The following is a 56,675-nucleotide window of genomic DNA, read 5'->3' as shown; positions in this document are numbered from 1 at the left end:
CGGTGAAACACTGCATTATTTTGCGATGGCGCTGACCATCGGTATCTGCTTTGGTATTTATTCTTCGGTGTTGGTGGCTTCGCCGTTGGCGATTATGTTTGGTATTGAGCGCGAGCATTTCATTAAGCGCCCACCGCCAAAAGAGTTTACCGATGGCGTGGATGAATTTGCCGAGCCGGATCCCGCTGACTTTCGCTGAAGGTAATGGCCATGTTTTACAGTGAAGGCATGAACTTGGGACCGGTGATTGTCGATGTTGCTGGCCTTGCGCTCACCGCAGAAGATGAAGCACTGCTGCGTGAGCCTTGGGTGGGCGGCATCATTCTTTTTACGCGCAATTATCGCGATGTGGCGCAGTTGTGTGCGTTGGTGGCACAAATTCGCGCCGTGCGCCCTGAACTATTGATTTGCGTAGATCAAGAAGGCGGGCGTGTGCAGCGTTTTCGCGATGGATTTACTGCGATTCCTCCCATGGCAGCGATTGGCGCGGTGTATCAGCGCCATGCAGAAAACGGCATTGCGTTAGCGCGTACTTGCGGTTGGTTGATGGCGGCAGAATTGCGCGCTTGCGGTGTCGATTTAAGTTTTGCACCGGTGTTGGATTTGGATGACGAGCGCTGCGCGGTGATTGCCAACCGTTCGTTTTCGATTGATCCGCAGATCATGAGCGTGTTGAGCGAAGCATTTATTGACGGTATGCACGAGGCGAATATGTGCGCCACCGGTAAACACTTCCCTGGTCACGGTGCAGTAGCCGGCGACAGCCATCACGAAACTCCTTTTGATCATCGTGCGCTAGAAAATATCTTGGCGGAAGATGTGTTGCCGTATCGTTATTTGTGCAGCAAAGGAAAGTTGGATGCTGTAATGCCTGCGCATGTGGTTTATAGCCAGGTGGATAAAAATCCCGCCGGCTTTTCGGCGCACTGGCTGCAAGATGTGCTGAAACAGCAGTTGCGCTTTGATGGCGTGATTTTTAGCGATGATTTAACCATGGAAGGTGCCGGTGTGATCGCTGATATGGGTGAACGCGCGCGCGTTGCATTGGCGGCGGGTTGCACCGCGTTGTTGGTGTGTAATCAGCGCCCCGCACAGTTGGCCGTGGTGGATGCGCTGAAAAAATCCGAGCTAAAACCAGCGGGAAATTTGCAGCGTTTGAAGCGTCCGTTTGCTTGGCCGAGTCTTGTGGAGTTACACGCAACCCCGCAGTGGCAAGCCGCACAACAATTATTGCAGCAGCATTTTCCGTTATGAGTGAGGTGTCACTGCAAGAAGTGGATGCCGTTTGGCGCGAAGCCGATTGTTTGTTTACGCGCGAACAAGTAATTGTAGCTATCGATACGCTGGCAGAAAAAATCACTGCGCAATTAAAAGACAGTAATCCTTTGTTGTTGCCTTTGATGAGTGGTGCGACAGTGATCGCGGGAAAATTATTGCCGCGTCTCAATTTCCATTTGCAGCTGGATTACATCCACGCCACACGCTACCGCAATCAAACCAGTGGTGAAGCAGTGGAGTGGCTGGTAAAGCCGCGCCACGATCTGTGCGACCGCACCGTGTTGGTGATCGACGATATTCTCGATGAAGGCATCACGCTGCATGAAGTATTGCGTTGGTGCGAAGCGCAAGGTGCCAAAAAAGTGTACAGCGCGGTGTTGGTGGAGAAACACCACAGTCGTCGCAATCCTCCTGATTTAAAAGCAGATTTTGTCGGCTTGGATGTGCCAGACCGTTATGTGTTTGGTTATGGCATGGATTACAAAGGCTATCTGCGCAATGCGCCAGGCATCTACGCCGTGAAAGGCATGTGAGGAGTTGAAATGACCATCGCAATTATTGGCGGTACTGGATTAGATCAACTCGACGGCCTGCACATCGGTGAAAAAATCACAGTGGATACGCCTTACGGCACGCCTTCTGCGCCGGTACAAAAAGGGGAGTATCACGGCAAGCCGGTGTATTTTTTTGCGCGTCATGGTGAGCAACACCAGTGGCCGCCGCATCGCGTGAATTACCGCGCCAATATGTATGCGCTAAAGCAATTGGGTGTGGAGCAAGTGATTGCGGTGAATGCCGTGGGCGGCATTCATCACGACATGGCGCCTGCAGTGATTTCAGTGCCGGATCAAATCATTGATTACACCTGGGGGCGCATTCATACCTACAGCGACGACGAGCATTCGCCGCTGGAACATATTGATTTCACCTTTCCCTATGCCGAACGCACGCGCGAATTATTGTTGCGCGCTGCCGATGCCGCGGGTGTGATTGCTTTAGCGCGTGGCGTTTACGGTTGCACGCAAGGGCCGCGTTTAGAAACCGCCGCAGAAATTCGCCGCATGCAGCGCGACGGCTGTGATTTGGTCGGTATGACAGCGATGCCAGAAGCGCCACTGGCGCGTGAAATTGGTTTGGATTACGCGAGTTTGTGCGTAGTGGCCAACTGGGCAGCGGGCTGCACGGATGAGCTAATCACCATGGAAGCCATTGATGCCACCTTAAAAGTGGGCATGGATAATATCCGCAAAATTTTGCAGCAAGTGTTGGTGTTGTCGTAATCCTTGGGCTGATTTTATTTCAGCATTTTTTACTTCATCGCGCACGCGCTTCTTTAGTGCGGCTGGTTTTAACACCTGCACCTCAGCGCCGTGTTTGAGAATGTCCATCAGTAATTCTCGGTCATCGCTGTAGGGCACTTCTAAAGTAATACTGCCGTCTTTGTCGGTTTGCACTTGTTGATTAGGATGCCAAACTTCTTGTGCAATCCAGCGCGATCGCTCTGGTGTAAACCGCAGCACTGCCCATTCCACTTTTTTGTTATTGGAAAAAATGCCATAGCCTTGTTCGAGTTGTGTTTTGAGTGTAGCGGCAGCAATGTTTTTCGCGGCTTTATCGATAAACTCCACTTCAGTAATGGCATCCACCGCAAACGAGCGCAGCGCGTTGCGCTGATGGCACCACGCATCCAAATACCAATTGTTGCGGTAATAAACCAATTGTTGTGGTGAAACTTCGCGCGTTGTAGTGGTGTTGCGTTCGCGGTGCCAGTGTTGAATGCACACGCGTTTGCGGCGCAGGGTGGCAGTGGCGAGCTGCTCAAAAAACGGCTGTGAACAGGTCGGCGTATCGCATGAACCAGTTTGATGCGTTGATTCACTTCTTGCGCGCTGAAATCATCGCGCGCCAACAGGCTTTGTAAGCGCGTGCGCAGCGGTGCGATTTGCGGTGTGAGCAAACCGGGTTCGATGTGATCCAGCAGTGCCTGCATACTGAGCAGGGCATGCACCTCACTGGCGTTAAACCACAGCCCTGGCAGCTCGTGCAATGTGGCGGCTTCTTGGCTGTCAAAGCGGTAGCCGCCCAAGGCGCGGTCAAACACAATCGGCGCGCAAATGCGGTCGCGCAGGTATTCCAAATCGCGCTTAAATGTTGCGTGCGAAACACCCAATTCCTGCAAAAAATCGTCCACCGTCACCACGCGACGGCGGTGCAGCAGGCTCTCGATTTTGTAAAAGCGTTCAGTGCGATTCATGATGTTCTCCTGTGGTGGAGGCATTCTGGGTGCCTGACAAGGAGATGGCAAGGCTCACCTGGTGAGCTTGAGTGGCAGTACAGTGACAGTGCTGAAGGGCTTAAACCGAGAGGTCAGTTGCATGAAAACGCAAACTATCACCAATATCCTGTTGGGCATCATTGCTGTATGTATGCTGTGGGAAAAACTGCCAAGTGCACGCAATCTGACTGACCGCTGGGGTTGGCGTGTAAATCACACTGGCGCAAGGGTATTTACTGACGGAACGGTAGGGTGCCAATACATTGTGGCAAAAGAAGGCGGAGTTACGCCAAGAATGGACAATAACGGCAAGCAGATATGCCTAGACTTTGATTTAGTCATTAAGCTAAACAAAGAATCGAAAGAGGATAGCGTTCTCCAAGAAATTATCAAAGAGTGGGAAAGGCCATAGCCTATATGCCATAAGTTTTAGGGGGCTAAGATGGGGAAAATTCTTTTAGTCGGAATCGTCCTGTCATCACCGATCTTGTCTTTTATTGTTCTAATTTTAGTGTTGGGAATGATTGGTGTTATTGCGCAAATTGTTGTTGATCTGATGGGTAATGCGCTGGACGCAGCCAAGGCGCGTATTAAAAAGTTGTTTGCAAAGAAATAAAAAAACATGTGAGAGGGTGTGTGATTGATGAGCGCGTTCAGTGGGCAACCTGAATTTTTGGTGTTCTTAGATTTTGATGGCGTATTGCATCCTGTAAGAGCTAATGAGCATGAGAGATTTAAGCCGGAGGCAATATATTTTGTAAATCGCATATTGGATGCACTGAATGCAAAAATTGTGCTGTCGACAGCGTGGCGCATGGACTCTGATATAGAAAGATTTAATGCGTGGTTTAAACATAGAATTATTGGCAGCACACCCATCCATGAATTAGATCTCACAGCGCAGCATGTTCGCTTTAAAGAGGCAATGAACTTTCTAACTGATAAAAACTGGCTGCATGTGCCGTGGATAGCTATTGACGATAAGCGCATGCATTTTCCAGAAAGTTCGCCTGCATTTATTACGGACGCTAAAGTCGGTATTACGAGCAGTGATGCCGATAATATTATCTTGATAGGGCGAAGCATGAAGTTTGCTCAGCAATCGCTACTGGATGCCATTAACCAAAGAAGCAGCGTGTGAGGATTGGTCACCCCGCCAGCTTCTCTAACAACGCCTCCACCGCAGCAAACCGCGCTTCCGTTTCTTCTAAGTCATCTTTAATCACCAATCGTTTGCCGTCTTCCAATTTGTAGCGCGTGGGATATTGTTGAATCAATTTTACTAATGCAAAGGGATCGACGCGGGTATCGCTGGCAAACTCTGCGCGCACGCCGTTGGCGCTGGCTTCTAATTTGTCGATGCCCAGTTGCAACACGCGCAAACGCAGTGAGGCCTGGCGAAACAAGTTTTTTACAGGATCAGGCAGCAAACCAAAGCGGTCGATCATTTCTACTTGCAAATCGCGCAGTGCATCGTTGTTTTCAGCACAAGAAATGCGGCGATACAACACTAGGCGCGTGGCGGCATCTGGCAAGTATTCGTCGGGAATTAAAGCGGGGATGCGCAAATTGATTTCATTCTGTTGCACGCCGGTGATATTGCTGCCGACGGCTTTGCCTTCTTGCAGGTTTTTGACGGCGCGCTCTAGCATTTCCATATAGAGGCTGAAGCCGATGCTTTCAATTTGTCCGCTCTGTTGTTCGCCGAGCAATTCACCCGCGCCGCGAATTTCCAAATCGTGATTGGCGAGCAAAAAGCCGGAACCGAGTACATCGGCATGGCAAATCGCTTCCAATCTTTTTTCGGCATCCGGCGTCATATTGCGCACGCCTGGTGTGAGCAAGTAGGCGTAGGCTTGATGGTGTGAGCGCCCCACGCGGCCGCGCAACTGGTGCAACTGTGCCAAGCCAAATTTATCCGCGCGTTCAATAATAATGGTGTTGGCGTTGGGTACGTCGATGCCAGTTTCAATGATGGTGGTACACACCAGCACATTAAAACGCTGGTGATAAAAATCACTCATCACTTGTTCCAGTTCGCGCTCGCGCATTTGCCCATGGCCGACCACCACGCGCGCTTCTGGCACCAACTCGGCAATGGTTTGCGCGCAGCGCTGAATGCTGGCCACATCGTTGTGCAGAAAATACACCTGACCACCGCGCAACAACTCGCGCAGTATGGCTTCTTTTATTGTCGCATCGTCGTAAGCGCGCGCGAAGGTTTTGATCGCCAAGCGGCGCGCGGGTGGTGTGGCGATGATGGATAAATCGCGCATGCCGGCCAGCGACATATTCAGCGTGCGCGGAATGGGTGTGGCGGTCATGTTGAGAATATCGACCTGTGCGCGCATGGCTTTCATGCGCTCTTTTTGTTTCACGCCAAAGCGATGTTCTTCGTCGATCACCAACAAGCCAAGATTTTTGAATGTCACATCGTCCTGCAATAAGCGGTGCGTGCCGATGATGATGTCGATATGACCGTCGGCGACTTTTTGCAAAACGGCTTCCTGCTCTTTGGCGGTGCGAAAGCGCGAAATGGTTTCTATGCGCACCGGCCACTGCGCAAAACGGTCGCGAAAGTTTTCGCCGTGTTGTTGCGCCAGCAGCGTGGTCGGCACCAACACTGCGACTTGTTTTTCATTGAGCGCGGCGAGAAACGCAGCGCGCATCGCCACTTCGGTTTTGCCAAAGCCGACATCGCCGCACACTAATCTGTCCATGGGTTTGGCAGCTTGCATGTCGGCAATCACGGCGGCGATAGCGTTTTGTTGATCCGGTGTTTCCTCAAATGGAAACTCGGCAGAAAATTGCTGCATTTCGATATCGGGCAGGGCAAACGCTTCGCGTGAACGCGCGGCGCGTCTGGCGTGAATTTCCAGTAACTTTGCTGCAACATCTTCAATTTGTTGTGCAGCTTTCGTGCGCGCTTTTGCCACTGTTCGGAGCCGAGTCGGTGCCACGGCGCTAAGTCGGCATCCGCGCCGCCATAGCGACTGATTAAGTGCAAAGAGGTGACCGGCACATACAGGCTGGCATCGCCCGCGTAGCGCAAATGTAAAAACTCGCCGGTGGCACCGCCAATATCCAGATTGATTAAACCGTGGTAGCGCCCCACGCCGTGTTCCAAATGCACCACCGGCGCGCCGAGCGACAATTCATTGAGGTGTTTGATGGCGTTATCGGCGGCATCCACTTGCTGTTTGCGGCGGCGCTGCTGCAACACTTGTTGGCCAAACAATTGGCTTTCCGAGAGCAGCAATAATTTTTCAGTGGGCAGCCATAAGCTGCGATCCAGCGAGACCTGCGTGAGCTGCGCGGGTTCGCTGCCGTTCAGAAAATCTTGCCAGTGCTGTGCATTTTTTAGCGGCAGTTGTTGCTGCGAAAAAAGCGTATGCAAGGCTTCGGCGCGACCAGCGGATTCTGCGCACACCAACAAGCGTGTGCCGCTGTGCTGTGCTAAAAACTGTTGCAGCGGCGCAAGCGGCTGCGTTTCGCGCGCGTGCAGTGCTATGTCTGGCACAGGTTGGCTGCCGAGGTTTGCTGCGCTGGCATCGTCAGAAAAACAATCAATACAGGCAAAATTTTTCAACCGTGCAAACAATTCTTCGGTGGGAACAAAAGCCTCGTGCGGTTTTAGCAGCGGGCGGTATTGTTCGAGATGCAAGCTGTCATAGCGCGCACGAATATCCACCTGATATTTTTCAGCGGCGGCGTGGATATTGCCGGCCTGTGCAATCAGGCAGTTGCTCGGCAGGTAATCCAGTAACTGCGCGCACTGCTCAAAAAACAGCGGCAAAAAGTATTCTGCACCGGGCGAGGCAATGCCGGAGGCGATGTCTTGATACAGCGCCGATTTTTTCGGATCGCTGTGAATGAAACGCGCATGCCAGCGATCGAGAAAAGTGTTGATGCCCGATTTAGTCAGCAAAAACTCACGCGCAGGCAGCAGGCGTATCGACGGCACTTTTTCTATGGTGCGCTGCGTTTCTGGATCAAAACTGCGCAGCGATTCAATGAAGTCATCAAACAAATCGATGCGATAGGGCAGCTCGCTGCCAGCGGGAAAAATATCCATCACCGCGCCGCGCACAGCAAATTCGCCGTGATCGTTTACGGTATCCACGCAGCGATAGCCGCAGCTTTCCAGTTTTTGCCTCGTGCTATGCACATGAAAAGCATCGCCAGTTTTCACATCGAACACTTGTCCGGCGATGAAATCGCGCGGTGGCAGGCGGTTCATCAAACTCGCCACCGGCAGTACCAAGGTGCAGGGTTCGCCGCTCAACAGTTGTGAGAGCGCGGCCAATCGTTCGGAAATAATGTCTTGATGTGGCGAGAAGCCGTCGTAGGGCAGGGTTTCCCACGCGGGAAAATTCAACACGCGCAGGCTGTTATCGCCAAAAAATTGCATTTCGCGCTGTAACTGTCTGGCGCTGGCCGCATCTTCGGTCACCACCAATAACACGCCTTGATGCTGTTGCTGGGCATTGGCTAAAGCCAGCGCTGTTGCGGTGCCGTGTAGGCCACTCCAGCGTTGACGGTTGCCCGTAGTGGGGTGTAGCGGTGGGTGGAAAATACTGGGCATGGCTTTGCGGGGCTGATAGCAGGGCGGGTATTATAGCGACCCTCGTTTTTCCAATTCACCCAACCAAAAGGTAAGCACCATGGCGCAAGCATTTATCTTTGACGCTATCCGCACTCCGCGCGGCAGAGGCAAGGCCGGTGGCGGGCTTTATGAAGTGAAGCCCGTTGATATGGTCAAAAATCTGCTCGATGCGATGCAGACTCGCAACAAACTCGACCCCTCTGCCGTTGAAGACATGATTCTCGCCACCGGTGAGCCTGTGAACGAGCAAGGTCAAAACATTGCGAAAACCGCGTTGATTTATGCCGGTTGGTCACAAGTAACGACAGGCGCACAACTGCATCGCTACTGCGCAGGTGCCTTGGATGCAGTGAACAACGGCGCGGCAAAAGTGCGCGCAGGTTTTGAAGATTTGGTGCTGGCAGGCGGCGTGGAATCCATGTCGCGCCTCGGCATCGGTGCTTCCGGTGCAGCAGCGGGCGATCCGTGGGTGGCGATGCACAGCTACGGTGTGTCGCAAGGTATCGGCGCCGATTTAATCGCCACGCAAGACGGTTTGAGCCGTGAAGACATCGACCGCTATGCCTTGATGTCGCAACAGCGCGCCGCTAAAGCTTGGGAAAAAGGTTATTTCAAAAAATCCATCGTGCCGGTGAAAGATTTGAACGGTGTAACCGTGTTGGCGCACGACGAACTGGTGCGCAAAGACACCAGCATGGAAGGCTTGGCGAAACTGAAACCGTCTTTCCAAATGTTCAACGATTTCGGTCACACCGATTTCTTGAAATTCAAATATCCCGATTTAGAAAACATCACTTGCGTACACACACCCGGCAATTCATCGGGCATCGTGGATGGCGCTTCACTGGTGTTGATCGGCAATGAAAAAGCTGCCAAAGCGCACAACCTGAAACCGCGTGCGCGCATTGTTGCTTGTGCGCTGACTGGCACGGAGCCGTCCATTATGTTGACGGGCCCTGCGCCAGCGACATTAAAAGCGTTGAAACAAGCGAAGCTGAAATTGTCTGACATCGATTTGTTTGAACTGAACGAAGCGTTTGCTTCTGTGGTGTTGCGCTATCAAAAAGTGCTCGGCATTCCGAATGAAAAAATCAATGTCAACGGCGGCGCGATTGCGATGGGTCACCCCATCGGTGCTACCGGCGCAATGATTCTCGGTACGCTGGTGGATGAACTGGAGCGCCGCAAATTGAAGCGCGGTGTAGCAACCCTGTGTGCAGGTGGCGGTATTGGTATCGCTACTGTGGTCGAGTTGGTGTGAGGTAGACGACGATGAGTTACATCAAACTGAAAAAAGACGCTGACGGTATCGTGGAATTGATCTTCGATCAGCCGGGCGAAAAAGTGAACAAAATGGGCGACGAATACATCACCGCAATGAGCAAAGCGGTGGATGAACTCGCCAAAATGAAAGACAAAATTAAAGGCGTGTATGTGCGCTCTGGCAAAGACACTTTCTTCGGCGGCGGTGATTTGAACGCGCTGTTGGAAATGCCAACCAAAATGGATGAGAAAGAAGCCACGCAAAAGTTTGAAGGCATTTTGAATGCGAAAAAACCATTGCGTATTTTGGAAACACTGGGCGTGCCTGTTGTGGTGGGTATGAACGGTGCGGCATTGGGCGGCGGTTATGAAATTGCACTGGCCTGCCATCACCGCATCGCGATTGATCGCGCGGATGTGAAAATGGGCTTGCCAGAAGCGCAACTCGGTTTGATGCCGGGCGCGGGCGGCGTGGTGCGTATGGTGCGCAAATTTGGCTGCCAAAACGCTATCACTTTTATCAGCCAAGGCATGCAGTACGCCGGTGCCAAAGCGTTGGAAAAAGGCTTCTGCGATGAGCTGGCCGCTAACGAAGAAGAGATGCACAAAAAAGCCAAGGCGTGGATTCTGGCCAACCCAGCTGCCAAACAACCTTGGGATCAGCCCGGCTTCAAAATCCCCGGCGGTTCGCCGGCAGATAAAGACCCAGATCAAGGCTTGGTGGGCTTGTTCTACTTTGGCCCCGTCAATGTGATGAATTCCACCAAGGGCAATTTCCCTGCGCCGAAAGCTATTTTTGCCTGCATACACGATGTAGCGCGTGTGGATTTTGATACGGCGGAAAAAATCGAAGCGCGTTATTTCTTGCACTTGATGACCTCGCAAGTGGCAAAGAACATGATCCGCACCTTCTTCTTCCAGTTGCAGGCCTTGGAAAAAGGCGCGAGCCGTCCGAAAGGCATCAAGCCAACTTCTGTGAAAAAACTCGGCATTTTGGGTGCGGGGCAAATGGGCGCTGGTTTGGCGTATCTCGCTGCGCAAAAAGGCATAGAAGTGGTGTTGAAAGACATCAGCCTAGCCAACGCCGAAAAAGGCAAAGCGTACAGCGAAAAAGTAGGCGCGAAAAACAAGAAAATGACGCCAGAAAAATTGGCACAAATCTTGTCGCTGATTCACCCCACAGAAAAAGTCGAAGATTTGAAAGGCTGTGACTTTATTATCGAAGCTGTATTTGAAAATCGCGACATCAAAGCGGTAGTTACCAAAGAGACAGAGGCGGTGATTGGCAAAGATGCTATTTTTGCTTCCAACACTTCCGCGCTGCCTATCACGGAGTTGGCGCAAGCCTCGGTGCGCCCTGCGAATTACATCGGCATGCACTTTTTCTCACCTGCAGAAAAAATGCCGCTGGTGGAAATTATCTGCGGCAAGAAAACTTCGAAAGAAGCGCTGGCCAAAGCCTTTGACTTGGGTATTTTGCTCGGTAAAAAACCGATTGTGGTCAACGATGCGCCTGGCTTCTTCACCACGCGTGTAATCGGCGCCACCATCACTGAAGGTGCCACCATGGTGATGGAGGGTATCAATCCTGTGTTGATCGAAAGCGCAGCGGCATTTAACGGCTCGCCCGTTGGTCCGTTAGCGGCGCTGGATGAAATCAGCTTGGAAACCGCGTACAAAAACGGCAAGCAAGGACAGGAAGACGCTAAAGCACGCGGTGAAAAACAGGCGCAAAACGCCACCTTTGATTTGGTGGAGCGCATGGTCACCAAGCTTGACCGCAAAGGCAAAATCTACGGCGGTGGTTTTTACGAGTATCCAGAAGGCGGCAAAAAACACATCTGGCCCGGCTTGAAAGAGCTGTACGCCAAGAAAGGTTGGAAAGATGTGCCGTTTGAAGACATCAAAGATCGCTTGGTGTTTTCACAAGTGATTGAAGCTGTGCGCGCTATGGAAGAAGGCGTGATTGAATCGGTAGCGGACGGTAATATCGGTTCCATCATGGGTATCGGCTTCCCGCCGCATGTGGGTGGTGTGTATCAGTGCATCAATCATTGGGGCGTGAAAGAGTTTACTAAGCGCGCGAGTGAGCTCGCCAAGAAATACGGCAAGCGTTTCGAGCCACCGAAATTGCTGAAGGATAAAGCCAAGAAAAACGAGCAGTTTGTATAAGCTGCAAGTGAAATAAGAGAGCCACCTTCGGGTGGCTTTTTTATGCTCGCGAAATTTGCGTATTACTTTGTGGCTTCTTTCTGTTTTTTCTTCCAGTTGTGAATGGCTTTGCCCGCTGCGCCGCGCATGCCGGTGGTGCGCGGATAGCCGATGTATTGCACCATGTGCAAAATCATTTCGTTGACTTGTTCTTCCGTGAGATGGCCGGAGGCCAAGCCGGTTTCCACTTGAATGCCGAACACATCCGCCTCGCCCAGCGCGGCAATCGCCCCCATGGTGAACAGGCGGCGGTCGCGCAGTGACAAACCTTCGCGCGACCAAATATTGCCAAACAAGTCTTCCATCATGATTTCGAAGAACTCGTCGCCGGTGGGTTCTGTCGGCGCGGTCATCATGCCGCCGTAGACGGCGTTGAACGCTTGTACGCCTTTGGCGCGTTTGTCTGGGTTGCTCATGGTTCGCTCCTCGCTGGCTGGTGGATGCGTCTATTCTTGTGGGAGGCCGCAAAAAAGTAAAGCGTGCTTGACTATTTACTGGGCGGCTGGCTAGTATCCTCAGCCAGTTTTCCAATGCACAAAGGAGGTTTCTGTGAGTGCCAAGGCTTTTCCAGACATCCAGCCCGAACAGCGACTCTTGATTGACGGGCAGTTAGTGCCTGCCGCTTCCGGCAACACCTACAACAACATCAACCCTGCGGATAACAGCGTAGCGGGCGTGTGTGCCGATGCCGGTGTGGCGGATATGGAGCGCGCCATTGCTGCGGCACGGCGCGCGTTTGATGAGACAGATTGGTCGACTAACCACGCCTTTCGTGCAAAGTGTTTGAAGCAGTTGCGCGATGCGCTGAAAGCGCATGCCGATGAATTGCGTTACCAGATGGTGGCGGAGATTGGTTGTCCCCTCGGCTTGACCTATGGTCCACAGACCGATTTGCCGATCAGTTTTATCGATTGGACGATTGAGCTGATGGAGCAATATGAGTGGGAGCGCGAATTGCCCACGGTGAATGTGGTGGGCGTGCCGAGTAAGCGTTTGGTGTGGAAAGAAGCGGCGGGTGTAGTGGCGGCGATTACACCGTGGAATTTTCCGCTGCAAATCAATTTAGCTAAAGTGATTCCTGCGCTGGCGGCTGGTTGTACGGTGATTTTGAAACCTGCGCCAGATACCCCGTGGACAGCCACTTTTATCGGCAAAATGGTGGCGGAACACACCGATATTCCTGCCGGTGTTTTTAATGTGGTCACCTCGGAAAATCCAGCCGAGTTGGGCGATATGTTGACGGGCGATCCACGTGTGGATGTGGTGTCATTTACCGGCTCTACCGGCATTGGCAAACACATCATGAAACGCGGTGCGGATACCGTGAAAAAAGTTTTTTTAGAATTGGGTGGAAAATCCGCGCACATTATTTTGGACGATGCCGATATCAATTTTGCGGCGTTTATGTGCATCAGCGTTTGTTTTAATGCAGGACAGGGTTGCGCTTTGGCCACGCGTTTGCTCGCGCCGCGCTCGCACTACGAAAAAATTGTAGAAGTGGCAAAAAATACTTTTGATAGTGTGAAACTGGGTGATCCTTTATCGCGCGAACAATTCATGGGCCCCTTGGTGAATAAGCGCCAACAACAGCGCGTGTTGCAATACATCGAGCAAGGCAAAGCGGAGGGTGCGCGTTTGGTGTGCGGCGGCGTGGTGCCTGCCGGTTTGGAGCAGGGCTGCTATGTGGCACCCACTATTTTTGCCGATGTGCGCAATGACATGACCATCGCGCAGGAAGAGATTTTTGGCCCCGTGTTGTGCATTATTCCTTACGATACCGAAGAAGAGGTAATTCAAATTGCCAACGATTCTATTTACGGCTTGTCGGGTGCAATTTTTTCTAAAGACCAAGAGCGCGCTCTGCGTGTGGCGCGACAAATTCGCACCGGCACGATGAATATCAACGGCGCGGCTTTTTTTGCAGCCGATGCGCCGTTTGGTGGTTATAAGCAGAGTGGCGTAGGACGCGAAATGGGCTTGGAAGGTTTTGAAGAATATTTGCAAACGAAAACAGTGGCGATCCCAGGATGAATCCAGAATTAATTAACGGCAAAGTCATCGCCATTACCGGCGGTGGTGCAGGTTTGGGTTTGGCAACGGCGCAGGCGTTGGTCAAATTCGGCGCCAAAGTTGCACTGTTGGGGCGGCGACAGGATGTGTTGGATAAAGTCGTGGCTGAGTTGGGTGCGGACAATGCGGCGGGTTTTGTCTGTGATGTCGCCAAAAAATCTGAGGTGGACAAAGCGTTTGCTGCACTGCACGCGCACTTCGGCAAGTTGGACGGCTTGATAAATAATGCCGGTATTGCGCGTCCTGATCCTATCGAGAAAATGGATGAGGCGGACATCGTGGCGCAGATCAACACGAACTTGCTCGGCACAATTTTTTGTTCGCAGGTGGCGATTCCACTGCTGCGACAAAACGGCAGCGGTTTGATAGTGAATCTGTCATCCGCAACCGTGCGGCATGACAATGAAATTTCACACTTGGCGGTGTACGCCGCCACCAAAGCGGCCGTGGATAGGTTTTCCAAAGAGCTGCGCGAAGAAGTGAAAGCTGATCGCATCTGCGTCACCGTGTTCAGCCCTGGCGCGGTGTTTACCGAGTTTGGTTTGGGCTGGGATCCGCAAAAATTGTCTACAGCTCTGCACGATTGGCAAAAGAAAGGCAAAAACTTTGACGGTTATATGAAGCCGGAAGTAATCGGCAGTTCTATTGCTATGTGTTTTGCCTACCCCAAGGGTGTTGCGGTAGATTTTATGGAAGTAAAACCTGCCAAAGTTTCAGAGAAGCCCCTGTTTTAATTTTTTATTTTTGTTTGAGGTTGCGCTATGCCAAACATTACTTATGTAGAGTCCAATGGTCACGAACATACCGTGGATGTAGAAGAAAATATGAGTTTGATGGAGGGTTCCACTATCAACTTATTGCCGGGTATTGAGGGCATGTGTGGCGGAATTTGCTCTTGCTGTACTTGCCATGTGTATATCGAACCGGAGTGGGAAACAAAAGTAAATCCCATTTCAGAAGGCGAGAAAAAATTGGTGGAAGCGTCTCAACACTATCAGGAAAATAGTCGTTTGGGGTGCCAAGTGATTGTGACTTATGAAATGGAAGGCATGCGCGTACATCTGCCGCCGGATCAAAACTGATTTTCTTGTAAGGCTCAAGGCGGCACTCAAGGCAGTGCGTAGAGTGTCCATGGGCCTTTGTCTTCGCCAGCTTCACCATTGCGTGGTACCCACAAAGATGCGTCTGAATTTTCTGTGTGGTTACCCATGTTAATGGTGAAGTAAATGGCTTGTTTTTCGCCTTGTAAGCACGCTTTTTGGGTGGCGGTTGGCGCTTTGATGTCAATTTTCACCGCATGTGCGTGAGGGTGGCTTTCTATGTTGGCTGCTAAGGTCGTGGACGGTGGGCATTTGTCGCTATAGATCAGGTCGTCCGGTATTTCGTTGTCTTGCAAAAGCGTCCACGGATTGTAAAAGCCGCTGTCTACAGCGGCGGTGAGTTTTTTGTTGGGTTGCTTGACGAACAGCCGAGTTTCACCATATTTCAGAGTATTACTGTAAAGCCATTGCTTGGTGTCTTTGGCAAGGTCTTGATTGTATTGAGCTAAGGTTGCTATAAATAAATACAATGAAGCTGCAAACATTGCTGCAGTTAAGCAAAGAAAAATGCACCAGATCTGTTTAATAAAATCTGATTTTCTTTGAGTAAGCCAATCGAAAGTTGCGGTGATTAGAAGTAGTAAATAAGTGGCAGGGTACAGCTTGTAATGGCCTTGTAGTGTTTGCCCAATGTTGATGGTCGCGGCGCGAGCAACGGCGATACTGAGCATGGTAAAAAACACAAACGCTAGCAGTAAGCGTAATGCAGGGTAGGTGCGCAGCGCGCCCCGCCATAACAGCCCAATAAGTGTTGCTGTCTCAATAAATCCTACTGTGCTGGCGAGAGCAATTCTCCAATCTGTTTGACCGCTGTAATACAGTAAGTGGCTTCCCGCTAGACTGAAAAATCCAATCGCTATATTGGGAATGTTGTTGATAGCTTGCTGTAGAAAATCTGTAGCAACTAAGCCGCCGTGCCCTTCTTTGTTAAAAAAATGAAAATCGTGGAAATAAAAAACGAGGACAATGGTTCCTGTTATCAACCAGCTGAGTGTGCGTGTATTCCATAGCAATTGCTGTTTGCGGTAGTTGTCTAGCAGTGAATATGCAACAGCTAATGGCCATACAAAAACGCCATTTCCTAGCGTATAGGTTAGGCATGTGGCGGAAAATAATGCGTACGGAAGCAGCCGTGGGTTTGGTGAGCACACCAAGAGAAAGGTGCCAAGGGCAATGGGGAGTGAGCCTAGTGATGTTAGTAAGATGCTGGCCCAATAAGCGCCGTACCCTGTTTGCAGATTGAAAAATAGCAGAGCGGCAATGACAGTAATTTCTTTCTGTAGTCTGTGTTGCTGTAAGGCTCGCCAAATTAAAAAAATATAAGCGGGGAGTAGCAGGTTTCCCCATAAAACATAGTGACGGAAATTGATGCCATCCGTTATTAGATTAAGCGCATGCGTGACACCGTAGCGATGATCCTGATAGACGGCAAAAAACACTCGTAGCTTTTCTTGCCAAGTGCTAGCTGCATGAAAATTAGGCAGGAAAGTTAAAACTTCAGAGAAATCATCCAGCCGTGGCGCATTCACGGCATGGCGATACAGTAAAAAAAAATGAATCAGTGCGGGAGCGGCCAGTGCAGCAAAAAAGAAAAGTGTATTAACGCTGACAGGCCGCTGCATACACAAGTTGTTACATGTACATGAACATCAATTCGTAGATCACCGCTGGGCGCTCTTGGCCGACCACATGAATGTGGTTTTCCATCGTCACGCAGGTTTGGCCTTTCGGTGTTTTTTCTACCGAGGCTACGCGCGAACGGGTGTGAATTTTGCTGCCAACCGGCACCGCGCCGGTGAAGCGCAGTTTGTTGGAGCCGTAGTTCATCATGTGGTTGAAGCCGGTTACTTCCCAGTTGGGCGGCGTTTGCATTTTGGGCAGCAGAACCAGCGTGAGGAAGCCGTGCACGATGGTGGTGCCGAACGGGCTTTCTGTTTTGCAGCGCTCAGGATCGGTGTGCAGCCAGTAATCGTCGCCAGTCAGGGTGGCAAATTGATTGACCATCTCCTGCGTCACCTCTACTTCATTTGACCACGCGCCGAATTCGCTGGACACCAGGCTCTGCAAGCCGTCGATATCGTCGTACTTAAACTGCTTCATAAGTATTCTCCTGAGCTGGAAGGGGGAAGGTTCAACGCCTACAATACGCCCCTGTTTTTTAACGGGCGGCGGGCAAAAGAGGCGCTATGTTAGCCAGCACACTCTGCCCTGTATAGCCAGCATTCTGACCATTTACCCATCCTGAGGAACTATCCCATGACCATGAGAGAAGCAGTCATTGTTGAAGCGGTGCGCACGCCAATCGCGCGCGGCAAAGCTATCGTTGGTGATTTACACGGTTTTCACGCCACGGAATTACTGGCACTGTCGATGAAAGGCGTGCTGGATAAAGCCGGCGTCGATATGAAAGACGTGGAGCAGTTGTACGGCGGCTGCGTGACGCAAGCGGGTGAACAGTCTGGCAACGTTACGCGCAATGCGTGGCTGTCGCTAGGCAAAGATTACACCGCGGGCGCTTGCTCGGTGGATACGCAGTGCGGTTCGGCGCAGGCGGCCAACCACATCGTTTCTTCGTTGATTCAATCCGGTCAAATCAATATCGGTATCGCTTGCGGTGTGGAAGCGATGAGCCGCGTGCCGATGGGCTCGAATGTGTACAACGGCCCAGGTTTCTTCCAGCCGCAGAGCTGGCCGTGGGATTCAACGCCGGATCAATTTGCTTCGGCAGAGCGCATTGCAAAATTGCGCGGCATTACGCGCGCCGATGCGGATGAACTCGGTTTTATCTCGCAGAAAAAAGCGCAGCAAGCGTGGGCGGAAGGTCGGTTTGATCGCGAAGTTTTGAAAGTAGAAGCGCCTGCATTTGGTGAAGATGGCAAACCCAACGGCCAAACCAAATTGGTGACGCGCGATCAAGGTTTGCGCGAAACAACGATGGAAGGTTTGAGCCAACTGCGCACGGTAGCGGAAGGCGGCATACACACAGCCGGCAACTCCTCACAGATTTCTGACGGCTCGGCCGCCGTGTTGTGGATGAGCAAAGAAGAAGCGTTGCGCCGTGGTTTGAAGCCGCGCGCGCGCATCATTACTGGCGTAGTAGCTGGTACTGATCCTTACTATTTGTTGGATGGTCCTGTGAACGCGACAGAGTTGTTGTTCAAAAAAACCGGCATGAACATGAGCAATATTGATCTGGTTGAGATCAACGAAGCGTTTGCGGCGGTAGTGTTGAGCTGGCAGCGCGTGTTCAATGCCGACATGAGCAAAGTGAACGTAAATGGCGGCGCAATTGCACTCGGCCACCCGGTTGGCTCAACCGGTGCGCGTTTGATTTGTACCGCGCTGCACGAGTTAGAGCGCGCCGACAAAACCACCGCGTTGATTACCATGTGCTGTGGAGCATCAATCGGCACAGGCACCATCATCGAGCGTATTTAATTTTTGTGTTGTTTTTTTGAATTTTTGAGAGGAGAAAAGCATGGCAGTTTTAGATGGTAAAGTGGCGATTGTCACGGGCGCGGGTCGCGGTTTGGGTCGTGAAGAGGCGATTGAATTGGCGCGCAATGGCGCACGCGTGGTTATTAACGATATAGGCATTCCTGCGGCGCAAGAAGCGGCACAAGAAGCGGTAGAAATCATCAAAGGTTTTGGTGGCGAAGCGATTGCGGTGTTTGGTGATTGCGCCGACAGCAACGACGCGCAAAACCTGATGAAAACCACGCTGGAAACTTACGGCGACATGAACATCATGGTGAACAACGCCGGTTTCTGCCGCGACAAAACTATCTTCGGCATGAGCGATGAAGAGTTTGATTCCGTGGTGCGTGTGCATTTGCGCGGCCACTTTGTGAACATGCGTAACGCTACTGCCTACTGGCGTGAAAAAGCCAAAGCGACTGGCTCACACTACGGCCGTTTGATCAGCACGTCTTCTGAAGCGATGTTGTTCGGCTCTGCTGGTCAGCCCAACTACGCTGCTGCCAAAGCGGGCATCACTGCGATGACCATGGGCGCGGCGCAGTTGATGATTAAATACGGCATCACTTGCAATGTCATCATGCCGCGTGCGCGCACCGCGATGACGGATCAAGGCGCAACCGCTGCGATGTTCGCCAAACCGCAAGACGGTTTTGATGTGTTTGATCCAGCGAATGTTGCGCCGTTGGTGTCTTATCTCGCTTCACCGAACGCGGGTCATATTTCTGGCGAAGTGTTCATTGTGTGGGGGCCGCGCGTCACTATCGTGCAGCGTCCAACGATCGACACACACTACGACAACCCGCAAGGCGGTAAGTGGACACAAGACGGTTTGCACAGCTCGCTGTCTGCCTACTTTGATGCCAACCACACGCCGGTGTGGGGTGGTTTTTCTGTTCCGCCACAATAAGTTTTGTAAAAAGTTGTGGTAATAAAAAGCCCGCTTCGTGCGGGCTTTTTTGTGTCTTGTGATAATGCTGAATAATTACAGCAGATCAAAAGTCTTGCTGGCTTCCAACACAAAGCGGTTTTCTTCTGGCTCAGTTTTGTCGTGCAGTGTGTTTTTCCAGTAGCTCAGTGTGAAATCCACATCAAACCAAGTGCGCGCCAAACCCACGCGGTAAATGCTGTAGTCTTCGCCGACACTGGTTTCGATATCCATGCGTTCAGCGGTCAAAATTAGCGAGAATTCTTGAGGCAAGGGCTGCACATGTTCTGCGATGATGCGGCGCTGCACACCATCCCATACTTTGCTGTCGTCGGCGTAGTAGTAATACAAAGAAGTGTTTTCCAGCAGCGTGAGGCCAGCGTACCACTCTTGGTAATTTGTTTCGTCGCTGTCAATACCGCTGTCTGTGTGATAGTAGCTGTAGTGTGTGATACCGACATCACCTTCGATGGATTCTGTCAGCGCGTGTTTATAGCCAATGGCGTAGTCCAACTCGAGGTTGGGGGTGTCGTGATCATCGCTATCCACATTGGAGGTCCAGATGCCGGCATAGAGCCCACTGTCGTGCTCATAGTCCAAACCAATTTGCAGTGCGGGTTGTGAATCTGTGGCACTGACGCCGTCAGCTACATAGTCGCTGGCGAGTGTGGTGGTCAGGCTGAGAGAGCTGGCTTGGGTCGCAGCAGAAAACAGCATGCTGCTGCCAAGCAGTAGAGCGGAGAGGGTACGCATAACCAAGGTGCTTCGTAGATGGTAAATGTGAAAAAAGCGTGAATATTGTACTTGCAGTAAATGCGAATCGCTATCATTGTTTTTCTCGCAAACGGCGATGGGCATAAAAAAACCCGCCTGAAGCGGCGGGTTCGGGGTGGTGCGGATTGTGGTCTTAGAACAAGGTGTAAATGAACGGGGCAACGGCTGAGCCGTGGGCAAACACAATCAATAAGCCAAGCAATAACATGACGATGACGATAGGTGCCAACCAGTATTTTTTGCGTTCTTTCATGAAGCCAGCAAAGTCTTTAAGTAATTCAAACATTAGTAGGGTTTCTCCATGTGTTGGCGAACGGGATTGTTGCGAGTCACGCGGTAGCTGTCTAGCGCGGCGTTCAACTGGCGGTGCATGGGGTCTTTGCCGGCCAGACGCATAACGAACCCCATGGGCATGAACAGTCCATAAAACAGAATGAACAAGATAATGCGCGTGTTGATAAAACCTAAGCCTTCGGCCAATTTCATCCACGGCTTGTAGAAGTAAATCAGGCTTGCAGGGTGTGCCAGTGCCCAAACGATCAATGCGCCACCTGCGGGGCCAACATATAGAAGCCAGCGCAACATGGTTTCTACGCCACTGTGCAGCCACGGCAATAAGCAACCAATCAGGCCAATTAAAATGGCGCCGGTTACTAAGCCAAATTTGCGCAATTCGGCAACGGTCATTTCGTTTTTTTTATCGGAAGCAGTCATCAGTCCAACTCGAATTCGTCTTGCCAGTTGTCGTTTTTCTCCCACACCGGTTGCTCCGGTTTGGCAAGTAAATAATTTTCCAACACCAAGTAGTCCATTTCACAACGCATGAAGCAGCGGTAGGCGTCTTCCGGTGTGTTGACGATCGGTTCGCCGCGCACATTGAACGAGGTGTTGATGGAGACAGGGCAGTCGGTGAGCTTTTCAAACTCATCCAGCAGAGTGTAAAAACGCGGGTTGGTTTCTGGGTGCACGGTTTGAATGCGCGCCGAGTAATCCACATGCGTGACTGCGGGAATTTGTGAGCGCGGCACATTCAATTTTTCAATGCCGAACAAACGCTCTTGTTCTAATGTCATCGGGATACGCTTGTCTTCAGCAACGGGTGCCACCATCAACATGTAAGGACTGACGGCGTTGTGCTGAAACCAATCGCTCACTTTGTCGGCTTTAACGGCAGGCGCAAATGGGCGAAAGGATTCGCGATATTTGATTTTTAAATTCATCACCGATTGCATTTTGGGGCTGCGCGGATCGCCAATGATTGAGCGTCCGCCCAATGCGCGTGGGCCAAATTCCATGCGACCTTGAAACCAACCGATCACATTTTCGTTGGCCATGATTTGCGCCAGTTTAGGTAGCAGTTCTTTGTCGTCGAGGCGCTGATATTTTGCGCCGACGCTATCTAAATAGGTTTGGATTTCTGCATCGCTGTAGCGCGGACCGAGATAGCTGCCCTGCATGGAATCTCCCAGCAGAACGGTGCGCGGTTTTTCAAGGAATTGATGCCAAATAGCCAGTGCTGCACCGAGCGCGCCGCCGGCATCACCAGCAGCCGGTTGCACCCAGATTTCAGAAAATGGGCCTTCACGCAGCAGGCGACCATTGGAAACACAATTCAATGCTACGCCGCCGGCGAGACAAAGTTTGTCAATGCCCAATTCTTTGTGCGCTGTGTGCGCCAGTTTCAAAACAATTTCTTCGGTGACGACTTGAATGGAGCGTGCGATGTCCATTTCTTTTTGCGAGACTTCAGACTCGCGCGCACGCGGCGGGCCGTTAAACAGACGATGAAACTTCTCGTTGGTCATCGTCAAGCCGGCAGCGTAATTGAAGTAGCTCATGTTCAAACGAAAGCTGCCGTCCGCTTTTACATCGATCAAATTATCAAGAATCAAATCGACATATTTCGGCGTGCCGTAAGGTGCCAAGCCCATCAATTTGTATTCGCCGGAATTGACTTTGAACCCGGTGTAGTAAGTAAAGGCGGAATACAGCAAGCCGAGTGAATGTGGGAAGTTGATGTCCCACTGTGGCGTAAGAGTGTTGCCGTCGCCAACCCACACGGAACTGGTCGCCCATTCGCCCACGCCGTCTAAACACATCACCACAGCTTTTTCGAAGGGAGAGGGAAAGAATGCTGAAGCAGCGTGTGATTGGTGGTGTTCGGTGAACATCAGCGGCGGTAATTCTGCTTCTTTTATGCCGCCGAGTTCGGCCAATTCGCGGCGCAGGGTTTTTTTCAAATACAGTTTTTCTTTCAGCCAAACGGGAATGGCTTTGACAAAGGAGCGGAAGCCTTCTGGTGCGTAGGCGAGGTAGGTTTCCAGCAGGCGTTCAAATTTGATGAGCGGCTTGTCATAGAACACCACATGCGTGATATCAGTCAGCGACATACCGGCTTCGCGCAAACAGTAACGAATGGCTTCTGCGGGAAACTCAGCGTCGTGCTTTTTTGCGCGTGAAGCGCTCTTCTTGCGCGGCGGCGATGATATTGCCGTCTACCACCAGTGCGGCGGCGCTGTCGTGGTAGTAGGCGGAAATACCGAGAATGGCAACGGGGTGATGGCTGGAGCTAGACACTACGACTACCCAATCAAGGAAAGCAGGGATTCTAGCCGAAGTCGCGAGTGGCGGCAGCCTAGAATCCAAGGCTGCGGTGCGTTAGACCTGCAATAAAGGAATGTGGTCATCCAGCTTGGTTTGATACAACACCGTTCCTTTGGCAATCTGCACGGGGAGAGGTTCAGCTGCCGTGGGTGCGGTTTCCGCTAGCGTGATTGTCCAGTGCAGGTGTGAGTTGCCTGCCGTGAGTGTGGCGCGTGGGTCTATCCCTTTCACGATGCCTTCCAGCCCTGCAGTTTTTGCGAGCGGCAATAAACTGCACCAACCCACATTTTGTACAGTCGATTCGTGCAGCGCGGCGCAATCCGCAATGTGCAATTCTGCCGTATGAGCTCCGGTTTTTTTGATGGCTAAGTGGTGATATTCCATCGGCTGAAATGCAGGGTGTACTTCCAATACGCGGATCAAGTTGTCGATATTGGATGCTTCAACGCCCAGCCATTTTTTCAAGCGTTCACTCATCACCCAGCCACTGCCCGTCATCTGAAATTCTGCCACCGTGCGCGCAGCGGCTTCACCGTATTTGTTAGCAATCGCCAGCATTAAACCGAGAATCAGCAAATGGTTTTGGATAGCAATTTCTTTGCATACGACAACGAGTGCAGCGTGTGACAGTTGTTCGAAACGCAATTGCTCAAAAACTTCACCGTTATAAAAATCTAAGCCACCTTGTTCGCGATTTGCGGTGCGCTGGATGTTGAGATTGGCGAGCAGAGATTTGCGCAGTTCGGCTGTCACTGTGGGTTCTGTTAGAGGCTCTGCATCGTGGTCGATAAAAACATTCCATTCGCAGTGCGGTGCGCGATCAACCGGTACGCGCGGCGGACGATGTACAGGGCGCATGCGCGCGCGTGGGTTGGTGGCAATCGCCGTGCCGTCGAAGGTGGGGTCTTCAATGTCGTGACACATGATTTTTACTGCGGCTTCACCGCGTGGTTCTGTTTCTAATAAAGGGCCGCAACTCGCCAACCAAAAACGCCCTTTGTCTTCTGCTTGCACTTCAAAATGTGCATCAAAATACTGGTGCGTTAAGCCGCAATCTAATTGCAAGCCTTTGAAAATGGTGGCGACATCCGTGCCGCCCGCGAAGCCCATCGCGCGCTGTATGCGCTGGGTGTAAATGGGGCTGGCGGCAAGCCAATTATCAATGGCGATATCTTTGTATGCCGCGTCGCCGTGATTCATGCGCAGCGCGGCGTAACCGGTGCGGCTGTTAAATTGCGAAGCCACCATGTATTCACGCGCCAGTTGTGCCAATTGTGCGCGAGAAAAATCTTCCAGTACTTTTCGCATGATGAAGCCCCTGTTTTTTTATAGTTGGAATGTCTGTGTTGCGATGGGTTCGCCTTGTTCGTTGAATTGCCGCTCTAGAAAATCGAGCTGACCGTCATAAGTTTGTAAGATGACAGTTGAGCAGCGTGTGCCGTAGCTATCGAAGTGTATAAAGCTGGCAGAAAGTTTTTGTTCCAACCACTGTGGAATTCCGGTGGCAGGAAGCTGTGTATCAGAAGCGGTAGTGCGATCTGCTAACAAGCAAAACAAGGATTCGTGTTGTGGGTCAGACAGGGTTTCTGTTAGTGCTTGTTTGCCGCTTTCCACTTTGGGCCACGGGGTGTCTAAAGCGGCGTTGGATAAGCCGTAAATCCCTGCAGGTAGTGCAAAATTTTCTCCACGGCTGTTGCAGTAGTGCAGCGAGCTACCGTTACTCAACAGCAGGTTGAAAGGGCTGTAGCCAGCGAGGTGATCGTGCAGTTGTGCGATGAAAGCGGTTGGTGTTTGTGTGCTGGTGAGAAAATTGCGCACCAAATGCCCGCGTGAATGCGCGCCTATTTTTGCAGAAGGGTCTCGCACATTGGTGATCGCGGCAAAACGCCCACTGCGTGTAACGCCGAGCCAAGTGCCGCCTTGTTCCAGATCGCGGCCGGCGAGTATCTGTGGCGTGTCATGCCAAAATTGCGCAGGGGCGGTTGGTCGTGCATAAAATTCGTCGCGATTAGCAGCTACCACCAGCTTGTACTGGGCGTGTTGCTGCCATGCGAACAAAATTAGACACATATCATTCGGGGTGTTTCTGTGGCAGTACAGAAAGGAAAGCCATGAAAACAGCGGCGAGGTAAGCCAGTGATTGCATCAGCAACATAAAGAGCCATGCCCATGCATCGCTAGTTTCCATGTCGTGTGAACACCATGGCGGCGGCGGCGCCCCACAACAATACAAGGAAAAATAATTCCTCGCGGCATTCGGCTAAAGCCAACATAAAGCCACCTTGATCGCGCATTTTTGGTGTGCGGAAAAAGGGAATGGTTTTGGTAAATAGACCGTAAATAATGGATTTGGCGATGGTGTGAGAAAGTGCCAAACCGGCAACGGCTGCACCTACAGAAGTGCTCATCGGCACTTTCATGTGGCTTTTATAGATGTACAAAATTTTGCCAAGTTTGAAGAAAAATAAAATCAGCGGTGGTAGCGCAAACACCAATGCCGGCGGTAATACATGTGTCGGTGCAAGTAGCATCGCAGCAGTCCACAACAGCGCACCGCCGGTGAAAAATAAATTCATGCCATCCGCAACCCATGGCATCCAACCGGCGATGAAGTGATAGCGTTGGCCGCGTGTCAGTTTGGTATCGCGTCCTTTGAATAAACTGTTGAAGTGGCCTTTCATAATTTGCATCGCGCCGTAGGCCCAACGGAAACGCTGCTTTTTGTAATCGATAAAGCGATCCGGCATTACGCCTTTGCCGTAAGAATTACTGACATACGCAGCAGACAAGCCTTCTTCAAAAGCGCGAAAACCGAGTTCAGCGTCCTCGGTGATTGTCCACTCCGCCCAGCCCAAACGATCCATCACTTCACGGCGGATCATGGTCATGGTGCCGTGTTGGATGATGGCGTTGCGATCGTTGCGCGTCACCATGCCAATGTGGAAAAAGCCTTTGTATTCGGCGTAGCACAATTTCTTAAACAGCGACCAATCGCCGTCACGATAATCTTGCGGCGCTTGCACAATGGCAATTTTGGGGTCGGCAAAATGTGGCACCAAATGTTTGAGCCAGTTTGGGTCTACACAGTAATCGCTGTCGATTACTGCAATGATTTCTGCATCGGGCGAAGTGCGCTCTAATGCCCAGTTCAGCGCGCCGCCTTTAAAACCCTCCAGTGGTGCCACATGGAAAAAGCGGAAACGCGGTCCGAGCGTTTTGCAATATTCCTCCACCGGCCGCCACACATTTTCATCTTTGGTGTTGTTGTCGATGATCATCACTTCAAAGTCGGGATAATCCAACGCAGCCAAAGCATTCAGTGTCTCTTTCACCATGTCTGGTGGCTCGTTGTAACACGGCACTTGAATGCAGACTTTGGGGCGATAGGCGTCATCGCTGGCGACACCAATGAACGGCCTGCGTCGTTGCGCCCACACAGTTTCTGCCAATTCGTGAGCTTCAGTAAACATCACAATGAAGACACCGATAGCAGCAAGTACCAACAAAATACCGAGAAGGGCATTCAGCCAAGTCATGTACTGCTGTGAATAGTCGTAGGTGACGACGACAAGAAAAGAAGCGAATAAAAACGCCACAAACGCGAGAAAAAAACGACCGCGTTGTTTTAAGCCGGAGCTGTCGATCAAGAGTAAAGCCAAGGTCAGAATGGCCATGATGACAGACACCACGGCTAGCAAGCGCCATTGCGGAATTTTGACGACACTACCTTCAAAGGGGAACTTGGGTTGGCGATTGACATCGTAAACGCCCCAGTATTTTCCTACATCGCCTTCAGCGCCAGATTTCCACAGCTGATCAAACGCTTCGATTACAAAATAGTCGTAGCCGGCTGTGTTGAGTCTGTTTAACAAAGTGCGCAAATAAATGGCTTGGTCCACTTGATTGGCTTCCGCTGCACCTCGGCTGCGACCGAAAGACGGCCAGCCCACCTCGCCGAGCAAGAGCGGTTTTTGGGAAAATACGGTTTTCAGTGCTTGCGCTTTTTCTAAAACAAAACCGACAGAAGCGCCGGCAGGAATTTTTTCCCAGAAGGGCAGGATGTGTGCGGTGACGATATCAACATGTTGTGCGAGCTCTGGATACTTCAACCAAATATCCCAAGTTTCAGCGGTGGTCACCGGCACTTTAACCTTGCTGCGCACTTGCTCGATGTAATCAATCAGGCGCGGCAAATCCACCTCGCGGCGATAGAGGCTTTCGTTGCCCACCACCACCATAGTGATGTTGCGGTTGTTGTTGATGACAGCAATCGCGCGTGCGATTTGCTCTTCGTTGTCTTTTTCAATGTTGCTGATCCAAATGCCTTGCACCACGCTCATGCCGAATTCTTGCGCTAAACGCGGAATGTCGGCTTGCGTTCCTGTAACAGAGTAGGTGCGAATGCTGTGTGTTTGCTTCGACAACAATGCAAGATCTTTGCGAATTTCATCGTGGCTGGGGTGAATATTTTTAGTGGGATCCTGCCCGTTTTGGTATGGCGAGTAGGCGTAACCGGAAATGGAGGTTGGCCAGTCAGGAGCGCTCATGGGGCGGTTATAAAAAGCCCAGACGGCGATAACAACAGCGGCGATACCGGTAACGATAGCGAGGTTGATAATGGTTTTATGGCTGATGATCATTCAAGATCCGTTTTATCAGTAAGACAAGTGGTGGCAAAGCATAGCAGTTTGATTCCCTGAAAGGCGTTTCACTACTGTGCTTTGCGTGTTTGTGACAGTGCTGCGGAAAAACGCGTTTGCAGTGTTGTCTGTTCTTCTGTGTTGGCGGAGCCGGTGCAGTGCCAATCAATCAATAGTTGTTCCAGCGCAGCGCTAGAGCCGCCGAGTGGCGCTTGCCCCAATCCCTGTTGCAGTTTTTTCAGTTGTAGCTCGCGACGCAGTTGGCGATCTGCCTCCGGTGTTGCGAGATCCAACAAAACTTCTACCGCGATACACAATTCACGGCGACGCTGTGTGTTGGTGTGGGTATCTAGAGTGGACTGCTGATTGGTAGCAGCCAATGCCTGCTGTTTGCGCTGCTCGATTGCTTTTTCCCAGTCGGCAGGTAGCGTGCACTGCTGCCAGTTGGCTGTTACTTGTTCTGCGGTAACGGCATCTAGGTTTTTTTCTAACTGTTCACACAATTGTGCGCGTCGCGCCAGTTCATCCAGTTGTTTTTGGTGTTGGCGCGTAGTGATACCGCGCAGTTGCTGATGGTAAGCATCACAGGACGCAGAAAACTGTTTTTTTAAGGCTGGCTGCAGTTTTTCTGGGATGTCCTTAATGGCTTTGTATTCACTCTGTAGTTGCTCAAAGGTGGCGGAGCTTTGTGCCAGTTCTTCATCGGTGAGTGTGGCAAGTGCTGTAATGCGTTCACAGATTGCTTTTGCTTGCGTGATGTTGTCGTCCTGTATTTGGCGCTGTTGTTGTTGAGCACTGCGGCGTTTATCAAAAATAGTTTTTCCTGCATCTTGCAGAGCTTGCCACAGCTTTCTGTCTTCGTGGTGGCGCGTAATACCTATCAGTTTCCACTGCTCTTGCAGTTGCAAAAAGCGCTCAATGGCTTTGTCGGTATCGTGCATCTCAGCAACACTTTTGGCTGTGTTAACCAGCTGTTGTTTGCGCGCTTCGTTAGCTGTTTGTATCTCTAAGAGCTGCGTGTTGATGCTGGCAAAGGCGGCATCAAAACGGGTGCGAATAGGCTTTTCTTCTTGGCGTTCCACGGGGTGGAAATTGTGAAACTCTTGGCGAGATTTATCGAGAATGCGAGAAACCGCTTTCCAGTCCGCGTGTTGCCAATCGTGCGTGTGTGCAAATTGTTCCAGTGCTTCGCAGATAGCTTGGCGCTGTTGTAAGTTGAAAGCGCGGTGCTGGCGTTCTTTCTCATAATGCGCAGCGCAGGGTTCCCACGCGGTATCGCCCGCCTGTTTGAAGCGCTCCCACAGTGCTTGCGCTTCCGGTGTGTGCGGTGGTTTGAGTGCGCGCCACTGTGCTTGTAGTTCACGCACGGCTTCGGCTGTTTCTAAAGGCTGTAATGTGCTGGAGCAGAGCTTTTCCATCGCCACACACAGCGCCTCCAGTTTTGGGATAGCGGCGAAGGCTTGCCAATCCTGCATTTCATGTTGGCGGCTAGAAATTTTTTGCTGTTTGCTTTGGTCTTTTTTGGCTTCGCGCTGCATTTTTTGCTCGGCGAGAGCTTGATTCTTCTGCGCAATGGCTAGTGCTTGCTGTGCCTCGGCTTCTGCGCGCTGTTGTGCAATTTCTGCTGCGCGTTGTGCTTTGGCCGCCGCTGCTTGCTGTATGGCGTGTTCTTCAGCCAGCTTTTGCTGTGTGACTTCTGTTTGTATTTGTTGGCAGCGTGCGATAGCGGCGGTTGCGCGGGCAATGAGAGCAGCATCTGGCGTCGTGATTGCCTGCCATTGCTGTACTAAATGCGCGAGTTCGTTGTCGAACAATGGGTGATATTGCAATTTGGCCAGTGTTTCTAATTTGCTGCAGATTTTTTCTTGTGCGTCGTGGTTGAGTTGTTGTTGCTGTTGCGCTGTTTTCAGTGTCTGCAAACGGTCGCGCAACAGGCGATTGGTTTTTTTATCCAACTGCCCACTGTTTTTTAACAGTTGTTGTAATTGATGAATGTCGTGCAGTTCATCGACAGACTGCACATTGGCCAGTGTTTGCAGGCTGTGCTTAGGTGTTTTCTTGTCGACAGGCGTGCTGCTATCGCTAGGTGCAGCGGCGGGAGTTGGCGCTGCCGCAGCAGGCGTTTTTTTCTTGAAGCCAAAGAGTTTGCCTAACATGCCAATATGGGTCTCGTGAGCCAATGAATCTGTAACTTCTCATTGTAGCGGCAGGCAGGGAGATAAGGCAGTCGGGGCGCGTGCAAAGGCGATTTTGCTATCATGCCTACTCAGGCAAGGCTGCCACTTTCAATCACCCTCGCAACGGAATTTTTGTGCTCGATCACGACACCAAACAGACTATTCAGACGGCGTACTCGCGCTTTCTGGAGCAGAAAAACCTGAAACCGCGTCACGGCCAGAAGCTGATGATCGCAGCAGTGGCGCGCACCTTAGGCAATGTCGCTTCCGATGATGACGGCCAGCGCGTGGGTGAGGAGCATGTGTGCGTGGTGGAGGCGGGGACGGGGACGGGTAAAACCGTGGCTTACGCCTTGGCAGCTATTCCAGCGGCACAGGCACAGGGGAAAAAGCTGGTTATTTCTACGGCGACGGTGGCACTGCAAGAGCAAATCGTGCTGAAAGATTTGCCGGATTTACGCAAGCATAGCGGTTTGGTGTTCAGTCATACCTTGGCCAAGGGGCGGGGGCGTTATGCCTGTTTGTATAAGTTGGATTTTTTGCTCGCGCATGGAGGAGAACCTGAAACACAAGCGCTGTATCCCGACGAGCGCGATGCATTGTTGCCGGAAAGAACACTGCGCTTGTTTCAAATCCTGCTGGATGCGCTGAGTGATTCGTCGTGGGATGGTGATCGAGACAATTGGTCGCAAGCGATAGACAACGAAGATTGGCAGCGCCTGACTACCGATCACAACCAATGCACAGGCCGTCGTTGCGCCTATGTGACGCAGTGTCCGTTTTTTCAGGCGCGGGAAAATTTAATTGATGCCGATGTGATTGTCGCTAATCACGATTTGGTATTGGCCGATCTCGCACTCGGTGGTGGCGCCATTCTGCCTGCACCGGAGCAAACCATTTTTGTGTTTGATGAAGGGCATCATCTGCCGGACAAGGCCCTACAACATTTTTCGGAGAGCACGCGTTTGCAGGGCAGTGTGCGTTGGTTGCAAACAACGACAAAAACGCTGGCAGTTGTTGCGCAGACTATGCACGACGTACATGCAGTGCAGTCGACATTGTCGCGATGGCCAGAGACAGAACAAGCTTTGTTGCAGTCACACCAGCAAATGGCAGCGGAGATGTCGGCGATTTTGTCAACGCGCAGCGATGACCGAGAAAAAAATTATCTTTTTCCGCAAGGCGTGGTTTCGCAAACAGTGCGCGAGATGGCGGCCGTGTTGTTTGAACAGTGGCGACAAGCCGGTGTGATGTTGCGCAAAGTTTCTGATGCTGTGGAAGGGTTGCTGGACAGTCGCTCACCGGATGTGGCGCGTGAAGTGGTGGAACAGGCGCACGCGGCTGTGGGTGGTTTGTGGCAGCGTTGCGCGCATGCGGAAGCCTTGTGGTTGCTGTACGCGCGTGCTGATGCGGAAGGTGTTGCACCCACGGCGCGCTGGTTGAGTTTGCATGAATTGAATAATGGCTTTGATGTTGAGGTGTGCGCGAGCCCCGTGTTGCCAACAGAACACTTGCAAAAAAACCTGTGGGAGCGCTGTTTTTCTGCGGTGATTACTTCTGCCACGCTAACTGCTTTGGGCAGTTTTGATCGCTTGCGCCAGCATACCGGTGTGCCAATCACGAGTGTCTGTTCTGTTGTGCCCAGTCCTTTTCATTACGCACAATCAGCACAATTAATCGTGCCGGCGGGCGCGGTGGAAAGTAATCTGGTGGAACAGCACACGCAGTCAGTGGTGGATTTCATCAATAACGATATCGACTTGCAGGAAGCAACCTTGGTGCTATTTGCATCGCGTCGACAAATGCTGGATGTGTATCAAGTCTTATCACAAGATTTGCGCACAGTGATTCTTTTGCAGGATGATTACAGCAAGCAGCAATTGTTGCAGTTACATCGTGAGCGCGTTGATAACAAAGAACCCAGTGTTATTTTTGGTTTGGCAAGTTTCGCCGAGGGTGTGGATTTACCAGGGGATTATTTGCGCCATGTGGTGATTGCCAAAATTCCTTTTGCACCGCCGGATGATCCAGTGGGAAAAACACTTTCAGATTGGATCGATGCAACCGGTGGTAATGCATTTATGCAAATTCAGTTGGCGGATGCCAGCTTGCGTTTGGTGCAAGCCTCTGGGCGTTTGTTGCGCACAGAAAGTGATACGGGGCGCATCAGTATTTTGGATAAGCGTTTAATAACCAAGCGTTACGGAAAAAAGTTACTCGACAGCTTGCCGCCGTACCAACGCGTGCTCAATTAAGTCTGGGCGTTTTGCTACGGCTCCATCATCTGCACACCGGGTAGGCCGGGCTGTTGATCGCCGCGAATCCCAAGTGCATACGACATTTTTTTGGCGATAGCTTCGGCTTTCCATTTCATCATGTCTGCATTGGAGCCCGTGTATAGGCTGTCAATGGTTTGTACCAAAAAAAACACCCAGCGGTGGAAGTGGTCTTCGGTCATGGCAGCTTGGTTGTGCAGTTGGAGATGTACATTGAATACATCACCGCGATAGCCTTTTTCGCCCAAAATTTGGAATGCCCAGAAGTGAGCAATTTTGGGTAGATGTTCGGGCAAATTAATCTTAGCGATGTCGGTAAAGAAATAGCCGACGATAGGGTCAACCATCAGTTTTTTATAGAACTCAGTCACGATATGCAGCATGTCTTCGTAGGTTTGGATGTCACGCATGGCCGTTCTCCTCCGGTGTCGGACTGCACGGGTTCATTGTAGTGCTGTCGGTTAGCGGCAGGGTGCGCAAGCCTGCGTTAGAATGCCGCTTTTATACGGGACATTTATCGCAGTGAATGCGCTTTCTTGGTTGGTGGGTTTGCGTTACTTGTCGGCGCGCAAGGGGAGTCGTTTTGTCTCGCTGTTCTCCTTTTTTTCTGTGGCCGGTATGGCGGTTAGTGTATTGGCCATGGTGTTGGTGATGTCGATCATGAACGGTTTTGAAGGCGAAGTGCGTAAACGCATTTTGCACGCCGTTCCTCATGCGCAAATTGCAGCGCCACAAGGCATAGTAAATTGGCCCGCACTGCTGCCGGTATTGCAAAAGTCTGGCGTGGTATTGGCTGCTGCACCGCAAGATCGTGCACGCGTATTGTTGGAATCGGACGCGCGTATTCACGGCGGTGAATTGTTTGGTGTAGATCCGCTATTGGAAGAAAAAGTGTCTCAGATAGCGCAGTCGATAGTGGATGGGCAATGGACTGATCTGCAGGCCGGCTCATTTGGCGTGGTAATAGGGCGAGCGCTGGCACGCCAGTTGCGTGTGAATGTGGGTGACAACATCAACATTATGTTGCCGCAAGTGAGTGTGACACCGTTGGGCTTATTTCCGCGCAGTCGTCGTTTCACCGTTGTGGGGATTTTTGCCGTTGGCGCACAATTAGACAGTACGCAGTTGTATGTTCATTTGGACGATGCGGGGCGCTTGTTGCGCACCGGTGGCAAAGTGGATGCATTGCGTTTGCGTTTTGATGATGTGATACAAGCACCCAATAGAATAGAAAAACTGCGTGCACTGCCAGAGTTGTCTGGTTTTACGATGAAAAGTTGGCGCGAAGAAAATAGCACGCTGTTTAATGCGATACAGATGGAAAAAATTATGGTGGCGGTGATGTTGTCAGTCATCGTGGTGGTGGCAGTATTTAATTTGGTGTCAATACTCACTATGGCGGTCGCTGATCGCCGCAAAGATATTGCGGTGTTGCGCACTATCGGCGCTTCGCGCACCACGGTGGTTTCCATTTTTTTAATTTACGGGTTGAGTATGGGCGTGATTGGCATCGGTATCGGTGCGTTGCTCGGCAGCGTACTGGCCGTGCATGTGGGCGATATTATTGCTGCGGTTGAGCGTGTCGTAACACTGATTGATGCCAATGCAGAATTGGCCATTTATTTGCCTAGCCAGTGGTTTTTTAGTCAAACCATAGCGGTTGTCGCTTTAGCGTCACTGCTGTGTTTGCTCGCGGTTTTTTATCCTGCTTGGCGCGCCTCTACCATTCACCCTGCAGAAGCCCTGCGTTATGAGTGATCATGTTATGAGTAAGGAAAATGTCGGCAATCAGCCTTGTGTGTTGGAATGTCGCAAATTGGTGAAAAGTTATCACCAAGGTGAACAAGATTTATTGGTGCTGGATCATATTGATTTGCAGGTGCAGCGCGGCGAACGCTTGGCAATTGTAGGTTCTTCAGGTTCAGGAAAATCTACGCTGCTCAATTTGTTGGGGGGCTTGGATGAAGCGCAATCGGGTGAAGTGCTGATTGCCGGAAAAAGTTGGCAGTCGATGCAGGAAAAAGAGCGCGCGGCATGGCGCAATCAGCAATTGGGCTTTGTGTATCAATTTCATCATTTGTTGGCGGAGTTTACGGCGTTAGAAAATGTGAGTATTCCCTTGATGATTGCCGGTCAGAGTCGAGCCGCGGCAAAGCAGCAAGCAGCGACGATGTTGGATGCGGTGGGTTTGGCTGCACGCTTGTCGCATAAACCCGCGCAATTGTCTGGCGGTGAACGGCAACGCGTAGCAATTGCGCGTGCGTTGGTTAATAAGCCGGCTTGTGTGTTGATGGATGAGCCGACTGGCAATTTAGATGCCGATAATGCATTGCATATTCAAAATTTATTGAACGCCTTGAATCGTGAATACGGTTTGGCGTTTGTGTTGGTGACGCACGATCGCGCGCTGGCAGCTCAGCAAGATCGCTGTTTGGTGTTGGATCACGGCCATCTACGAGTGCAGGTCTGATGTTGGCGCGTTTTATTGCTTTGCGTTATGCACAGGCGCGCAGCGGCTCTGCCTTGCTCGGTTTTATTTCGCGTGTGTCGATGGCTGGTTTGGTTGTGGCGGTTGCACTGTTGATAACGGTGCTGGCTGTTATGAACGGTTTTGAACACGAATTGCGTACGCGTATTTTGCGTGTGGTGCCAGCGATTACTCTGTATCCCGAAGAAAATGAAATTGCGGAGTGGCAAGCCGTAGCGCAGGAAGTGTTAAAAAACACGGATGCGAGCGCGTGGGATGCGTGGTTGGCAGATCCGCAATCGGTGTTAATCAGTCGCAAATTGGCTAATAAGTTAGGCGTGCAAGCGGGTGGCACGGCGGTGGTGATGTTGCCGGGTGTGAGCGGTGATAAATCAGCGCCTGGCATTCTCAGTTTGCGCATTGCCGGTTTGTACGAAACCGGCACAGAAGTGGACAACCATTTGGTGATGGCGCAGTTGCCATTGTTGCAAGCGCAATACAACATCAAAGGTGTGGCGGCGATTCGTTTTTCGGTCGATAACTGGCTGCAAGCCGATGCAATTGCATGGTCGCTCGTGCAACAGTTGCCGCCGCATTATTCGATGAAAACCTGGTTGCAAACGCATGGCAATCTTTACGAAGCCATTCGTATGTCGCGGCAATTGGTGGTGCTGATGTTGGTGATCATTATTGTGATCGCTGCATTCAATGTGGTGTGTTCGTTAGTGTTGGTGGTAACCGATAAACGCGGCGATATTGCAATCTTGCGCGCCATGGGATTGCCCAATAGCAACATCATGCGCATTTTTATGATGCACGGCCTGTTGATTGGAACAATGGGCACAGTCATTGGCGCAGTGGCGGGTTGTGCCTTGGCGCTGGCGATGCCGTCTGTTGCGCAGGGTTTGCAGGCTCTACTTGGTGTGCAGTTGTTGAGCACGGATGTGTATCCGGTCAATTATTTACCGTCAGATTTGCGTGTCGTGGATGTAGGTGTGGTGGTTGGCGTTGCGTTGTTGATCAGTGGTGTGGCGAGTGTGTATCCCGCATGGCGTGCAACATGCACGCAACCAGCGGATGTGTTGCGGCACGAGTAGGTGTGCCGGGCTCACAAAACGCACTTACTGATCGCGTTTGAAGTAGGTGATTTCCAGCGAGTACGCCGTGTTACCTTTTTCTCTTGATGCACGAGCTTTACGATTGCGTAATGCAGTGATGGTGCAAACCAGAACTGTGTGTGGCGCGGACTGTTGGGTTTACGCAAGCGTTCTACAACAACGGTGTCCAGCTCTCCCAAAGCCGTTTTAATTTTTTCTTTTTTTGTGGCGCGGAAGCAAAACAACTCGGCACCGTCATCGCTGACTACATCGTAGCAGGGTTCTTCATAGCCGCGTGCAATGTCGTCGGCCAGTGCCAGCATGTAAGTGCCCGCATCCAACTCGCCGCCTTTCAGTGGTACTTGAAACGGTTTGTTGTCCTTGCTGCCTGCTGCAATGTGTTTCTTCTGGTTGTAAACAATCTCGGTTTCGCGATTTTGTCCTAGTACGCTGCGTTTGTAGATGTAGTGCTGGGGAACAATGCCTTTTTCGTTGTATGTAAAGGTAGCGTTCTCTTCAATTTGGCCAAAAAAACCACTGGCGATACTGGAGAAATACCAATCATCACCAGATTGTTCTAATCGGTGCGTGGCTTGTAGTGGAAAGTTTTTGTACATCGCCTGATAGATAGCGGTGTATGGCGCATGTTGAATGACAGTTTCGCTGATAGCCGTTAGCGGCAGCGCGCTCAGTATCATAGTGGCGAGAATTTTTTTCATGCGTGCTCTCCAGTGCTGGACAATATTTTTCCATCAAGCACAACATCGTGCTTTCTGCAGTGTAGTCGTTCTTCACAAAACCAGCGCACAGCTTGCGGGTAAATGATGTGCTCTTGCTGCAGTACACGTTTTGCCAGTGTCTCTGCGGTGTCATTGGATAAAACTGGAACGCGCGCTTGAATGATCGTAGGACCGCCGTCTAGTTCAGTAGAGACAAAATGTACGGTTGCGCCTGCTTCGCTATCGCCTGCGTCTAGTGCGCGTTGGTGTGTGTGTAGCCCTGGGTATTTTGGCAGCAGCGAAGGGTGAATGTTTATCAGTTTGCCGTACAAGGGTGCGACAAAAACCGGTGTGAGGATGCGCATAAAGCCAGCGAGGATTACCAAGTCCGGTGCGTGCTGTTGCACTGCGTCTAACAGCGCGCGATCGTAGTCTTCGCGCGTAGCGTAGGTTTTGTGTGATAGCACCGTGGTGGCAATGCCAGCAGCTTGCGCGCGCTGCAAGCCGTACACATCCGCAACATTGCTGATGACGCTGACAATGCGCGCGTTCAGGATGTGCTCTTTTTCCGCATCGATGAGTGCTTGTAAATTACTGCCACTGCCAGAAATCAATGCGACAATTTTTTTAGGCGGCAGTGGGCTCATAGGTGTGCGACGCGAGAATTATTTGGAATTGAATACGACGCTGGGTTCGGTGTCGTGCGCGCCTTTTTCTATGGTGCCGATTACAAAAGCAGTTTCGTTGCAGTCGTGCAATACGGCCAGCGTGTTGTCGACATCGGCTTTTGGCACACACACAACCATGCCGATGCCGCAGTTAAAGGTGCGATACATTTCCAAGAGATCGACATTGCCTTGCGCTTGCAGCCAATCAAACAGCGGCCCCAATTTCCACGCGTTGGTGTTGATGCTGGCTTTTGATCCTTGCGGCAGTACGCGCGGTAAATTTTCGGTCAGACCGCCGCCAGTGATGTGGGCAATGGCGCGTACATCGACAGCGCGTATCAAACGCAAAATAGATTTCACATAAATGCGCGTAGGCTCCATCAGTCTGTCGGCCAAAGATTTTCCATCGAGCATTTCAGTGACAGGGTCTACGCCGGAAACGGCGAGAATTTTGCGAATCAACGAGTAGCCGTTGGAGTGCGCACCGGAGGAGGCTACGCCGATCAACACATCGCCAACATGCACGCGCGAGCCGTCGATAATTTCATCTTTTTCAACGGCACCGACACAGAAGCCCGCCATGTCGTAATCATCACCTTCATACATGCCGGGCATTTCAGCGGTTTCACCGCCGACTAAAGCGCAGCCCGCCTGCTCGCAGCCTTCACCGATGCCGGTGATCACACTGGCTGCAACATCGACATCCAATTTTCCAGTGGCGTAGTAATCGAGAAAAAATAAAGGTTCTGCGCCGCATACCACAAGGTCGTTGACGCACATCGCCACCAGATCAATGCCCACAGTGTCGTGTCGTTTCAGGTCAATTGCCAAACGCAATTTTGTGCCCACGCCATCGGTGCCGGAAACCAATACGGGATGTTTGAAATGACTTGGAATTTCAAACAGCGCGCCAAAGCCTCCCAAGCCACCCATCACGCCAGGTCGGCGCGTCTTTTTTGCCACATGCTTGATGCGTTCCACCAAGGCGGTTCCTGCATCGATATCAACGCCGGAATCCTTGTAGCTGAGAGAAGGTTTATTGGAGGAGGGCTGTTCAGTCATGGGCAGCAGCAGGTCAGTCAATCGGGGCGCGCATTGTAGCAGTCAGCGCCGTGCTGAGGGCGGCTGCGCAGAGGGCTTGTGGTAGACTTCGCGCCCACAGAGAACCCGCTGGAGCACACGCATGTCAGGCATCAAAACAATCGAAGGTGATTTCAATCCGGGCAAGGCGCGCTTCGCGCTGTTGGTGTCCCGCTGGAACAGTTTTGTGGTCGAGAGCCTGAAAGATGGCGCAATCGATACCCTGCGCCGTCACGGTGTAGCGGAAGCACAAATTACTTTGGTGCGTGCGCCGGGCGCATTTGAGCTGCCCTTGGTGGCGCAGCAGTTGGCCGCTTCCAAAAAGTTTGATGCCATCATCGCGCTGGGTGCAGTCATTCGCGGCGGCACGCCACATTTTGAATATGTGGCTGGCGAGTGCGTGAAGGGCTTGGCGCAAGTGAGCTTGAATGCTTCTGTGCCTGTTGCCTTTGGTGTATTGACCGTCGATTCCATTGAGCAAGCCATCGAACGCTCCGGCACCAAAGCCGGAAATAAAGGCGCGGAAGCCGCCAGCTCAGCGCTGGAAATGGTCAGCTTGCTGTCACGCTTGTGAGTACCAGCGGCGAAGCCGCCGCACTCGATATTGGCGCGCGCCAGAAAGCGCGTCACTACGCCGTGCAGGCGCTGTATCAGCACATATTGACGCAAGATTCTGCCGCAAAAATTGAGGCAGAGTTTCGCGTGGATTACGACATGAGCGCGGTGGACCTCGCGTATTTCCATGAGCTGTTGGCGAGTGTGATTGCTAAAACGGCAGAATTAGATGCGCTGTTTGATCAATATTTAGATCGCGATATTGCAGAGTTGGATCCAGTGTCGTTGGCGCAGTTGCGTTTATCCACTTACGAAATGCAGTCGCGTGTAGATGTGCCGTGGTTGGTGGTGATCGAAGAAGCCATTCGTCTCTCCAAAAAATTTGGCCCTACCGACAGTTACAAATATCTCAACGGCGTATTGGATCGTTTGTCGCGCGACCTGCGTGCCGCCGAGCGCGCCAAAGGCTGAGCGCGCATGACGAACCGGAGCGAATCTTCCTCGCTTGGTGAGTTTGAACTGATCCGTCGCTACTTCACGCCTAGTCATCTTCCTGAGCAGGTTTTAATCGGTGTCGGTGATGATTGCGCGGTGTTGGCATTGCCTGCCGGTGAAATGCTGGTGGTATCTGTTGATACACAATTACCTGCTGTGCATTTCCCTGCGGATGCTCATCCTTCTGATATTGCATCGCGTGTTTTGCGCTGTGCCGCCAGTGATTTGGCGGCGATGGGTGCCACGCCACTGGGTTTTACTTTGGCGCTGACGCTACCGACGATTGATGAAGTTTGGTTAGCAGCGTTTTCTTCGGGTTTGTTGGAAACGGCACAACAGCTGCGCTGTCCGTTAATCGGCGGTGATACCACGCGCGGCGCACTGTGCATCAGCATACAAGTACATGGCAGTGTGCCGGCAGAGAAAATATTACGGCGCAGCGGTGCGCAAGTCGGCGATCAAGTATGGGTATCTGGTTCTGTGGGCGATGGTGCCGCTGCGTTAGCATTTTAGAAAAGCGCGTGCAGTTTTCGCAGCAAGCCGAACACTATTTGCAGCAACGATTTTATCAGCCAGCTGTTGATTTTGATTTCGCTGTGCAATTACGCGCGTTAGCGAGTGCGTGTATCGATGTGTCGGATGGTTTGCTTGCCGATCTTGCGCATATTTGTGCAGCCAGCGGTGTAGGTGCGCGGATTTTTTGCGAGGCACTGCCCATTGCATCCGTGTGGCGGGACAGTGTTACGCAGCAGCAAGCGCGGCAGTGGGCGCTGAGTGGGGGCGATGATTATCGACTCTGCTTTACCGCGCCGCCGCAACACAGTGCTGCGTTGCGTGTATTGGATCATGTGTTTTGCGTGGGTGAAATTGTCGCGGAGTGCGGCGTGGTCGCATACGACGCTGAGCACAACCTTGTGGAGTTATCGGCTAATGGCTTCCAGCATTTTTGATCGCAGCATCAATCCAAAAGTATTTACAGATTGGAGACATTGTCTCGCATTTGGTTTGGGTAGCGGTTTAGCACGCAAAGCTCCAGGCACTTGGGCACGCTGGCCGCTGTGCCGTTTTGTTGCGTGCTGTGGTGGGTTTTCCCTGCATGGTTGTTTGCTGCGTTATTGCTCGTTATGTCGGTGTTGGGTGTGTGGTTGTGTAGTGTGGTGGCGCAGGATTTAGGCGTGCACGATCACGGCGGCATTGTGTGGGATGAATGGGTGGGTTACGGCATCGCGTTGTTTGCATTGCCTTTGCAGTGGTATTGGCCCGTGTTGGCGTTTGTTGTGTTTCGGGTGTTGGATATTTGGAAGCCGTGGCCAATTGCATGGTGTGATAAAAACATCCACGGTGGTTTGGGGGTTATGGTAGACGATGTATTGGCTGGCATGTTGAGTTGTTTGTGTTTGCACGGTTTTTCTTTGGTGCTTGTGCCATGAAAAAGTTTTTCGTTCTTGTTGTGCTGCCATGGTTTTTTTATTGCCTGTTGTGGCGGCAGAGATACAACAAGTACCCACTAAAAAACCGATGAATTTCATCGTTATTCTGCTGGATGATTTGGGCTTGCACGATGTTGGCTTTGCTGGCAATGATTTTGTGGAAACGCCAGCGATAGATCAGTTGGCAAAAGATGGTGTGGTTTTTACGCAAGCTTATGCTGATGCACCGAATTGTGCGCCGAGTCGCGCAGCGATTCTTTCGGGGCAATACGCGCCGCGCACCGGTGTGTACACCGTGGCAACCGGCGATATGGGGGATGTGACAAAACGCAAATTACTAACGCCCAAGAACAAAATGTTTTTGCCGGAACAGGTTTATACAATAGCGGAGTTGTTGCGTGATCATGGCTACGCCACGGCGAGTATTGGCAAGTGGAATCTCGGTCACGGCGCTGTGCGCGGCCCAGAAGGGCAGGGTTTTGATCTTAATATTGCAGGGCATCGTGGTGGTGTGGGTCAATCACACTTTGCACCGTATTCCACGCAATTGCCCAATGTGCAAAACGCACCTGCCGGTGAGTATTTGACGGATCGCCTCAACGCAGAAACGCTGCGCTTTATTGAGCAACACAAAACACAGCCATTTTTTGTTTATTTGTCGCATTACGCGCCGCACTTTCCTATTCAAGCGCCGGCAGAGGCCAAGAAAAAGTATGAGGAAAAGCGCGAGGCTTTTTGTGGTAAGAAATCAAAATTAACATTCTGTGAAATGTCTGATTACTACCCAGAATATGCGGCGATGATTGAGCATATTGATCGTGGGCTTGCGCAACTGCGTGCGCAATTGGCGAAAGATGGGCTCGATAAAAATACGACTATCGTGTTGATGTCAGATAACGGCGGTTATCCTTTCGTGCGCGATCCCAATGCGCAGCGCGGGCAAAAGTCGCAGTTGTACGAAGGTGGCATCCATGTGCCGATGGTGTGGTTGGTGCCAGGAAACCAAGCGGCAGCTGAAACGGATGTGCCGGTTTCTGGTGTCGATATCTATCCAACTTTTGCAGCGTTGGCGGGTATTGATATCAAAAAGCTATTACTGGATGGAACAGATCTTTCGCCACTCATTTTTTCGCCGTCGCGAGCATTTCCCCAGCGCGATCTATTTTGGTATTTACCGGGCTATACCACGGACAGCACGGAAGAGCAGGAAGGTGAGCAGGGTAATTTACAGCTAAAGCCGCAAGAAGGTTTTACGCAGACGCCGGCTGTTGCCATGCGCCGAGGAAATTGGAAGTTGATCTGGTATTACGATGGCGCGCCGACAGAGTTATACAATGTTCGTGTAGATCCGCTCGAAAAATACAATCAGTTTTTGGTGGAAAAAAAACGCGGCGCGGAGATGTTGCAGGCATTGAAGCAATGGTTGGTCGCGAGTGGCGGTGTTGTTGAGTTGCCAAAAAATCCTGCGTATCAGCCGTGATTGTTCAAGTCGTGCGTGAGCTATTCCGGCCATTGGTTATCGGATACGAGCGTCGATAAATCAGCGCGTGTTGCCCATTTTTCTTGCTCAAGCATGGGTTTGTCATAAAACTGTGTGACATGGCCAATGCACAAAATGGCAACAGGGTGACTACCTGCCGGCATGCGCAAAAGCTGCTTGAGTTTTTGTGGATCAAACAGCGATACCCAGCCCACGCCCAAACCTTCAGCGCGCGCGGCCAGCCAAAGATTTTGAATGGCGCAGGACACGGAGGCGAGATCCATTTCCGGCAGGGTGCGGCGACCAAAAATATGTTGTTCGCGGCGATCCATTAGCGAAACCACCAGCACTTCACCGCAATCGAGCACGCCTTCTACTTTCAGCTTCATGAATTCGTCTTCGCGTTCACCGAGTGCTTTGGCGGTCGCAACGCGTTCCTCCTCAACCAGTGCGTGCAGTGCTTGGCGTAGGGTGGTATCCGTGATGCGTACAAAGCGCCATGGTTGCATAAAGCCCACGCTGGGCGCGTGATGGGCCGCTTGTAGCAGACGGTGCAGTACCTCAGGACAAACGGGGTCGGGCAGAAAATGGCGCATGTCGCGCCGTTCAGCGATGGCGCGATAGACAGCGGCGCGTTCGGCATCGCTATAGGCGAGTGGGTTCATCGGCGATCTGCGTGGTTGCGGTCTGTAATAGTGGTTGCCATTATATCGGTGCAGTGTACGCTGTAGCGAAGTGCAGGACAGTTGGAGTAAAGCATGGCAGACGAGTTGTTCAATGTGGTCTTTCGCGGCGAAATTTTGCCGGGGCACAGCTTGGCCGATGTCAAAGCGCGTTTTGCCCAGTTGTTCAAAATGGATCTCGCCAAAGCCGAGAACTTTTTTAGTGGCAAGCCTCTGGCGTTGAAAGCCAATTGTGATCGCGCCACGGCTGACAAATTCAAAACCGTTTTAGAGCAGGCCGGCGCTGCGGTAGAAATTCGTGCCGCTGCAACACAAACCCTTGCACCGCAGGCAGCAACGCCGGCGGCGCAACCAGCTAGCGCGCCCGTACCTCAACCAGCTGCTTCTGCTGCCCCAGCGGCAACTGCACCTGTTGCAGTAAGCGCTGCGCCACAAGATTCGTGGTCGCTGTCGGCGGCGGGTTCCAATTTATTGCGTCCGAGCGAAACCCAAGCGCCTGCGCCGGTGGAAGTGGATATCAGCCATTTGAAAATCGTGAAGCCGAAATTGTTTTCTGATGAGCCGGAGGAGCCGTTAGAGCCTCCGCGCCCTGTGGTGCAGAGTCAAGTTAATCTCGCGGCTTATCAGCTCGCGGCGGCTGGTGAAGATTTAGTGCCGCAGAAGCCTTTTATTCCTCGTGACATCGACCTGAGTGAGCTGTCGCTGGATGCCGTGGGCGCGGATGTGTTGCGCGAAGAGGAAAAACAGGTGTTTGTGCCCGTTAATATCGACACTAGTGGCGTAGACATTGCGCCCGCCGGCAGTGATATGGGGCAGGTCAAGCCGCCCGCTGCACCGCCTGCGCCATCGACAGAACACATTACCCTGCAAAAATAGCCCCAACGCTGCCTTCTCTGGGTAGCGCCCTGTAGAATAGCGGCGCTGTTTTTGGAGTCCTCTCGTGCCCGTCAATTTGCAACAGGAAAAGCGCGCAGTTAGCACGCTGGCGTCTTTGTATACCCTGCGTATGTTGGGGCTGTTTTTGGTGCTGCCGATACTGTCGCTGTACGGTGCCAATTACACGGCGAGCACGCCGGTGTTAATCGGTATCGCCATGGGCATGTATGGCGCAACCCAAGCCGTGCTGCAAATTCCGCTGAGTGTACTTTCTGATCGTGTGGGGCGGCGCTGCATCATCATTGCGGGTCTTGCGCTGTTTGTGGTGGGCAGCGTCGTGGCGGCGCTGTCATCGTCGATTTACGGTTTGATTATCGGTCGCGCTTTACAGGGAGCTGGCGCGATCTCTGGCACGCTCATGGCAATGGTGTCGGATCTCACTTCCGAGCAAAATCGCACCAAAGCGATGGCTACTATCGGTGCATCCATCGGCGTTTCTTTCGGCGTAGCGATGATGCTGGGCCCCATCTTGGCACATTGGAGCGGCTTGTCGGGTGTGTTTTGGATAACAGCTGCCTTGGGTGTGGCAGGATTTTTTCTGGTGTTGTTTGTGTTGCCAGAGCCGCCTGTAGAAACACTGCATTCCCCGCACCGTGACACACTGCCCGTGCCTTCACTACTGTGGCGCGTGTTGAGTGATCCACAATTACTGCGTTTGAACGGCGGTATTTTTTGTTTGCACATGATCCTCATGGCGTCATTTGTGGTGGTGCCGCGTTTGTTGGAATCGCAAATGAGTTTGGATCGCAGTGAACACTGGAAAGTGTATTTGCCTGTATTAGGTGGTTCGTTTATTGCCATGATTCCGCTGATGGTGATCGCAGAAAAAAAACGCTTGGTGAAAGAAGTATTTGTGCTGGCTGTTGCCGTGTTGGTCTTCGCTTTGTTGTTTCTCGGTGCGGCTTATCAATTTAATACTGGTTTAGTGATGGGATTATTTTTCTTTTTCTTTGCCTTCAATTTGCTAGAAGCGCAGTTGCCATCGCTGGTGAGCAAGCAGGCTTTTGCCGGTGGCAGAGGTTCAGCGATGGGTGTGTATTCCACCAGTCAATTTTTGGGCACTTTTGCCGGCGGTGCGTTGGGTGGTTTGATGTTGCATTGGGGGGAACCGCGCTGGCTGTTTTGGATCTTGGCGTTGCCCGCTGCGGGTTGGTGTTGGTTGGTGGCAACCATGCAAGCGCCGCAATACTTACTGAATATCATGCTGCGTTTTCAAGGCGATGCTAATGCGGTGCGCGAGCAGCTGCATACCATTACCGGTGTGGCGCAGGTGTTGGTGGTGCCGGAGGAAAACATGGCCTATCTCAAGGTCGATGATGCGCTCTTGGACCGTGCGGCGCTGGATCGTTTACGCGTCTCAGAATAACTGCGCCGTGCTTGTGATACTGATTGAATATCCAGTATAGTGCGCGAGCGCCACTCGCCAGTGTCGGGCGGGCGGTATTCATTCATACAGAGGATTAAGGAGCGTTTTTATGGCCAGAGGCGTCAATAAGGTTATTTTGGTTGGAAATTTGGGTAAGGACCCTGAATCTCGTACTTCGCCCGGTGGTGGTGCCATCACCAACATCACGCTGGCTACCAGCGAAACATGGAAAGACAAGCAAACTGGTGAAAATCAAGAACGCACTGAGTGGCATCGTGTCGTATTTTTTGGTCGCTTGGGTGAAATTGCCGGCGATTATTTGAAGAAAGGCAGTAAGGTTTATGTGGAAGGCTCGCTGCGTACACGCAAGTGGCAAGATCAGAACGGGCAGGATAAATACACCACGGAAATCGTTGCTAGCGAAATGCAGATGTTAGATAGCCGCAGTGGTGATAACACTGGTTTCAGCGAACCACGCGCTCAAAACACAGGCAGCAGCCGCAGTGGAAATGCGAGCGGTGCTCGTCAGCAAGAATCTGCGCCGTCAGCAGGGTTTGATCAATTCCATGATGACGATATTCCTTTCTAACTTTCGGCGCATCCGGAAAGAAAAAAGCCCGCATCGCCGCGGGCTTTTTTATGTTTGATGAAATCAGGTGAGGCGTTGTGCGAGCTGTTTTTCCAGTGCAATTTGATCGGCAGTAAATAAACGAATCCCCTCGGCTAATTTTTCTGTCGCCATTGCATCGTCATTCATTTGCCAGCGAAAGGTTTTTTCGTCGATGGAGGGAAAGTTTTTTGCCGTGGCACGGTTTGCTGTCAGTTGCCGTTGCAGTGTGCCTTGGGTGTTGCTCAGTTCGTCGAGCAGGGCGGGGCTGATGGTTAGGTTGTCACAACCCGCTAGCGCAATAATTTCACCAGAATTGCGAAAGCTGGCTGCCATCACCACGGTGTTGATGCTGTGTGTTTTGTAGTGCTGGTAAATCTTTTTCACCAAGGCAACGCCAGGTTCTTCAGCGGGAATAAAAGTTTTGATCTCGGTATTTTTGACATGCCAATCCAGCACGCGACCGACAAACGGTGAGATGAGAAACACGCCCGCGTCGGCACAGGCACGCGCCTGTGCAAAAGAAAATAACAGGGTGAGATTGCACTGGATGTTGTCTTTTTCTAACACGCGTGCTGCTTGTATACCCTCCCATGTGGAGGCGATTTTGATCAATACGCGATCGCGTGTAACGCCGTGCTGCTCGTAAAGTTGAATGAGCAAGCGAGCGCGCTGAATAGTGGCCGTTGTGTCAAAAGACAGACGAGCATCCACTTCGGTAGAAACACGGCCGGTAATTTTTTTTGAAATTTCGCAGCCGATTTTTACAGCTAATATCACAGCAGCCCATTGCGCCGTTGTGGCGGTATCTGCTGCTGGTGCGTGTTGTTTTGCCCATGCGACGCTGTCGTTAATCAGTGAGGCATAGGCCGGCAGCACGCTGGCTTTTAATAACAGCGATGGATTGGTGGTGGCGCTAACGGGGTTGAATTTTGCGATGGCATCAATGTCGCCCGTGTCAGAAACCACTTCAGAAAATGTGCGCAACTGATTAAGCAGGGAAGTCATGTTCAAAGTGTCCTGTATGGAGATTTCCTGCCATGTTAGCACTGTGTTTGTTTCTGGATCGTTAGACCATCACCAGTTTCGCGCCGACCAAAACCATGATGGTAGCGAGCGTAGGGCGCAAGATTTTTTCTGGCACAGCGGCGGTCAGATGACTACCTACATAGATGCCGGGTAGTGAGCCTATCAGCAAATTCACCAGCAAATCCCAGTTCACATTGCCCAAGCCTGCATGGCCGAGGCCGGCAACCAAGGTTAGTGGTACGGCGTGTGCAATTTCAGTGCCGACTAAGCGCGCCACGGGAAGAATGGGGAATACTAAAAACAGAGCCACGGTGCCGAGTGCGCCCGCGCCAATGGAAGTGACGGTAACGGCAACACCCAAGATAACGCCGGTGACAATGGTGGCTTTTTCGCGCTGCGGCATGGTCATGCGCGTAAAAATGGCGTTGCTGCTGTGGCTCCAATGCAGCAATTTTTGTTTGAACACGATGGCTAAGGCGGTGAATACCAGCGTCGCGCCCAGCGCCACCTTGATGGTGTCGTTGACATGCTTACTTTCAAAGCCGACTTGATGCATAACGAAGAGTGTCAGCACTGCCGCAGGTAGGCTGCCCAGCGCCAACAGCCCCGTGATGCGCCAGTTGATATTGCCTTTGCGTTGATGCACAGCCACGCCACCAGCTTTGGTGATAGCGGCATACAGTAAATCTGTGCCGACCGCGGTGGTGGGCGGGATACCAAAGAACAGCAGGATAGGCGTCATCAGACTGCCGCCGCCTACGCCCGTCATACCGACGATAAAGCCCACGGCGAGTCCAGACAGTACATAGATCCATTCAAGGTGTAGACCAAACAATTCGAATTGCATAAAGCCTTCAGTAGCCAATGTTGCTAGGAGTGGATGGGCATCCTAGCGGTTGTCCGCTTATAACTGAAAGATTTAATTTACTTAAGTTTATTCTTTTTTGTTATTTGTGGTGTGAGGACGCTTTTTAGCGAATTCGCGGTGTGCCGACTAGTGTTCGCTGCGCACAAAATAATAAAAACGCGCCGCTTCATGTACGGTGATTAAGCTGTTGGTGGGCATGTCAGCAAATGCGCCTTCGTAGCTGGCGATTTGGCTATAGCCGTTATCGCGCAATTTTTGTAGATAAAGGCGCGAGTTGTAATCGTTTAGATCTTCCACCATAAAAATGCGCGGATTGCCGTCGAGTGGCTCAGGTAAAGCTTGAGAGAAAAGGTCGCGGCGGTCTACATTTTTGATCCAGTAAGTCTTTCCTGTTTTGTCTGACCACTGTTGCTTGAGTTGCTGTTGAAACGCCAAGCGTTTGTCATTGTGGTGCGTGCGCAACAAATTGGTTTGTAGTGAGTGTTGGATGGTGATGGGCTTCCAACTCGCAAGAAGTGTTAAGCACACCCATGCAAGTATTTTGATAGGGGCTTTCTGTGTGATGGCGGTGATGCCGATGGCAGGCAACAAAACCATCGCTGCAGCCAATCCGCAAAAACTGCGATCAAAAAAAGCAGGGATGTTGGAGAAATACAGCAAAAAAAATAGCAGAGGAATAGCCAGTAATAGCAGGGTGAATGTTTGCTTTCGTAGAGCGAGGAGGGTTGCGCCAACAAAACTGGCAAGAATTAAAGGCCAACCTAGCGTGGCATAAAAATAGGCGAGAATATTGTTGAGTTGGATAAAAAAGTTGAAGTGTTCCATTGTTTCAGGCGGCTGTGGATTTTGGTAGTACAACTGCACACTACGCACACTGAGCCAGAAATCGCGCGCGCTCATATCGCCAAACCAAAACATCATTTGTAAGACGGCAAACACTAGAGCCAATAGCAGGGCACCTTGCAGGGCGATATTCAGCAGTGTTTTTGTGTGGCGATTTTCCGCGTGCAACAATGGTGTGCAGCAGGCGAATGCAGGAAAAATGCCGAGCATCAGTTGGCTGGCTTTTCCTGCAGTGGCAACGCCAAGTACAAAGCCGTTAGCCAGTAGCCAAGTGCTGTTTTTCCAAGCGTCCTTTTGAGGGCTAACCACAATAAAATTGACCCCATGGCCGTGAGCAGTGCGTCGGGTCTGGCGTAGTGGCTACCTTGCACGGCAAGCGGAAAAATTGTGTAAAGAATGGCGCTGCACAGTGCGAGGTTGGATCCGCCAATCAGTCTCGCAGCCAGCACAACAAACAATAGGCTGACAACATCCCAAAACAGCGCAATGTGATGCAGCAAAACAATCGTAGGTGTGATGATGCCGAATAGTCGCAGTGGTTTAACAATGGCGGCAGAAAGCAGCATGTGGCCGCTAAAGTTGTAATGATGATCGCGCGCGGGTGCATCGCGCACTACGGTGGATGGAACGCCTTTTTGTTGTGCAGCTTGATCGCCGAGGCGATACCAATCCGGTTGCCAATTACCGTTGTTGACGGCATCGTCTACGGCCCACACAACAATTTGATCATCAATTTGAAAATAAGTGCGTGGGCTGGTGTCGAGGCGCAGCGCCACAAAAATAAATAGTGTAGCTGCCCACAATAAGCCAGTGAAAAATCCAGTGGGCGTAATTTTCACAGCCATGCGCGGCGCGTAGGTGTTAGTGCAGTGCGGATGAATAGCGGTATGCGCTAAAGCCCTCAATGGTGTTGCCGTTAATAATGGTAAACGGAATCCCGCCACCACCGCCCATTTTTTTCATGCGCAGTGCCGCGTTGGCATCATTTTGGATATCGTATTCTTGAAACGAAATATTTTTTTCACGCAGCCATTGCTTGGCTTTTTTGCAAGCGCCACACCAAGGGGCGGTATAGATTTCTACTTTGTTGGCGGAGGCGGTTGTATTGGTGCTGGTATTGGCATTGGTGCTGATAGTGTCGTTTGAGATTGTGGGTGTTGTATTGCGCCATGCGGCGATTTGAATCATGGTGTTTTCTAATGCACTGCCGATGATTTGTTTTAGTTGTTCGAGAATTTTTGTGGCGGTTTCAGCGTACCCCTGCAAATTATCTGGAGCTGGTTTCCCTTCATTGTCAAATAATTTGGCGAGTTGAACGGTATTCTGTTGTGGATTAACAACTTTTCCATCACTCAAAATTTGAACGGGTGATAGTTCTGCCACAGTATCGGCCGAGGCATCTTTTCCAGTTTGCTCGGGTGGTTTGTCGCCGTAGTGCACCACACCTTGTTTGTCAGTCCACTTAAACACATCAGCGCTGGCATGCAGGCTGGTAAAGAACAGGAGTATGGCGAGCAAGGTTTTCATCGGTGTCTCTCTCTGTTTTTTTTTGTGATGTTTTACTTATGTGGTGGGTTGGGCATCAAAGCTGCAGCCAGTGACATCGCGGCTATCGGAGCCCATCAGGTATAGGTACAGCGGCATCAGTGTATCGGCTGTGGGGCGTGTATTGGGGTTTTCACCGGGGTAGGCCGCGGCGCGCATGCGCGTGCGCGTGCCGCCGGGGTTGATGGCATTGGCGCGTACGGCTGTCACTTCGTCCAGTTCATCGGCCAGTGTTTCCATCATGCCTTCCACGGCAAATTTACTCACGGCGTATGCGCCCCAAAAGGCGCGACCTTGGCGACCAACCGAGGAGGTGGTGAACAGAATACTGGCATCGGGTGCTTGTGTTAGCAGCGGCAGCAGGGCTTTGGTGAGCAGGAAGGCGGCGTGGACATTGACCTGCATGATTTGCTGCCAGCGTTCGGGGCTGTAATCGGCGATGGGGGTGACGGTGCCAAGCAGGGCGGCGTTGTGCAGCAAGCCGTCCAGTCGCCCCAATTCTTCGTCGATGGTGTCGGCAATGGCCTGCGCGGTGTCCGGCGTGAGGTACTGCAAATCTAGCGGCAGGATCATCGGCTCCGGATGGCCGGCGGCGAGAATCTCGTCGTATACCAGCTCCAGCTTCGCCTGTGTTTTGCCGAGCAGAATGACGGTTGCGCCGTGTGCGGCAAAGCTGTGGGCGGCGGCGCGGCCTATACCATCGCCAGCGCCGGTTACGAGGATCACGCGTTCCGCCAAGAGGTTGGTGCGAGGTGAATAGCCAACAGGCAAGGTGTGTATGGTTTTCATGCGTTCAGTTTAGCCAGCAATGCAGGGATTTCGGTGGCGGAGCGCAGGCGGAAGTCAGCCTGCCAGTGCTCAATGTTTTCGTTGGGGTCGATATAGCCCCATTCGCAGGCAACGGTGAGCATGCCAGCGGCGCGACCGGCTTCGATGTCGCGTGCATGATCGCCAAAGTAAATAGCCTCGGATGGCTCGCAGCCGCAGTGTTGGCAGGCCAGCAGCATGGGCTCTGGGTCGGGCTTGCTGCGCGAGACATGGTCGGGGCAGACCACGGTACTGGGCGCGGTCGGCACATCCAGCTGTGCCATCAGCGGCAGGGTAAATCGGCTGGGCTTGTTGGTGATGATGCCCCAGTGCATGCCGCGCTCTACTGCCCAACACAGGCTGTCATGTATGCCGAGGAACAGGGTGCTGCTCTTGCCTAACGCCTCTTGGTAGATGGTCAGTAGCTGTTGGTTGAGTGTATCAATCGCGGGATCACCTTCGCCGAGTTCTCCTGCTAGACGAGTCATGGCGCGCGCGCCGTTGGAGACCTGTGCGCGAATGGCAGCTTCTGCCAGTGGTGGTTTGCCCAGTTGTTCACGCAGCTGATTGACGCAAAAAATGAAGTCGGGGGCGGTATCGAGCAGAGTGCCATCCAAATCAAACAGAATTGCTTTTAATTTCATTGAGTTAGCTCGGCTTTCTCGCGTGGACTATGTAGTTCACGCTGATGTCGTTGCTCGACAAAGAATACTTTTTAATCAAAGGGTTATAGGTCATTCCCGTTGTGTTTTCGAGTATCAGGCCGGCGCTGCGAATCCAGCTAGCCAGCTCAGCGGGGCGGATAAATTTGCCGTATTCATGGGTGCCTTTGGGCAGCAGCTTCAGCAGATATTCGGCACCGACAATGGCGAAGGCGTAGGCCTTGGGGTTGCGGTTGATGGTGGAGAAAAATAGGTTCGCACCCGGTTTGGCGAGATCGGCACAAGCGCGGATGATGGAGGCGGGGCTGGGCACATGCTCCAGCATCTCCAAGCAGGTCACGATGTCGTAGTGCGCAGGCTGCTCGGCGGCCAGTTGCTCGACGGGTTTTTGCTGGTAGTCGATAGTCACGCCGCTTTCCAAGGCGTGCAGCTTCGCTACGGACAGTGGCGCTTGCCCCATGTCGATGCCGGTGACCTGTGCGCCGCGCTGCGCCATCGCTTCCGACAAAATGCCGCCGCCGCAGCCGACATCCAGCACGATTTTCCCTGCCAGTGGCGCGCGCTCGTCGATGTAGTTGCAGCGCAGCGGGTTGATATCGTGCAGCGGTTTGAACTCGCTGGTCGGATCCCACCAGCGGTCGGCTAGCGCTTCAAATTTGGCAATTTCAGAGGGGTCAACATTGGCGGCTGCCATGCGGTGTTTTCCAGTAACGCAGAAAGAAGCGCTCATTATAACGGCGCGCTGTTGCTCCGCGCTTTTAGGAGGGGCGGCTTAAAATTACAGCGTGCGTTGCTGCAAATCGGGAGGCGTGGTGGCGCGCGCCCACAGTTGTTTGAAATCCTCCAACAACGGTTTTACGCGTGCACGGTAGTCGTGATAGCCGATGCCTTGCATTGATTGAGGGTTTTGTCGGAACAGCAAGCCTTTGTCATCGGTGATCAGATAATTGGGGAATTTTTCAGCAACCGTGGTTGGCAACTTGCGGATCTGAATTTTTTCAGACGCGCGATGACTGAGGCGCAGTAAGCGATGCCCGCGCTCAAGAATGACTCTGGTGTCGCGTATGAGTATGCGCACGCTAGTGTTGCGCTGTCTTTGCACCAAACTCATTACCGCATCGGCGAAGGCATCATTGTCGTACAGCCAGTCTTCAAGATCTTCGCTAAAAATAAGCAAACCAAAACGCGCAGCCTGCACGAGCTCAACGGACAGCGCGCGAAATTCATCGATGGATTCCAATCTCACCAAATCAGAGCCGCTGGTAATAAAACTGCGATCTGGTGGCAAAAAAAGCACGGTGACTTTGGGGTTGATGCTGCGTTCGGTGGAAAAACCCAAGGTGGAAAAGATGGCGTTCCATGGATGCGAAGTGGGTGCAGAGAGCCGTGCGAAACCGCGCTGCGGCGTATCCAACACAGCGCAACGCATCAGCGCTTCCGCGATATCGTTGGCGTGTTCGGTTTGTGTGACGGCTTGGCTGATGTGACCATCGTTATCAATGCATAAGTAGCCGACAACTGTGTCATTGTTTCTGGCGAGATAGTGTTCGGAGCTGGCGTCAAACGCTTGTTCTGTTTCGATGCCGGCAATAAAGCGCGAACGGCAGGACAAAATGGTTTCTTGTTCGTCAGACCAAGCCGCTCGGGCGACGCTGACGGGGTAGTATTCCACGGTGTCATTGTCGCTCATGGTTGTGCTCGCTATTTATTAGAGTTTTTGAAACACCAGCGTAGCGTTGGTGCCGCCGAAACCAAAACTGTTGGACATCACGCGCTGCAAATCGACATTGTCGATACGCTGACGCACCACGGGCATATTTTCTGCCTCGGCATCAATGGTTTCGATATTGGCAGAGGCGGCGATAAAGCTGTGTTGCTGCATCAACAGCGAGTAAATCGCTTCTTGTACACCGGCTGCGCCCAGTGAGTGACCGGACAGTGATTTGGTGGAAATGATGCGCGGAATCGCATCGCCAAACGCTGCTTTGACCGCTTTCAATTCCGCGAGATCGCCCACGGGGGTGCTGGTGCCGTGCGCGTTGATGTAATCAATGTTTCCGTTCACCGTGGCCAGTGCTTGCTGCATGCAGCGCGTAGCGCCTTCGCCGGATGGCGCCACCATGTCGTAGCCGTCGCTGGTCGCGCCGTAGCCGACAAGTTCTGCATAAATTTTTGCGCCGCGTGCTTTGGCGTGTTCGTATTCTTCCAGCACCAAACAGCCACCGCCGCCGGCGATGACAAAACCGTCGCGATTGGCATCGTAAGCGCGCGAGGCTTTTTGTGGCGTGTCGTTGTATTGCGTGGACAGTGCGCCCATTGCATCAAACAGACAGGACAGCGACCAATGTTCTTCTTCGCCGCCGCCGGCAAAAATGATGTCCTGCTTGCCGAGTTGAATGAGTTCCATTGCATTGCCGATACAGTGCGCGCTGGTCGCACAGGCGGAGGAGATGGAGTAGTTCACGCCTTTAATTTGAAACGGTGTGGCGAGACAGGCTGACACTGTCGAGCCCATGGTTTGAGTGACACGATAAGGGCCGACACGCTTGATGCCTTTTTCACGCATGATGTCAGCGGCTTCGACTTGGTTAGAAGAAGAAGCACCGCCGGAACCCATGATCAAGCCGCTGCGCGGGTTGGACACTTGTTCGGGTGTTAAACCGGCGTCGGCAATGGCTTGTTGCATAGAGAGATAGGCAAATGCAGCGGCATCGCCCATGAAGCGCAGAATTTTGCGGTCGATTAATTCGCTCAAGTTGAGGGTGATAGAGCCGGAGACATGGCTGCGGAAGCCCATATCGCGGTAGGTGTCGTTAAAGCGGATGCCAGACAAACCTTCGCGCAGGGAGTGGGTGACATCGGCGGCATTGCTGCCTAGGCAGGAAGTGATGCCCATGCCGGTGACGACAACTCGTCTCATGCGTTAAACCTCATTGCTCAATGGATGCTGACATTATGGCACAGCGGAACAGTCGTGCTGGCGGAGGAGCACTCCGCAGCGGTTAGAAATTATCGGTGGTAGTAAACAAACCGACTTTGAGATCTTTGGTGTGATAGATCTCTTTGCCGTCCACTGACATCACGCCATCCGCAATACCCATGATCAACTTGCGTTCGATCACACGGCTGAGATGGATGTGGTAAGTCACTTTTTTCGCGGTTGGCAGCACTTGTCCAGTGAATTTCACTTCGCCAGAGCCCAGTGCGCGTCCGCGCCCCGGATTGCCTTTCCAGCCCAAATAAAAGCCGACCAACTGCCACATGGCATCCAGCCCCAAGCAGCCGGGCATGACTGGGTCAGAAATAAAGTGGCAGTCGAAGAACCAGAGGTCAGGACGAATATCCAATTCGGCAATGATTTCGCCTTTGCCGTAGTTGCCGCCCGTTTCAGAAATATGAACGATGCGATCCATCATCAGCATATTGCCGACGGGAAGTCGCGCATTGCCTGGGCCGAACAATTCGCCATGTCCGCAAGCCAGTAGCTCGTCGCGATTGAATGCACTTTGTCTGCTCATCTTGGTATTCCCGATCCCTGTCGGCAAAAGTCCGTCAGTTTAGCGAGTGGCGTGTGGTTGTCCAGAGAAAAGCCGCTGAAATGCATTGATTTGCGTCGATTGTCGGGCGGCTAGAATCCTGTATGCTAACGCACCGCGCAGCGACAGATTGCGGCGGTGTTGCCGGTTCAAAACCGTTTTTAAAAAATGTTGTTTTATTTGATAACCATCTACATTTCTATCCACAGGACCTTCCATGATCAACAAATGTTTGTTCCCTGTTGCCGGTTACGGCACGCGCTTTTTACCCGCCACCAAATCCATGCCAAAAGAAATGTTGCCGGTGGTGAATAAGCCCTTGGTGCAATACGGTGTTGAAGAGGCTTTGGAAGCAGGCTTGGATGAGATTTGTTTTGTCACGGGTCGTGGCAAGCGCTCCATCGAAGATCATTTCGATCTCAACTATGAACTCGAGCATCAAATTGCCGGAACCGGCAAAGAAAAGTATTTGGAAAGTATTCAGCGCGTGATGGACAGCGCTTCATTTTCTTTCACGCGTCAGCGCGAAATGAAAGGTTTGGGTCACGCGATTCTCACGGGTCGCCGTTTGGTGGGCGATCAAGCCTTTGGTGTAATTTTGTCCGACGATTTGTGCATGCCGCCAGAAGCCGGTGTGGGCGTGATGGCGCAAATGGTCAAGCTCTACAAACAATTTCGTTGCAGCATTGTGGCTATTCAAGAAGTGGATGGCGCGGACATTGAAAAATTTGGTGTAGTAGAAGGTGAGAAATTAAAAGAAGGTATTTTCCGTGTTTCCAACATGGTAGAAAAACCTAAGCTGGCTGATGCACCAAGCAATTTAGCTGTTATTGGTCGTTACATTCTCACGCCAGATATTTTTGATATTTTGGAAAAAACGCCGCCGGGCAAAGGTGGCGAAATTCAGTTGACGGATGCCCTGATGCAGCAGGCGCAAGAAGGCGCCGTGTTGGCGTATCGATTCAAAGGCACGCGCTACGATTGCGGTAGCGTGGAAGGCTTTATTGAAGCTACAAACTATGTTTACGAAAATATTTATCGTCAATCTAAATAAGTATTGAGAAGTTTCGATGAGCGCTATTCAAATCAGTTGTTTCAAAGCCTACGATGTGCGCGGTCGCGTGCCGGATCAAATCAACGAAGATGTGGCCTACCGTATCGGACGCGCGTTTGTGCAGTTTCTCGGCGCGAAAAGCGTTGTAGTTGGACATGATATTCGTCTTTCTAGCCAGGCCTTATCTGATGCCTTGGTGCGCGGTTTGTGTGAGCAGGGTGCGGATGTCATTGATATTGGTTTGTGCGGCACAGAAGAAGTGTATTTCGCTACTTTTCATTTGGGAGTGGATGGTGGCATCGCAGTAACGGCCAGCCACAACCCGATGGATTACAACGGCATGAAGTTTGTGCGCGAAGGTTCGCGTCCCATCAGTGGTGACACCGGTTTGAAAGACATTCAAGCCTTGGCTGAAAGCGGCAATTTTGCGCCGCCGCTGGGTGCGGGCAATTATCAAGCGCAATCCACGCGCGACGCCTATGTGCAGCATTTGTTGGGTTATGTAGATCGTGCCCAATTAAAGCCACTGAAATTTGTTATCAATGCCGGCAACGGTGGCGCAGGTTTAGTGATGGATGCGCTGGAAAAACATTTGCCGTTTCAATTCGTCAAAGTGCATCACCAGCCGGATGGCACATTTCCCAATGGTGTGCCGAATCCACTGCTGGAAGAAAATCGCGGCTCCACCATTGATGCCGTAAAAGCATCGGGCGCGGATGTGGGGGTTGATTGGGATGGCGATTTCGATCGCTGCTTTTGCTTCGATGAAAAAGGCAACTTCATCGAAGGTTACTATGTAGTTGGTTTGTTGGCAGAAGCGGTTGTGTCGCGCGACAAAGGCGCGGCAATCGTGCACGACCCGCGTTTGACTTGGAATACGCTGGCAATTTGCGAGCAGTTTGGCGGCCGCGCGGTGCAGAGCAAAACTGGTCATGCCTTCATCAAAGAACGCATGCGCAAAGAAGACGCGGTATACGGCGGCGAAATGAGTGCCCACCATTATTTCCGCGATTTTGCCTACTGCGATTCCGGCATGATCCCTTGGCTGTTGGTCGCCGGTTTGGTGTGC

Annotated in this window: 52 protein-coding genes and 6 pseudogenes (2 of these 58 running past the window's edge); 29 read left to right on the top strand and 29 right to left on the bottom strand. The window is 51.8% G+C overall.

The window, feature by feature from the left end; genetic code table 11:
- The 4 genes and pseudogenes from secF to IPK30_01395 all read left to right on the top strand — a co-directional run.
- Positions 1-199 (top strand): annotated as a pseudogene (gene secF / locus IPK30_01410) (protein translocase subunit SecF) (it extends 771 nt beyond the left edge of the window).
- 29 nt (positions 200-228) lie between these two features.
- On the top strand, positions 229-1,254 hold the full coding sequence (gene nagZ, locus IPK30_01405; GenBank protein ID MBK8101986.1) for a beta-N-acetylhexosaminidase: 1,026 nt from the start codon (positions 229-231) through the stop codon (positions 1,252-1,254).
- A complete protein-coding gene (locus IPK30_01400) occupies positions 1,251-1,811 on the top strand; it encodes a hypoxanthine-guanine phosphoribosyltransferase (GenBank protein ID MBK8101985.1) in 561 nt (186 codons plus the stop codon). The genes nagZ and IPK30_01400 overlap by 4 nt, the downstream gene beginning before the upstream one ends.
- Positions 1,812-1,820: 9 nt before the next feature.
- Complete coding sequence (locus IPK30_01395) at positions 1,821-2,558, top strand: S-methyl-5'-thioinosine phosphorylase (protein ID MBK8101984.1); 738 nt, start codon at positions 1,821-1,823, stop codon at positions 2,556-2,558.
- On the opposite strand, the pseudogene IPK30_01390 reads toward IPK30_01395, so the two are convergent.
- A pseudogene (locus IPK30_01390) lies at positions 2,499-3,532 on the bottom strand (WYL domain-containing protein). The gene IPK30_01395 and the pseudogene IPK30_01390 sit on opposite strands and share 60 nt — an antisense overlap.
- A gap of 121 nt (positions 3,533-3,653) precedes the next feature.
- On the opposite strand from IPK30_01390, the gene IPK30_01385 reads away from it, so the two are divergent.
- Genes IPK30_01385 through IPK30_01375 form a run of 3 tightly spaced genes read left to right on the top strand, consistent with a single transcriptional unit; the run spans position 3,654 to position 4,694 of the window.
- A complete protein-coding gene (locus IPK30_01385; protein ID MBK8101983.1) occupies positions 3,654-3,965 on the top strand; it encodes a hypothetical protein in 312 nt (103 codons plus the stop codon).
- A gap of 30 nt (positions 3,966-3,995) precedes the next feature.
- Complete coding sequence (locus IPK30_01380; GenBank protein MBK8101982.1) at positions 3,996-4,169, top strand: hypothetical protein; 174 nt, start codon at positions 3,996-3,998, stop codon at positions 4,167-4,169.
- A 27-nt stretch (positions 4,170-4,196) separates the two neighbouring features.
- On the top strand, positions 4,197-4,694 hold the full coding sequence (locus IPK30_01375) for a hypothetical protein (GenBank protein MBK8101981.1): 498 nt from the start codon (positions 4,197-4,199) through the stop codon (positions 4,692-4,694).
- A gap of 7 nt (positions 4,695-4,701) precedes the next feature.
- Here IPK30_01375 and mfd read toward each other — a convergent pair.
- A pseudogene (gene mfd / locus IPK30_01370) lies at positions 4,702-8,138 on the bottom strand (transcription-repair coupling factor).
- Positions 8,139-8,217: 79 nt separating this feature from the next.
- Here mfd and IPK30_01365 point away from each other — a divergent pair.
- Together IPK30_01365 and IPK30_01360 are read left to right on the top strand one after the other, a co-directional pair.
- Positions 8,218-9,420 (top strand): acetyl-CoA C-acetyltransferase, encoded by a 1,203-nt coding sequence (locus IPK30_01365; protein ID MBK8101980.1) that lies wholly within the window; start codon positions 8,218-8,220, stop codon positions 9,418-9,420.
- 11 nt (positions 9,421-9,431) lie between these two features.
- Positions 9,432-11,594: an enoyl-CoA hydratase/isomerase family protein gene (locus IPK30_01360; GenBank protein MBK8101979.1), complete on the top strand. Its 2,163-nt coding sequence runs from the start codon at positions 9,432-9,434 to the stop codon at positions 11,592-11,594.
- A 62-nt stretch (positions 11,595-11,656) separates the two neighbouring features.
- Here IPK30_01360 and IPK30_01355 read toward each other — a convergent pair whose 3' ends face one another.
- Positions 11,657-12,049: a carboxymuconolactone decarboxylase family protein gene (locus tag IPK30_01355; GenBank protein ID MBK8101978.1), complete on the bottom strand. Its 393-nt coding sequence runs from the start codon at positions 12,047-12,049 to the stop codon at positions 11,657-11,659.
- 157 nt (positions 12,050-12,206) lie between these two features.
- Here IPK30_01355 and IPK30_01350 point away from each other — a divergent pair, with 157 nt between their 5' ends.
- Genes IPK30_01350 through IPK30_01340 form a run of 3 tightly spaced genes read left to right on the top strand, consistent with a single transcriptional unit; the run spans position 12,207 to position 14,785 of the window.
- Entirely contained in the window at positions 12,207-13,664 is a 1,458-nt protein-coding gene (locus IPK30_01350) for an aldehyde dehydrogenase family protein (GenBank protein ID MBK8101977.1), read from the top strand.
- The gene (locus IPK30_01345; protein MBK8101976.1) at positions 13,661-14,437 is read left to right on the top strand and encodes an SDR family oxidoreductase; all 777 of its coding nucleotides are present in this window, start codon (positions 13,661-13,663) and stop codon (positions 14,435-14,437) included. Before IPK30_01350 ends, IPK30_01345 begins: the two co-directional genes overlap by 4 nt.
- Before the next feature lie 27 nt (positions 14,438-14,464).
- Positions 14,465-14,785, top strand: coding sequence for a 2Fe-2S iron-sulfur cluster binding domain-containing protein (locus tag IPK30_01340; protein ID MBK8101975.1), 321 nt, complete (start codon positions 14,465-14,467; stop codon positions 14,783-14,785).
- Between the two features lie 26 nt (positions 14,786-14,811).
- On the opposite strand, the gene IPK30_01335 is transcribed toward IPK30_01340, so the two are convergent.
- On the bottom strand, positions 14,812-16,425 hold the full coding sequence (locus tag IPK30_01335) for a hypothetical protein (protein ID MBK8101974.1): 1,614 nt from the start codon (positions 16,423-16,425) through the stop codon (positions 14,812-14,814).
- A 10-nt stretch (positions 16,426-16,435) separates the two neighbouring features.
- Positions 16,436-16,903: a MaoC family dehydratase gene (locus tag IPK30_01330; protein ID MBK8101973.1), complete on the bottom strand. Its 468-nt coding sequence runs from the start codon at positions 16,901-16,903 to the stop codon at positions 16,436-16,438.
- A 162-nt stretch (positions 16,904-17,065) separates the two neighbouring features.
- On the opposite strand from IPK30_01330, the gene IPK30_01325 reads away from it, so the two are divergent.
- Both IPK30_01325 and IPK30_01320 read left to right on the top strand, forming a co-directional pair.
- Positions 17,066-18,241 carry a steroid 3-ketoacyl-CoA thiolase gene (locus IPK30_01325; GenBank protein MBK8101972.1) on the top strand — a complete coding sequence of 392 codons (1,176 nt, stop codon included), beginning with the start codon at positions 17,066-17,068 and terminating at the stop codon, positions 18,239-18,241.
- A gap of 40 nt (positions 18,242-18,281) precedes the next feature.
- Positions 18,282-19,190, top strand: coding sequence for an SDR family NAD(P)-dependent oxidoreductase (locus IPK30_01320; GenBank protein ID MBK8101971.1), 909 nt, complete (start codon positions 18,282-18,284; stop codon positions 19,188-19,190).
- Between the two features lie 75 nt (positions 19,191-19,265).
- Here IPK30_01320 and IPK30_01315 read toward each other — a convergent pair whose 3' ends face one another.
- From IPK30_01315 to IPK30_01280, 8 genes and pseudogenes are all read right to left on the bottom strand, one after another.
- Positions 19,266-19,961, bottom strand: a complete 696-nt coding sequence (locus IPK30_01315) for a hypothetical protein (protein MBK8101970.1) — start codon at positions 19,959-19,961, stop codon at positions 19,266-19,268.
- Between the two features lie 154 nt (positions 19,962-20,115).
- Positions 20,116-20,268, bottom strand: coding sequence for a hypothetical protein (locus IPK30_01310; GenBank protein ID MBK8101969.1), 153 nt, complete (start codon positions 20,266-20,268; stop codon positions 20,116-20,118).
- Positions 20,268-20,696, bottom strand: coding sequence for a hypothetical protein (locus IPK30_01305; protein MBK8101968.1), 429 nt, complete (start codon positions 20,694-20,696; stop codon positions 20,268-20,270). The genes IPK30_01310 and IPK30_01305 overlap by 1 nt, the downstream gene beginning before the upstream one ends.
- Positions 20,696-22,559: pseudogene (locus IPK30_01300) on the bottom strand (carbamoyltransferase). Before IPK30_01300 ends, IPK30_01305 begins: the two are co-directional and overlap by 1 nt.
- Positions 22,560-22,640: 81 nt before the next feature.
- Positions 22,641-23,894 carry a hypothetical protein gene (locus IPK30_01295; protein ID MBK8101967.1) on the bottom strand — a complete coding sequence of 418 codons (1,254 nt, stop codon included), beginning with the start codon at positions 23,892-23,894 and terminating at the stop codon, positions 22,641-22,643.
- Positions 23,895-23,912: 18 nt separating this feature from the next.
- Entirely contained in the window at positions 23,913-24,656 is a 744-nt protein-coding gene (locus tag IPK30_01290) for an NRDE family protein (protein MBK8101966.1), read from the bottom strand.
- A 1-nt stretch (position 24,657) separates the two neighbouring features.
- Positions 24,658-27,226 (bottom strand): annotated as a pseudogene (locus tag IPK30_01285) (glycosyltransferase).
- Positions 27,227-27,297: 71 nt separating this feature from the next.
- Positions 27,298-29,382, bottom strand: coding sequence for a DUF349 domain-containing protein (locus IPK30_01280; protein MBK8101965.1), 2,085 nt, complete (start codon positions 29,380-29,382; stop codon positions 27,298-27,300).
- 155 nt (positions 29,383-29,537) lie between these two features.
- Between IPK30_01280 and dinG the strand changes: the two genes are divergently transcribed.
- Complete coding sequence (dinG, locus tag IPK30_01275) at positions 29,538-31,658, top strand: ATP-dependent DNA helicase DinG (protein MBK8101964.1); 2,121 nt, start codon at positions 29,538-29,540, stop codon at positions 31,656-31,658.
- A gap of 14 nt (positions 31,659-31,672) precedes the next feature.
- Here the strand turns inward: dinG and IPK30_01270 are convergent, their stop codons facing one another.
- On the bottom strand, positions 31,673-32,089 hold the full coding sequence (locus IPK30_01270; GenBank protein ID MBK8101963.1) for a group III truncated hemoglobin: 417 nt from the start codon (positions 32,087-32,089) through the stop codon (positions 31,673-31,675).
- Between the two features lie 112 nt (positions 32,090-32,201).
- Between IPK30_01270 and IPK30_01265 the strand changes: the two genes are divergently transcribed.
- From IPK30_01265 to IPK30_01255, 3 genes are read left to right on the top strand one after another with little or no spacing between them, the layout of a single operon-like run.
- Positions 32,202-33,437: a lipoprotein-releasing ABC transporter permease subunit gene (locus IPK30_01265; GenBank protein ID MBK8101962.1), complete on the top strand. Its 1,236-nt coding sequence runs from the start codon at positions 32,202-32,204 to the stop codon at positions 33,435-33,437.
- A gap of 7 nt (positions 33,438-33,444) precedes the next feature.
- Positions 33,445-34,149, top strand: coding sequence for a lipoprotein-releasing ABC transporter ATP-binding protein LolD (gene lolD / locus IPK30_01260; GenBank protein MBK8101961.1), 705 nt, complete (start codon positions 33,445-33,447; stop codon positions 34,147-34,149).
- Positions 34,149-35,243, top strand: a complete 1,095-nt coding sequence (locus IPK30_01255) for an FtsX-like permease family protein (protein MBK8101960.1) — start codon at positions 34,149-34,151, stop codon at positions 35,241-35,243. Before lolD ends, IPK30_01255 begins: the two co-directional genes overlap by 1 nt.
- Before the next feature lie 11 nt (positions 35,244-35,254).
- Here the strand turns inward: IPK30_01255 and IPK30_01250 are convergent, their stop codons facing one another.
- Genes IPK30_01250 through purM form a run of 3 tightly spaced genes read right to left on the bottom strand, consistent with a single transcriptional unit; the run spans position 35,255 to position 37,692 of the window.
- Entirely contained in the window at positions 35,255-35,962 is a 708-nt protein-coding gene (locus IPK30_01250; GenBank protein ID MBK8101959.1) for a DUF3108 domain-containing protein, read from the bottom strand.
- Positions 35,959-36,609, bottom strand: coding sequence for a phosphoribosylglycinamide formyltransferase (purN, locus tag IPK30_01245; protein MBK8101958.1), 651 nt, complete (start codon positions 36,607-36,609; stop codon positions 35,959-35,961). The genes IPK30_01250 and purN overlap by 4 nt, the downstream gene beginning before the upstream one ends.
- A gap of 18 nt (positions 36,610-36,627) precedes the next feature.
- Positions 36,628-37,692 (bottom strand): phosphoribosylformylglycinamidine cyclo-ligase, encoded by a 1,065-nt coding sequence (gene purM / locus IPK30_01240; protein ID MBK8101957.1) that lies wholly within the window; start codon positions 37,690-37,692, stop codon positions 36,628-36,630.
- Positions 37,693-37,813: 121 nt separating this feature from the next.
- Here purM and ribE point away from each other — a divergent pair, with 121 nt between their 5' ends.
- The 6 genes and pseudogenes from ribE (at position 37,814) to IPK30_01210 (ending at position 41,670) form a co-directional block, all read left to right on the top strand.
- A complete protein-coding gene (ribE, locus tag IPK30_01235; protein ID MBK8101956.1) occupies positions 37,814-38,284 on the top strand; it encodes a 6,7-dimethyl-8-ribityllumazine synthase in 471 nt (156 codons plus the stop codon).
- Positions 38,281-38,736: a transcription antitermination factor NusB gene (gene nusB / locus IPK30_01230; protein ID MBK8101955.1), complete on the top strand. Its 456-nt coding sequence runs from the start codon at positions 38,281-38,283 to the stop codon at positions 38,734-38,736. The genes ribE and nusB overlap by 4 nt, the downstream gene beginning before the upstream one ends.
- A 6-nt stretch (positions 38,737-38,742) precedes the next feature.
- Entirely contained in the window at positions 38,743-39,273 is a 531-nt protein-coding gene (locus tag IPK30_01225; GenBank protein MBK8101954.1) for a thiamine-monophosphate kinase, read from the top strand.
- An 8-nt stretch (positions 39,274-39,281) separates the two neighbouring features.
- On the top strand, positions 39,282-39,710 hold the full coding sequence (locus IPK30_01220) for a thiamine monophosphate kinase (GenBank protein MBK8101953.1): 429 nt from the start codon (positions 39,282-39,284) through the stop codon (positions 39,708-39,710).
- Positions 39,691-40,190 (top strand): annotated as a pseudogene (locus IPK30_01215) (phosphatidylglycerophosphatase A). The gene IPK30_01220 and the pseudogene IPK30_01215 overlap by 20 nt, the downstream one beginning before the upstream one ends.
- A 28-nt stretch (positions 40,191-40,218) precedes the next feature.
- The gene (locus IPK30_01210; protein ID MBK8101952.1) at positions 40,219-41,670 is read left to right on the top strand and encodes a sulfatase; all 1,452 of its coding nucleotides are present in this window, start codon (positions 40,219-40,221) and stop codon (positions 41,668-41,670) included.
- A gap of 20 nt (positions 41,671-41,690) precedes the next feature.
- Here the strand turns inward: IPK30_01210 and bluB are convergent, their stop codons facing one another.
- Complete coding sequence (gene bluB, locus IPK30_01205; protein MBK8101951.1) at positions 41,691-42,335, bottom strand: 5,6-dimethylbenzimidazole synthase; 645 nt, start codon at positions 42,333-42,335, stop codon at positions 41,691-41,693.
- Between the two features lie 93 nt (positions 42,336-42,428).
- Here bluB and IPK30_01200 point away from each other — a divergent pair, with 93 nt between their 5' ends.
- The 3 genes from IPK30_01200 to ssb all read left to right on the top strand — a co-directional run bounded on the left by IPK30_01200 (position 42,429) and on the right by ssb (position 45,244).
- Positions 42,429-43,229 (top strand): hypothetical protein, encoded by an 801-nt coding sequence (locus tag IPK30_01200; protein ID MBK8101950.1) that lies wholly within the window; start codon positions 42,429-42,431, stop codon positions 43,227-43,229.
- 76 nt (positions 43,230-43,305) lie between these two features.
- Positions 43,306-44,655 (top strand): MFS transporter, encoded by a 1,350-nt coding sequence (locus tag IPK30_01195; protein MBK8101949.1) that lies wholly within the window; start codon positions 43,306-43,308, stop codon positions 44,653-44,655.
- A gap of 109 nt (positions 44,656-44,764) precedes the next feature.
- Complete coding sequence (gene ssb, locus IPK30_01190; GenBank protein ID MBK8101948.1) at positions 44,765-45,244, top strand: single-stranded DNA-binding protein; 480 nt, start codon at positions 44,765-44,767, stop codon at positions 45,242-45,244.
- A gap of 63 nt (positions 45,245-45,307) precedes the next feature.
- On the opposite strand, the gene tal is transcribed toward ssb, so the two are convergent.
- From tal to fabA, 11 genes are all read right to left on the bottom strand, one after another.
- The gene (gene tal / locus IPK30_01185; GenBank protein MBK8101947.1) at positions 45,308-46,270 is read right to left on the bottom strand and encodes a transaldolase; all 963 of its coding nucleotides are present in this window, start codon (positions 46,268-46,270) and stop codon (positions 45,308-45,310) included.
- 61 nt (positions 46,271-46,331) lie between these two features.
- On the bottom strand, positions 46,332-47,138 hold the full coding sequence (locus IPK30_01180; protein ID MBK8101946.1) for a sulfite exporter TauE/SafE family protein: 807 nt from the start codon (positions 47,136-47,138) through the stop codon (positions 46,332-46,334).
- 147 nt (positions 47,139-47,285) lie between these two features.
- The gene (locus IPK30_01175; protein MBK8101945.1) at positions 47,286-48,311 is read right to left on the bottom strand and encodes a hypothetical protein; all 1,026 of its coding nucleotides are present in this window, start codon (positions 48,309-48,311) and stop codon (positions 47,286-47,288) included.
- Positions 48,212-48,847 (bottom strand): hypothetical protein, encoded by a 636-nt coding sequence (locus tag IPK30_01170; protein ID MBK8101944.1) that lies wholly within the window; start codon positions 48,845-48,847, stop codon positions 48,212-48,214. The genes IPK30_01175 and IPK30_01170 overlap by 100 nt, the downstream gene beginning before the upstream one ends.
- A gap of 16 nt (positions 48,848-48,863) precedes the next feature.
- Positions 48,864-49,529: a DUF4124 domain-containing protein gene (locus tag IPK30_01165; GenBank protein ID MBK8101943.1), complete on the bottom strand. Its 666-nt coding sequence runs from the start codon at positions 49,527-49,529 to the stop codon at positions 48,864-48,866.
- Between the two features lie 36 nt (positions 49,530-49,565).
- A complete protein-coding gene (locus IPK30_01160; protein ID MBK8101942.1) occupies positions 49,566-50,336 on the bottom strand; it encodes a YciK family oxidoreductase in 771 nt (256 codons plus the stop codon).
- Positions 50,333-50,998 (bottom strand): HAD-IA family hydrolase, encoded by a 666-nt coding sequence (locus tag IPK30_01155; GenBank protein ID MBK8101941.1) that lies wholly within the window; start codon positions 50,996-50,998, stop codon positions 50,333-50,335. Before IPK30_01155 ends, IPK30_01160 begins: the two co-directional genes overlap by 4 nt.
- A gap of 4 nt (positions 50,999-51,002) precedes the next feature.
- Complete coding sequence (ubiG, locus tag IPK30_01150) at positions 51,003-51,710, bottom strand: bifunctional 2-polyprenyl-6-hydroxyphenol methylase/3-demethylubiquinol 3-O-methyltransferase UbiG (protein ID MBK8101940.1); 708 nt, start codon at positions 51,708-51,710, stop codon at positions 51,003-51,005.
- Between the two features lie 84 nt (positions 51,711-51,794).
- The gene (locus IPK30_01145; GenBank protein ID MBK8101939.1) at positions 51,795-52,706 is read right to left on the bottom strand and encodes a hypothetical protein; all 912 of its coding nucleotides are present in this window, start codon (positions 52,704-52,706) and stop codon (positions 51,795-51,797) included.
- A gap of 18 nt (positions 52,707-52,724) precedes the next feature.
- The gene (gene fabB, locus IPK30_01140) at positions 52,725-53,936 is read right to left on the bottom strand and encodes a beta-ketoacyl-ACP synthase I (protein ID MBK8101938.1); all 1,212 of its coding nucleotides are present in this window, start codon (positions 53,934-53,936) and stop codon (positions 52,725-52,727) included.
- A gap of 82 nt (positions 53,937-54,018) precedes the next feature.
- On the bottom strand, positions 54,019-54,534 hold the full coding sequence (fabA, locus tag IPK30_01135) for a 3-hydroxyacyl-[acyl-carrier-protein] dehydratase FabA (protein ID MBK8101937.1): 516 nt from the start codon (positions 54,532-54,534) through the stop codon (positions 54,019-54,021).
- A gap of 235 nt (positions 54,535-54,769) precedes the next feature.
- Here fabA and galU point away from each other — a divergent pair, with 235 nt between their 5' ends.
- Both galU and IPK30_01125 read left to right on the top strand, forming a co-directional pair.
- Positions 54,770-55,606, top strand: coding sequence for a UTP--glucose-1-phosphate uridylyltransferase GalU (gene galU / locus IPK30_01130; GenBank protein ID MBK8101936.1), 837 nt, complete (start codon positions 54,770-54,772; stop codon positions 55,604-55,606).
- Between the two features lie 16 nt (positions 55,607-55,622).
- Positions 55,623-56,675, top strand: partial view of a phosphomannomutase gene (locus IPK30_01125; GenBank protein ID MBK8101935.1) — the 5' portion only. Its footprint extends 303 nt past the window's final position; only the first 1,053 of its 1,356 coding nucleotides appear in the window; it begins with the start codon at positions 55,623-55,625; its stop codon lies off the right edge, out of view.

It is taken from the genome of Cellvibrionales bacterium (assembly GCA_016713115.1).
Taxonomy (GTDB): domain Bacteria; phylum Pseudomonadota; class Gammaproteobacteria; order Pseudomonadales; family UBA7239; genus UBA7239.
This window is presented reverse-complemented; position numbering and strand designations above follow the sequence as displayed.

Excerpts from the sequence above, each read along its gene's own strand:
- IPK30_01380 (MBK8101982.1), top strand. The coding sequence starts at position 3,996 with ATGGGGAAAATTCTTTTAGTCGGAATCGTCCTGTCATCACCGATCTTG.
- IPK30_01395 (MBK8101984.1), top strand. The coding sequence starts at position 1,821 with ATGACCATCGCAATTATTGGCGGTACTGGATTAGATCAACTCGACGGC.
- fabA (MBK8101937.1), bottom strand. The coding sequence starts at position 54,534 with ATGAGCAGACAAAGTGCATTCAATCGCGACGAGCTACTGGCTTGCGGA.
- bluB (MBK8101951.1), bottom strand. The coding sequence starts at position 42,335 with ATGAACCCACTCGCCTATAGCGATGCCGAACGCGCCGCTGTCTATCGC.
- lolD (MBK8101961.1), top strand. The coding sequence starts at position 33,445 with ATGAGTAAGGAAAATGTCGGCAATCAGCCTTGTGTGTTGGAATGTCGC.
- IPK30_01375 (MBK8101981.1), top strand. The coding sequence starts at position 4,197 with ATGAGCGCGTTCAGTGGGCAACCTGAATTTTTGGTGTTCTTAGATTTT.
- IPK30_01145 (MBK8101939.1), bottom strand. The coding sequence starts at position 52,706 with ATGAGCGACAATGACACCGTGGAATACTACCCCGTCAGCGTCGCCCGA.
- IPK30_01360 (MBK8101979.1), top strand. The coding sequence starts at position 9,432 with ATGAGTTACATCAAACTGAAAAAAGACGCTGACGGTATCGTGGAATTG.
- purN (MBK8101958.1), bottom strand. The coding sequence starts at position 36,609 with ATGAGCCCACTGCCGCCTAAAAAAATTGTCGCATTGATTTCTGGCAGT.
- IPK30_01170 (MBK8101944.1), bottom strand. The coding sequence starts at position 48,847 with ATGGCTGTGAAAATTACGCCCACTGGATTTTTCACTGGCTTATTGTGG.
- IPK30_01355 (MBK8101978.1), bottom strand. The coding sequence starts at position 12,049 with ATGAGCAACCCAGACAAACGCGCCAAAGGCGTACAAGCGTTCAACGCC.
- IPK30_01165 (MBK8101943.1), bottom strand. The coding sequence starts at position 49,529 with ATGAAAACCTTGCTCGCCATACTCCTGTTCTTTACCAGCCTGCATGCC.
- ubiG (MBK8101940.1), bottom strand. The coding sequence starts at position 51,710 with ATGGCAGCCGCCAATGTTGACCCCTCTGAAATTGCCAAATTTGAAGCG.
- IPK30_01160 (MBK8101942.1), bottom strand. The coding sequence starts at position 50,336 with ATGAAAACCATACACACCTTGCCTGTTGGCTATTCACCTCGCACCAAC.
- IPK30_01330 (MBK8101973.1), bottom strand. The coding sequence starts at position 16,903 with ATGAAGCAGTTTAAGTACGACGATATCGACGGCTTGCAGAGCCTGGTG.
- purM (MBK8101957.1), bottom strand. The coding sequence starts at position 37,692 with ATGACTGAACAGCCCTCCTCCAATAAACCTTCTCTCAGCTACAAGGAT.
- IPK30_01335 (MBK8101974.1), bottom strand. The coding sequence starts at position 16,425 with ATGCAGCGGCCTGTCAGCGTTAATACACTTTTCTTTTTTGCTGCACTG.
- ssb (MBK8101948.1), top strand. The coding sequence starts at position 44,765 with ATGGCCAGAGGCGTCAATAAGGTTATTTTGGTTGGAAATTTGGGTAAG.
- IPK30_01385 (MBK8101983.1), top strand. The coding sequence starts at position 3,654 with ATGAAAACGCAAACTATCACCAATATCCTGTTGGGCATCATTGCTGTA.
- IPK30_01155 (MBK8101941.1), bottom strand. The coding sequence starts at position 50,998 with ATGAAATTAAAAGCAATTCTGTTTGATTTGGATGGCACTCTGCTCGAT.
- tal (MBK8101947.1), bottom strand. The coding sequence starts at position 46,270 with ATGACTTCCCTGCTTAATCAGTTGCGCACATTTTCTGAAGTGGTTTCT.
- IPK30_01305 (MBK8101968.1), bottom strand. The coding sequence starts at position 20,696 with ATGACTGCTTCCGATAAAAAAAACGAAATGACCGTTGCCGAATTGCGC.
- IPK30_01225 (MBK8101954.1), top strand. The coding sequence starts at position 38,743 with ATGACGAACCGGAGCGAATCTTCCTCGCTTGGTGAGTTTGAACTGATC.
- IPK30_01200 (MBK8101950.1), top strand. The coding sequence starts at position 42,429 with ATGGCAGACGAGTTGTTCAATGTGGTCTTTCGCGGCGAAATTTTGCCG.
- IPK30_01280 (MBK8101965.1), bottom strand. The coding sequence starts at position 29,382 with ATGTTAGGCAAACTCTTTGGCTTCAAGAAAAAAACGCCTGCTGCGGCA.
- IPK30_01180 (MBK8101946.1), bottom strand. The coding sequence starts at position 47,138 with ATGCAATTCGAATTGTTTGGTCTACACCTTGAATGGATCTATGTACTG.
- galU (MBK8101936.1), top strand. The coding sequence starts at position 54,770 with ATGATCAACAAATGTTTGTTCCCTGTTGCCGGTTACGGCACGCGCTTT.
- IPK30_01325 (MBK8101972.1), top strand. The coding sequence starts at position 17,066 with ATGAGAGAAGCAGTCATTGTTGAAGCGGTGCGCACGCCAATCGCGCGC.
- IPK30_01320 (MBK8101971.1), top strand. The coding sequence starts at position 18,282 with ATGGCAGTTTTAGATGGTAAAGTGGCGATTGTCACGGGCGCGGGTCGC.
- IPK30_01365 (MBK8101980.1), top strand. The coding sequence starts at position 8,218 with ATGGCGCAAGCATTTATCTTTGACGCTATCCGCACTCCGCGCGGCAGA.
- IPK30_01345 (MBK8101976.1), top strand. The coding sequence starts at position 13,661 with ATGAATCCAGAATTAATTAACGGCAAAGTCATCGCCATTACCGGCGGT.
- IPK30_01210 (MBK8101952.1), top strand. The coding sequence starts at position 40,219 with ATGGTTTTTTTATTGCCTGTTGTGGCGGCAGAGATACAACAAGTACCC.
- nagZ (MBK8101986.1), top strand. The coding sequence starts at position 229 with ATGAACTTGGGACCGGTGATTGTCGATGTTGCTGGCCTTGCGCTCACC.
- IPK30_01400 (MBK8101985.1), top strand. The coding sequence starts at position 1,251 with ATGAGTGAGGTGTCACTGCAAGAAGTGGATGCCGTTTGGCGCGAAGCC.
- IPK30_01340 (MBK8101975.1), top strand. The coding sequence starts at position 14,465 with ATGCCAAACATTACTTATGTAGAGTCCAATGGTCACGAACATACCGTG.
- IPK30_01290 (MBK8101966.1), bottom strand. The coding sequence starts at position 24,656 with ATGTGTCTAATTTTGTTCGCATGGCAGCAACACGCCCAGTACAAGCTG.
- IPK30_01295 (MBK8101967.1), bottom strand. The coding sequence starts at position 23,894 with ATGCGAAAAGTACTGGAAGATTTTTCTCGCGCACAATTGGCACAACTG.
- IPK30_01310 (MBK8101969.1), bottom strand. The coding sequence starts at position 20,268 with ATGTTTGAATTACTTAAAGACTTTGCTGGCTTCATGAAAGAACGCAAA.
- fabB (MBK8101938.1), bottom strand. The coding sequence starts at position 53,936 with ATGAGACGAGTTGTCGTCACCGGCATGGGCATCACTTCCTGCCTAGGC.
- ribE (MBK8101956.1), top strand. The coding sequence starts at position 37,814 with ATGTCAGGCATCAAAACAATCGAAGGTGATTTCAATCCGGGCAAGGCG.
- IPK30_01250 (MBK8101959.1), bottom strand. The coding sequence starts at position 35,962 with ATGAAAAAAATTCTCGCCACTATGATACTGAGCGCGCTGCCGCTAACG.
- IPK30_01270 (MBK8101963.1), bottom strand. The coding sequence starts at position 32,089 with ATGCGTGACATCCAAACCTACGAAGACATGCTGCATATCGTGACTGAG.
- IPK30_01255 (MBK8101960.1), top strand. The coding sequence starts at position 34,149 with ATGTTGGCGCGTTTTATTGCTTTGCGTTATGCACAGGCGCGCAGCGGC.
- IPK30_01315 (MBK8101970.1), bottom strand. The coding sequence starts at position 19,961 with ATGCGTACCCTCTCCGCTCTACTGCTTGGCAGCAGCATGCTGTTTTCT.